The organism is Crystallibacter degradans (assembly GCF_012952295.1).
Lineage (GTDB): Bacteria > Actinomycetota > Actinomycetes > Actinomycetales > Micrococcaceae > Crystallibacter > Crystallibacter degradans.
In genome coordinates this window covers 1-54,049 of the sequence record NZ_JABBCH010000012.1, presented here as the reverse complement: position 1 = coordinate 54,049, position 54,049 = coordinate 1, and the positions used below count along the sequence as shown (strand labels likewise).

60 protein-coding genes, 1 tRNA gene and 1 pseudogene (1 of these 62 cut by a window edge) are annotated in these 54,049 nt (G+C 63.9%); 34 read left to right on the top strand and 28 right to left on the bottom strand.

The window, feature by feature from the left end:
- From HGO92_RS16875 to HGO92_RS16865, 3 genes are all read left to right on the top strand, one after another.
- Positions 1–1,544, top strand: the 3' portion of a protein-coding gene (locus HGO92_RS16875; protein ID WP_169996874.1) for a dihydrolipoamide acetyltransferase family protein. The gene continues 22 nt to the left of window position 1, outside the view; the window shows 1,544 of its 1,566 coding nt (coding positions 23–1,566); the start codon falls outside the window, past its left edge; it ends in the stop codon at positions 1,542–1,544.
- A 111-nt stretch (positions 1,545–1,655) separates the two neighbouring features.
- Positions 1,656–2,144, top strand: coding sequence for a ribonuclease E activity regulator RraA (rraA, locus tag HGO92_RS16870; RefSeq protein WP_169996873.1), 489 nt, complete (start codon positions 1,656–1,658; stop codon positions 2,142–2,144).
- A 44-nt stretch (positions 2,145–2,188) separates the two neighbouring features.
- Complete coding sequence (locus tag HGO92_RS16865; RefSeq protein WP_139006979.1) at positions 2,189–2,404, top strand: hypothetical protein; 216 nt, start codon at positions 2,189–2,191, stop codon at positions 2,402–2,404.
- Between the two features lie 6 nt (positions 2,405–2,410).
- Here the strand turns inward: HGO92_RS16865 and HGO92_RS16860 are convergent, their stop codons facing one another.
- Positions 2,411–3,664, bottom strand: coding sequence for an aminotransferase-like domain-containing protein (locus tag HGO92_RS16860; protein WP_169996871.1), 1,254 nt, complete (start codon positions 3,662–3,664; stop codon positions 2,411–2,413).
- Between the two features lie 111 nt (positions 3,665–3,775).
- Entirely contained in the window at positions 3,776–4,750 is a 975-nt protein-coding gene (locus HGO92_RS16855) for a helix-turn-helix transcriptional regulator (protein WP_169996869.1), read from the bottom strand.
- Between the two features lie 299 nt (positions 4,751–5,049).
- Here HGO92_RS16855 and HGO92_RS24300 point away from each other — a divergent pair, with 299 nt between their 5' ends.
- Entirely contained in the window at positions 5,050–5,184 is a 135-nt protein-coding gene (locus HGO92_RS24300; protein ID WP_277351916.1) for a hypothetical protein, read from the top strand.
- 99 nt (positions 5,185–5,283) lie between these two features.
- A complete protein-coding gene (locus HGO92_RS16850) occupies positions 5,284–6,249 on the top strand; it encodes a lantibiotic dehydratase C-terminal domain-containing protein (protein WP_169996867.1) in 966 nt (321 codons plus the stop codon).
- Between the two features lie 401 nt (positions 6,250–6,650).
- Here the strand turns inward: HGO92_RS16850 and HGO92_RS23845 are convergent, their stop codons facing one another.
- Positions 6,651–7,490 carry a GerMN domain-containing protein gene (locus HGO92_RS23845; RefSeq protein ID WP_240974717.1) on the bottom strand — a complete coding sequence of 280 codons (840 nt, stop codon included), beginning with the start codon at positions 7,488–7,490 and terminating at the stop codon, positions 6,651–6,653.
- A 699-nt stretch (positions 7,491–8,189) separates the two neighbouring features.
- Here HGO92_RS23845 and HGO92_RS16840 point away from each other — a divergent pair.
- From HGO92_RS16840 to HGO92_RS16825, 4 genes are read left to right on the top strand one after another with little or no spacing between them, the layout of a single operon-like run.
- A complete protein-coding gene (locus HGO92_RS16840) occupies positions 8,190–9,164 on the top strand; it encodes an ABC transporter substrate-binding protein (RefSeq protein WP_169996866.1) in 975 nt (324 codons plus the stop codon).
- On the top strand, positions 9,161–10,003 hold the full coding sequence (locus HGO92_RS16835) for an ABC transporter permease (protein WP_169996864.1): 843 nt from the start codon (positions 9,161–9,163) through the stop codon (positions 10,001–10,003). Before HGO92_RS16840 ends, HGO92_RS16835 begins: the two co-directional genes overlap by 4 nt.
- The gene (locus HGO92_RS16830) at positions 10,000–10,773 is read left to right on the top strand and encodes an ABC transporter permease (protein ID WP_169996862.1); all 774 of its coding nucleotides are present in this window, start codon (positions 10,000–10,002) and stop codon (positions 10,771–10,773) included. The genes HGO92_RS16835 and HGO92_RS16830 overlap by 4 nt, the downstream gene beginning before the upstream one ends.
- Positions 10,763–11,653 carry an ABC transporter ATP-binding protein gene (locus tag HGO92_RS16825; protein WP_440915783.1) on the top strand — a complete coding sequence of 297 codons (891 nt, stop codon included), beginning with the start codon at positions 10,763–10,765 and terminating at the stop codon, positions 11,651–11,653. Before HGO92_RS16830 ends, HGO92_RS16825 begins: the two co-directional genes overlap by 11 nt.
- Before the next feature lie 71 nt (positions 11,654–11,724).
- Here HGO92_RS16825 and HGO92_RS16820 read toward each other — a convergent pair whose 3' ends face one another.
- Entirely contained in the window at positions 11,725–12,213 is a 489-nt protein-coding gene (locus HGO92_RS16820; RefSeq protein ID WP_169996860.1) for a MarR family winged helix-turn-helix transcriptional regulator, read from the bottom strand.
- A gap of 124 nt (positions 12,214–12,337) precedes the next feature.
- On the opposite strand from HGO92_RS16820, the gene HGO92_RS16815 reads away from it, so the two are divergent.
- From HGO92_RS16815 to HGO92_RS16795, 5 genes are all read left to right on the top strand, one after another.
- Positions 12,338–13,273, top strand: coding sequence for an SDR family NAD(P)-dependent oxidoreductase (locus tag HGO92_RS16815; RefSeq protein ID WP_169996859.1), 936 nt, complete (start codon positions 12,338–12,340; stop codon positions 13,271–13,273).
- A 2-nt stretch (positions 13,274–13,275) separates the two neighbouring features.
- Entirely contained in the window at positions 13,276–14,181 is a 906-nt protein-coding gene (locus HGO92_RS16810; protein ID WP_169996857.1) for an amidohydrolase family protein, read from the top strand.
- Positions 14,178–15,389: an acyl-CoA dehydrogenase family protein gene (locus HGO92_RS16805; RefSeq protein WP_169996855.1), complete on the top strand. Its 1,212-nt coding sequence runs from the start codon at positions 14,178–14,180 to the stop codon at positions 15,387–15,389. The genes HGO92_RS16810 and HGO92_RS16805 overlap by 4 nt, the downstream gene beginning before the upstream one ends.
- A gap of 44 nt (positions 15,390–15,433) precedes the next feature.
- The gene (locus tag HGO92_RS16800) at positions 15,434–15,889 is read left to right on the top strand and encodes a MaoC family dehydratase (protein WP_169996853.1); all 456 of its coding nucleotides are present in this window, start codon (positions 15,434–15,436) and stop codon (positions 15,887–15,889) included.
- 66 nt (positions 15,890–15,955) lie between these two features.
- Positions 15,956–16,945, top strand: a complete 990-nt coding sequence (locus HGO92_RS16795) for an ABC transporter substrate-binding protein (protein WP_169996851.1) — start codon at positions 15,956–15,958, stop codon at positions 16,943–16,945.
- Positions 16,946–17,014: 69 nt separating this feature from the next.
- Here the strand turns inward: HGO92_RS16795 and HGO92_RS16790 are convergent, their stop codons facing one another.
- From HGO92_RS16790 to HGO92_RS16780, 3 genes are all read right to left on the bottom strand, one after another.
- Positions 17,015–17,848: an aldo/keto reductase gene (locus HGO92_RS16790; RefSeq protein WP_169996849.1), complete on the bottom strand. Its 834-nt coding sequence runs from the start codon at positions 17,846–17,848 to the stop codon at positions 17,015–17,017.
- A 160-nt stretch (positions 17,849–18,008) separates the two neighbouring features.
- Positions 18,009–18,569 carry an NAD(P)H-dependent oxidoreductase gene (locus HGO92_RS16785; protein WP_169996847.1) on the bottom strand — a complete coding sequence of 187 codons (561 nt, stop codon included), beginning with the start codon at positions 18,567–18,569 and terminating at the stop codon, positions 18,009–18,011.
- 124 nt (positions 18,570–18,693) lie between these two features.
- Positions 18,694–19,074 carry a helix-turn-helix domain-containing protein gene (locus tag HGO92_RS16780; protein WP_169996845.1) on the bottom strand — a complete coding sequence of 127 codons (381 nt, stop codon included), beginning with the start codon at positions 19,072–19,074 and terminating at the stop codon, positions 18,694–18,696.
- Between the two features lie 140 nt (positions 19,075–19,214).
- Here HGO92_RS16780 and HGO92_RS16775 point away from each other — a divergent pair, with 140 nt between their 5' ends.
- Positions 19,215–20,060 (top strand): HpcH/HpaI aldolase/citrate lyase family protein, encoded by an 846-nt coding sequence (locus HGO92_RS16775; RefSeq protein ID WP_169996843.1) that lies wholly within the window; start codon positions 19,215–19,217, stop codon positions 20,058–20,060.
- Positions 20,061–20,079: 19 nt separating this feature from the next.
- Here HGO92_RS16775 and HGO92_RS16770 read toward each other — a convergent pair whose 3' ends face one another.
- Positions 20,080–20,943, bottom strand: a complete 864-nt coding sequence (locus tag HGO92_RS16770; RefSeq protein ID WP_169996841.1) for an SDR family oxidoreductase — start codon at positions 20,941–20,943, stop codon at positions 20,080–20,082.
- Between the two features lie 88 nt (positions 20,944–21,031).
- On the opposite strand from HGO92_RS16770, the gene HGO92_RS16765 reads away from it, so the two are divergent.
- The 4 genes from HGO92_RS16765 (at position 21,032) to HGO92_RS16750 (ending at position 24,451) form a co-directional block, all read left to right on the top strand.
- Positions 21,032–21,838, top strand: a complete 807-nt coding sequence (locus HGO92_RS16765; RefSeq protein WP_346768994.1) for an SGNH/GDSL hydrolase family protein — start codon at positions 21,032–21,034, stop codon at positions 21,836–21,838.
- Between the two features lie 152 nt (positions 21,839–21,990).
- Positions 21,991–23,259 carry an MFS transporter gene (locus tag HGO92_RS16760; protein ID WP_169997029.1) on the top strand — a complete coding sequence of 423 codons (1,269 nt, stop codon included), beginning with the start codon at positions 21,991–21,993 and terminating at the stop codon, positions 23,257–23,259.
- A 118-nt stretch (positions 23,260–23,377) separates the two neighbouring features.
- A complete protein-coding gene (locus HGO92_RS16755; RefSeq protein WP_169996837.1) occupies positions 23,378–23,944 on the top strand; it encodes a VTT domain-containing protein in 567 nt (188 codons plus the stop codon).
- A 9-nt stretch (positions 23,945–23,953) separates the two neighbouring features.
- A complete protein-coding gene (locus tag HGO92_RS16750) occupies positions 23,954–24,451 on the top strand; it encodes a DUF456 domain-containing protein (protein ID WP_169996835.1) in 498 nt (165 codons plus the stop codon).
- A 40-nt stretch (positions 24,452–24,491) separates the two neighbouring features.
- Here HGO92_RS16750 and HGO92_RS16745 read toward each other — a convergent pair whose 3' ends face one another.
- Positions 24,492–24,962 carry an Lrp/AsnC ligand binding domain-containing protein gene (locus HGO92_RS16745; RefSeq protein WP_169996833.1) on the bottom strand — a complete coding sequence of 157 codons (471 nt, stop codon included), beginning with the start codon at positions 24,960–24,962 and terminating at the stop codon, positions 24,492–24,494.
- Positions 24,963–25,242: 280 nt separating this feature from the next.
- Entirely contained in the window at positions 25,243–25,749 is a 507-nt protein-coding gene (locus tag HGO92_RS16740) for a hypothetical protein (RefSeq protein ID WP_169996831.1), read from the bottom strand.
- A gap of 157 nt (positions 25,750–25,906) precedes the next feature.
- Between HGO92_RS16740 and HGO92_RS16735 the strand changes: the two genes are divergently transcribed.
- From HGO92_RS16735 to HGO92_RS24530, 4 genes are all read left to right on the top strand, one after another.
- Positions 25,907–25,979: transfer RNA gene (locus HGO92_RS16735), tRNA-Ala, on the top strand.
- A gap of 135 nt (positions 25,980–26,114) precedes the next feature.
- Entirely contained in the window at positions 26,115–26,546 is a 432-nt protein-coding gene (locus tag HGO92_RS16730; RefSeq protein ID WP_169996829.1) for a GatB/YqeY domain-containing protein, read from the top strand.
- 64 nt (positions 26,547–26,610) lie between these two features.
- A complete protein-coding gene (locus HGO92_RS16725) occupies positions 26,611–26,889 on the top strand; it encodes a helix-turn-helix domain-containing protein (protein WP_169996827.1) in 279 nt (92 codons plus the stop codon).
- Entirely contained in the window at positions 26,886–28,232 is a 1,347-nt protein-coding gene (locus HGO92_RS24530) for a HipA domain-containing protein (protein WP_169996825.1), read from the top strand. The genes HGO92_RS16725 and HGO92_RS24530 overlap by 4 nt, the downstream gene beginning before the upstream one ends.
- 181 nt (positions 28,233–28,413) lie before the next feature.
- On the opposite strand, the gene HGO92_RS16715 is transcribed toward HGO92_RS24530, so the two are convergent.
- Positions 28,414–28,890 carry a PGPGW domain-containing protein gene (locus HGO92_RS16715; protein ID WP_169996823.1) on the bottom strand — a complete coding sequence of 159 codons (477 nt, stop codon included), beginning with the start codon at positions 28,888–28,890 and terminating at the stop codon, positions 28,414–28,416.
- A gap of 153 nt (positions 28,891–29,043) precedes the next feature.
- Positions 29,044–29,322 carry a YciI family protein gene (locus HGO92_RS16710; protein ID WP_169996822.1) on the bottom strand — a complete coding sequence of 93 codons (279 nt, stop codon included), beginning with the start codon at positions 29,320–29,322 and terminating at the stop codon, positions 29,044–29,046.
- A gap of 171 nt (positions 29,323–29,493) precedes the next feature.
- On the opposite strand from HGO92_RS16710, the gene HGO92_RS16705 reads away from it, so the two are divergent.
- From HGO92_RS16705 to HGO92_RS16695, 3 genes are all read left to right on the top strand, one after another.
- On the top strand, positions 29,494–29,934 hold the full coding sequence (locus tag HGO92_RS16705; protein WP_169996820.1) for an ester cyclase: 441 nt from the start codon (positions 29,494–29,496) through the stop codon (positions 29,932–29,934).
- Positions 29,935–30,459: 525 nt separating this feature from the next.
- Positions 30,460–30,927 carry a GatB/YqeY domain-containing protein gene (locus HGO92_RS16700; RefSeq protein WP_169996819.1) on the top strand — a complete coding sequence of 156 codons (468 nt, stop codon included), beginning with the start codon at positions 30,460–30,462 and terminating at the stop codon, positions 30,925–30,927.
- Positions 30,928–30,970: 43 nt separating this feature from the next.
- Positions 30,971–31,864: a ribonuclease Z gene (locus tag HGO92_RS16695; RefSeq protein ID WP_169996817.1), complete on the top strand. Its 894-nt coding sequence runs from the start codon at positions 30,971–30,973 to the stop codon at positions 31,862–31,864.
- A 196-nt stretch (positions 31,865–32,060) separates the two neighbouring features.
- Here HGO92_RS16695 and HGO92_RS16690 read toward each other — a convergent pair whose 3' ends face one another.
- Both HGO92_RS16690 and HGO92_RS16685 read right to left on the bottom strand, forming a co-directional pair.
- The gene (locus HGO92_RS16690) at positions 32,061–32,606 is read right to left on the bottom strand and encodes a hypothetical protein (RefSeq protein WP_169996815.1); all 546 of its coding nucleotides are present in this window, start codon (positions 32,604–32,606) and stop codon (positions 32,061–32,063) included.
- 354 nt (positions 32,607–32,960) lie between these two features.
- Positions 32,961–33,470, bottom strand: coding sequence for a DUF3830 family protein (locus HGO92_RS16685; RefSeq protein ID WP_169996813.1), 510 nt, complete (start codon positions 33,468–33,470; stop codon positions 32,961–32,963).
- Positions 33,471–33,628: 158 nt separating this feature from the next.
- Between HGO92_RS16685 and HGO92_RS16680 the strand changes: the two genes are divergently transcribed.
- Genes HGO92_RS16680 through HGO92_RS16670 form a run of 3 tightly spaced genes read left to right on the top strand, consistent with a single transcriptional unit; the run spans position 33,629 to position 36,618 of the window.
- Positions 33,629–34,393, top strand: a complete 765-nt coding sequence (locus HGO92_RS16680) for a maleate cis-trans isomerase family protein (RefSeq protein ID WP_169996811.1) — start codon at positions 33,629–33,631, stop codon at positions 34,391–34,393.
- Positions 34,394–34,423: 30 nt separating this feature from the next.
- On the top strand, positions 34,424–35,176 hold the full coding sequence (locus HGO92_RS16675) for a maleate cis-trans isomerase family protein (protein ID WP_169996809.1): 753 nt from the start codon (positions 34,424–34,426) through the stop codon (positions 35,174–35,176).
- A 5-nt stretch (positions 35,177–35,181) separates the two neighbouring features.
- Positions 35,182–36,618, top strand: a complete 1,437-nt coding sequence (locus HGO92_RS16670; RefSeq protein WP_169996807.1) for an amidase — start codon at positions 35,182–35,184, stop codon at positions 36,616–36,618.
- 50 nt (positions 36,619–36,668) lie between these two features.
- Here the strand turns inward: HGO92_RS16670 and HGO92_RS16665 are convergent, their stop codons facing one another.
- The 4 genes from HGO92_RS16665 to HGO92_RS16650 form a co-directional block, all read right to left on the bottom strand.
- Positions 36,669–37,517 (bottom strand): GntR family transcriptional regulator, encoded by an 849-nt coding sequence (locus HGO92_RS16665; RefSeq protein ID WP_240974704.1) that lies wholly within the window; start codon positions 37,515–37,517, stop codon positions 36,669–36,671.
- Between the two features lie 100 nt (positions 37,518–37,617).
- Positions 37,618–38,304 (bottom strand): PspA/IM30 family protein, encoded by a 687-nt coding sequence (locus tag HGO92_RS16660; RefSeq protein ID WP_169996805.1) that lies wholly within the window; start codon positions 38,302–38,304, stop codon positions 37,618–37,620.
- Between the two features lie 47 nt (positions 38,305–38,351).
- Positions 38,352–38,957 (bottom strand): hypothetical protein, encoded by a 606-nt coding sequence (locus tag HGO92_RS16655; RefSeq protein WP_169996803.1) that lies wholly within the window; start codon positions 38,955–38,957, stop codon positions 38,352–38,354.
- A gap of 134 nt (positions 38,958–39,091) precedes the next feature.
- Positions 39,092–39,298: a cold-shock protein gene (locus HGO92_RS16650; protein WP_074700699.1), complete on the bottom strand. Its 207-nt coding sequence runs from the start codon at positions 39,296–39,298 to the stop codon at positions 39,092–39,094.
- A gap of 388 nt (positions 39,299–39,686) precedes the next feature.
- Between HGO92_RS16650 and HGO92_RS16645 the strand changes: the two genes are divergently transcribed.
- The gene (locus HGO92_RS16645; protein ID WP_169996801.1) at positions 39,687–40,784 is read left to right on the top strand and encodes a fatty acid desaturase family protein; all 1,098 of its coding nucleotides are present in this window, start codon (positions 39,687–39,689) and stop codon (positions 40,782–40,784) included.
- Between the two features lie 66 nt (positions 40,785–40,850).
- Here the strand turns inward: HGO92_RS16645 and HGO92_RS16640 are convergent, their stop codons facing one another.
- The gene (locus tag HGO92_RS16640) at positions 40,851–42,194 is read right to left on the bottom strand and encodes an MFS transporter (protein WP_169996799.1); all 1,344 of its coding nucleotides are present in this window, start codon (positions 42,192–42,194) and stop codon (positions 40,851–40,853) included.
- Positions 42,195–42,705: 511 nt separating this feature from the next.
- On the opposite strand from HGO92_RS16640, the gene HGO92_RS16635 reads away from it, so the two are divergent.
- Entirely contained in the window at positions 42,706–43,017 is a 312-nt protein-coding gene (locus tag HGO92_RS16635) for a cyclase (protein ID WP_169996797.1), read from the top strand.
- A 500-nt stretch (positions 43,018–43,517) separates the two neighbouring features.
- Here HGO92_RS16635 and HGO92_RS16630 read toward each other — a convergent pair whose 3' ends face one another.
- The 4 genes from HGO92_RS16630 to HGO92_RS16615 form a co-directional block, all read right to left on the bottom strand.
- Positions 43,518–44,348, bottom strand: a complete 831-nt coding sequence (locus HGO92_RS16630; protein ID WP_205834590.1) for an aldo/keto reductase — start codon at positions 44,346–44,348, stop codon at positions 43,518–43,520.
- Between the two features lie 41 nt (positions 44,349–44,389).
- Complete coding sequence (locus HGO92_RS16625) at positions 44,390–44,818, bottom strand: hotdog fold thioesterase (RefSeq protein ID WP_169996795.1); 429 nt, start codon at positions 44,816–44,818, stop codon at positions 44,390–44,392.
- Between the two features lie 80 nt (positions 44,819–44,898).
- Positions 44,899–45,192 (bottom strand): DUF503 domain-containing protein, encoded by a 294-nt coding sequence (locus HGO92_RS16620; RefSeq protein WP_169996793.1) that lies wholly within the window; start codon positions 45,190–45,192, stop codon positions 44,899–44,901.
- A gap of 78 nt (positions 45,193–45,270) precedes the next feature.
- Positions 45,271–46,011: a dienelactone hydrolase family protein gene (locus HGO92_RS16615; RefSeq protein WP_169996791.1), complete on the bottom strand. Its 741-nt coding sequence runs from the start codon at positions 46,009–46,011 to the stop codon at positions 45,271–45,273.
- A gap of 243 nt (positions 46,012–46,254) precedes the next feature.
- On the opposite strand from HGO92_RS16615, the gene HGO92_RS16610 reads away from it, so the two are divergent.
- Genes HGO92_RS16610 through catC form a run of 3 tightly spaced genes read left to right on the top strand, consistent with a single transcriptional unit; the run spans position 46,255 to position 48,562 of the window.
- Complete coding sequence (locus HGO92_RS16610) at positions 46,255–47,133, top strand: LysR substrate-binding domain-containing protein (RefSeq protein ID WP_169996789.1); 879 nt, start codon at positions 46,255–46,257, stop codon at positions 47,131–47,133.
- A gap of 14 nt (positions 47,134–47,147) precedes the next feature.
- Positions 47,148–48,254, top strand: a complete 1,107-nt coding sequence (locus tag HGO92_RS16605; RefSeq protein ID WP_169996787.1) for an enolase C-terminal domain-like protein — start codon at positions 47,148–47,150, stop codon at positions 48,252–48,254.
- A 29-nt stretch (positions 48,255–48,283) separates the two neighbouring features.
- On the top strand, positions 48,284–48,562 hold the full coding sequence (catC, locus tag HGO92_RS16600) for a muconolactone Delta-isomerase (RefSeq protein ID WP_169996785.1): 279 nt from the start codon (positions 48,284–48,286) through the stop codon (positions 48,560–48,562).
- Between the two features lie 48 nt (positions 48,563–48,610).
- On the opposite strand, the gene HGO92_RS16595 is transcribed toward catC, so the two are convergent.
- From HGO92_RS16595 to HGO92_RS16575, 5 genes and pseudogenes are all read right to left on the bottom strand, one after another.
- Positions 48,611–51,286 (bottom strand): helix-turn-helix transcriptional regulator, encoded by a 2,676-nt coding sequence (locus HGO92_RS16595; RefSeq protein WP_169996783.1) that lies wholly within the window; start codon positions 51,284–51,286, stop codon positions 48,611–48,613.
- Positions 51,287–51,339: 53 nt separating this feature from the next.
- Positions 51,340–52,164 carry a 1,6-dihydroxycyclohexa-2,4-diene-1-carboxylate dehydrogenase gene (locus HGO92_RS16590; RefSeq protein WP_169996781.1) on the bottom strand — a complete coding sequence of 275 codons (825 nt, stop codon included), beginning with the start codon at positions 52,162–52,164 and terminating at the stop codon, positions 51,340–51,342.
- Positions 52,161–53,195: a benzoate 1,2-dioxygenase electron transfer component BenC gene (gene benC / locus HGO92_RS16585; protein WP_169996779.1), complete on the bottom strand. Its 1,035-nt coding sequence runs from the start codon at positions 53,193–53,195 to the stop codon at positions 52,161–52,163. Before benC ends, HGO92_RS16590 begins: the two co-directional genes overlap by 4 nt.
- 27 nt (positions 53,196–53,222) lie before the next feature.
- The gene (benB, locus tag HGO92_RS16580) at positions 53,223–53,756 is read right to left on the bottom strand and encodes a benzoate 1,2-dioxygenase small subunit (protein ID WP_169996777.1); all 534 of its coding nucleotides are present in this window, start codon (positions 53,754–53,756) and stop codon (positions 53,223–53,225) included.
- 24 nt (positions 53,757–53,780) lie between these two features.
- Positions 53,781–54,049: pseudogene (locus tag HGO92_RS16575) on the bottom strand (hypothetical protein); the annotation flags it as partial.

Genomic DNA, 54,049 nt, shown 5'->3' with positions numbered 1-54,049 from the left:
ACCTCCCGGACGTCGGCGAAGGCCTGGTCGAAGCCGAAATCGTTTCCTGGAAGGTCAAGCCCGGGGACACGGTCGCCGTCAATGACGTGATCGTGGAGATCGAAACGGCCAAGTCCCTGGTGGAGCTGCCCAGCCCGTACGCGGGCGTCGTGGCGGAACTGCTCGTGCCGGAGGGGCAGACCATCGAGGTGGGCACACCGATCATCTCCGTGAACGTCGGCGGCGCCGGCCAGCCCTTGCCCGTGAAAGATTCCGGGGACGCAGTGCAGGCCCCAGCGCGTCCGGACAGCGGTGCCCTGCCACGGGACGCGCCCGCGAAGACTGAGGGCGATCCACTGGCTGACGCAGTCGAGGCAACGCCGCCAGCCAGCGAACCGGGCATGGTCAGCGGATCGCTGGTCGGCTCCGGCCCCAAGGCAGATGCCGTCAAGCGCCGCCCGCGGCGCACGTCCAGCCCCAGCCCAGCTATTGACCAAACAACGACGGCGGCTCCCCATCACCGCCATGGTGTCTCCGATTCGGCGCCACAGCAGCATGCCCCGCACGTGCCGCCGGTTCCCTCGGCAGCGTCCCCTGACTCCGCCGTCGAAAGCGGAATAACCCGGGACGGCACCAAGGGCCAGCAGCGCGGCGAGGCCGTGCAGGCCGCAGTGAACCGCCTGCTGACCCGCGTGTTGGCGAAGCCGCCTGTGCGCAAGGCTGCCAAGGATCTGGGGATCGATCTGGCGGACATCACTCCCACCGGCCGCGGTGGAGAGGTCACGAAGGCGGACCTGCTGAGCTACCAGGCACAGCGCGACGCCGAGCTGGATCAGGCCGAGACCTTCTGGGCACCGAGCAAGAAGCCGCAGAACCAGCGCATTGAGCGGGTCAAGGTCAAGGGTGTCCGCAAGGCCACGGCTAAGGCCATGGTCGAATCGGCCTTTTCCGCTCCGCATGTCAGCATCTTCGTTGATGTGGATGCCTCCCGGACCATGGAGTTCGTGAAGCGGCTCAAGGTCAGCCGCGACTTCGAGGGCATCAAGATTTCACCGTTGCTGATTCTGGCCAAAGCGGTCATCTGGGCGGCAGCGCGGAACCCCTCCGTGAATGCCACCTGGACCGATGACGAGATCCTGATCAAGCACTTCATGAATCTCGGGATCGCCGCCGCCACGCCGCGCGGACTCATGGTTCCGAACATCAAGGACGCACAGGATCTGTCCCTGAAGGAACTGGCCATCGCCCTCAACGAACTCGCCACCAAGGCGCGCGCGGGCAAGACCCAACCGGCCGAAATGCAGGGCGGCACGTTGACCATCACCAACGTCGGGGCGCTGGGCATCGACACCGGAACACCCATCATCAACCCGGGCGAAGTAGCGATCGTGGCCTTCGGCACCATCAAGCAGAAGCCCTGGGTGCTGGACGGGGAAGTCATTCCGCGCTGGATCACTACCCTTGGCGGTTCCTTCGACCATCGTGTGGTGGACGGCGATCTTTCCGCCCGTTTCATGGCCGACGTTGCCGCGATCATGGAAGAACCCGCGCTTCTGCTTGATTAGAGACCTCGGAACGGTCGAAGTCGTCGAAGGGGCCTGCGCCCGTAGGAAGGCGTGGCTCCCTTCTGGCTTGGGTTATGATCGAGCGCATGTGGCGAAAGGAGACCATTCCCGATGACCAGCACTGATCTTTCCGGTTCTGTTTCCACCGCGGACCTGTATGACGAGCGAGGCGAAGACCTCCAGTCGGTGCCGCTGCAGTTCCAGGACCTGGGCGGCAACGTGGCATTCAGTGGCCCCGTCCGTACCATTCGCTGCCATGAAGACAACGGATTGGTGAAATCCGTTCTGAATTCACCCGGGGGAGGCGCGGTTCTCGTGGTGGACGGCGGCGGCTCGCTCAACACCGCCCTGATGGGGGACATGATCGCCGCCGCAGCGGTGGAAAACGGCTGGGCTGGCGTCATCATCAACGGACCCATTCGCGACCGCACTGCCCTTGCGCAGCTGTCACTGGGGGTCAAGGCACTGGGCAGTAACCCGCGCAAAAGCGCCAAAGACGCTCTCGGCGAAGTGGATGTGCGCGTCGAGATCGCTGGTGTGGCATTCCGGCCAGGTGTCATGGTTTATGCCGATGCAGACGGCATCCTGGTCGAGCGCTGAGCATTCGAAACAGGGACCGCCCGCGCCTGTGATTGACTTGGGCCATGAGCAATAACCGACCTTCGGGGTCCGGCAACCGTCCCGACGTGCCCAAGATCGACTGGCGGCGCACCCTCTGGGGCATGGCCGTCATATTCCTGCTGAGCTACGTATTCATATTCCTGTTCCCGGGCATGAACGGAATTCTGCGCATCATTCTGGTCCTGGGTCTCTACTTCGGCGGCCGCTATGTCTACTACAAGTACCTCAAGAAGCGCTGATAGCTGCTACCGGGCACCCATAGCCTCCTGCAACACGGGAGCCAACCGGCGCACGCCCTCACGGATGTTCTCGGTGGACACGGCACTAAATGCCAGCCTGAGCTTGCTGGAGGGATCGTCGGATGGGGTGAAGGCGGCGCCGGGAATGAAGATGACGCCGGCGTCGATCGCCTTGTACAGCAGCGGGTAGGTGTCGATTCCCTCCGGCAGGCTCACCCAGATAAAGAAACCGCCCTCCGGCTGGGTCCAGCTGACGCCCTCCGGCATGAAGTCTTCGAGCGCCTGGAGCATGGCTGTGCAGCGCTCGGAATAGAGGCTGCGGTAGGTAGTAATCTGCCCGCGCCAGTCGTGGCCATCCAGGTACTCCGAGATGAGCATCTGGTTCAGCGTGGGCGGGCAGAGCGTGACTGCCTCACTGGCCAGATAGAAACGCCGCTGCAGATGCGCCGGCACCAAGGCCCAACCGATCCTCAGGCCGGGCGCGAGAATCTTGGAGAACGAACCCATGTAGATCACGTCGTCCGGGTGGCCCGCGCGCAGTGGGGCGATCGGGTGGCCATCGAAGCGCAGCAAGCCGTACGGGTTGTCCTCGATGATCAGGATGTTCGCGTCCTGGCAGATCTCCACGACGCGCTGCCGGCGCTCTGCGGCGAGCGTGATGCCCGACGGGTTGTTGAAGTTGGGGATGGTGTAAAGGAACTTGATGTTGCCGCCGGCAGAGCGGACCTCATCAATGCGCCGCTGCAGTTCGTCGGGAATGAGGCCGAGTTCATCCATGGCTACGGTCTCCACCGTGACCTCATAAGCTTCGAAAGTGTTCAGGGCACCCACATAAGTTGGGTCTTCACAGAGCACAACGTCTCCGGGGTTGCAGAAGACCTTGCAGGCGACGTCCTGGGCGGACTGGGAACCGGTGGTGATCACCACGTTCGCCGGGTCGGCGTCCTCAATGCCTTCCTCGGCCATGACTTCACAGGCCTGGGTGCGAAGCCGTTCGGTTCCCTGGCCGCCGCCGTACTGGAGGGCTGTCATGCCCTGCTCGGCGATGAGCCTGTAGGCCATTCCCGCGAGCTTCTCCAAGGGCAGGGACTGCAAAAACGGGTTTCCTCCGGCGAGCGAGACGAGGCCGGGGCGTAGCGAAATATCGAAGACATCGCGAACGGCGGATTGCTTGATTTTGGCTGCCCGGTCCGAGTACAGACTGTGGTGCCGATGCGAAGTGACCGCACGTTCAAGCGCTACTTCGGTTTCGGTTGGCATGTCGGCAGAAGCGGAAGATTCCTGTGTTCTCACTCACACAGGATAACCCGAACAGTTGCCCCGAAGGCAACAGCTGTTTTCTATTTGTGCAATTGATTTCTTGCTTCCCGACTAGAGCCAGCCTGCTTCTTTGGCCTTGAGTGCCGCCTGGAAGCGGCTTTCGGCGCCCAGCCCTTCGAGCATCCATGCGATATGCCGGCGGCAGGTGCGCACACTGATGTCCAGCCTCCGTGCAATCACTTCGTCGGAGTAACCGGCAGCCATGCCGCGGAGGACGGATCGTTGAATGCTGTTGAGGTCAGCAGGGTTTCGGCTTTCGGTCTCCCAGCCGTAGGGGGTTGCAACTTCCCATGCCACATTGAATAACTGCGTGAATACATGGATTAGATTGACGTCACGCACCACCAGAGCTGCTCGATCATCGGCGTCCAGTTGGCGGGCTACGAGTGCCAAGGACTGGTCGAAGATCAGGACTTTCAGTGGCACGTAGGGCAATGTCCGATATTCCAAGCCAGCGGGGGCCGTCGCGGCGACCGCTTTCCGAGTAGGCACATGATCCAGAGTGCTGGCATTGTAGAGATTTTTTCTGACTATGCCGCGTTCCAGGAGTTCCAGGTCCTTCTGGATGCCCTCTTCATGGACCTCCGCCGTAGACCCTGAGCCAGGCTGGCTGATCAGGACCTGTTCTGTGACATCCCGCCCGTAGTCCATCAGTAGCTTTCGAATTACCCCAGGGTCTTCGAGTATTTCAATGGACGAATCGAGAGCGATTCGCTTTCGTGCCGCAAGGTATGTGGGGACGAGCGAAGCCATGTCGCTCCGGTGCCCGCTGATTTTGGCGCGTAGATCGATAAGCAGACGTTCATCGACCTCGACCAGCTGCGCCAGGGCCACGTCCGGAGAGATGGCAGTAAAGCAGTCCACATCGGGCGCCGGCTGTTGGAACAGGCGGCGTCCAGTGAGCTCATTAATGGCGCTATTGAGATCCCGAATGGTGTAGCCGAGAGCAGTCGACGCGGACTCCTTGGTCCAGTCCGGGTGAGTTACCGCGTATTCATAGAGCTCAAAGGCTGTTCCACTCAACATCTGGTGCCCCCTCAAGCATGAATTGTGGTGTGTAACTATCTGCCATGTCCGGTATGTGCCACCTAACTGTAGTGGTCATACTCAAATCATACTCATGTTGGAAAATCCTTGAATCATGCGGGAATCCGCGGTTATGACCAAGTGTCAGAACGTTCATGGACGCCGTGATTCGTCCCGATAAGGGCATGTCATGATGTTGCCCCCACATTGACTGGACAGCATGCCGGGTGACGCGGAACTCTTGAAGAGTCGGGGGAACGATACTCGATGGATTGCCACTCACATCGAAGGGGAATGACATGTTCAAGAAGATCGCCGGCATTACGGCAGGTCTACTGCTTGCTGTAGGTGCGGTCTCCGCGGCCGCTCCTGCAGTGGCAGCCGACCAGGGCCAGCAGTCCAACGCAATCGTTACGGCTGCGTGGGACTGGTAAAAAGCTGCCCCACCGCAACAGCATACCCGCTGATCCTGTAATCAGGACGGCAACGGCTATCCCTCCCCAACCACCAGCGAGCAGATCTAGGAGAAGCGCATGAGCCAGCTGACAGCCGTACGCTCTTCGGAAAAGCTCAGTCTCAAACGCTACTGGTGGGTCCTGTCTATTTACACGGGTAGACAAGACGTAGCCGAAACCGTCATAGGAGAACTGATTACACCACTGGTGGCCCACGCTCGCCGCGAAGGCGTGGGCCGCTGGTACTTCAGCCACCATGTTGATGAGGTGGGGCCTCACCTAAAGGTCCGGTTCCTGGGCCACCGCTCAGCCCTTGATAGCCTCCAAAGGTTTGAGCTGGCGGCCCGGAACCGGCTCCTTGAAATCCTGCCAACAGTTCGAGTCCAGCAGCACTACGTCGTGTCGCCGGACAGCACGGATCTAATCGGCACTCTGGGAACTGTCGCCTTGGTGCAGGAATCGGATCTGGACAGATTTGGCGGGCTCGAAGGGCTCGAACTTGCCGAAGAGGTCTTTGAACTGTCTTCTGAACTTGGTAGCTGGGCAGCGCAACGGTTCAACAAGTCGCAGGGCCGCACTGCTCTCGGCGCACTGTTGCTCTCCGACGCGGCTTGGGCCATGCTCAACGGGCCGAAGGCTCCGCAGTGGCCGGACCGCCGCCGGCTCTCCTGGGATTACTGCTGGGACAACCACCTCCGCGTTTCGACAATGGAACTTGGAAGAGGCGCTGCCAAAGCCCGGCTCGGTTTGACTGCCACCTTGGCGCCGAAAACCGCACCGATGCACCGCCTGATGGCCGCCACGGCAGCCGAAGGTAGCGTGCAGAACTGGCGTCGCCGCTGGAAGCGGGCTATTGACGCCTACCTGTACCGGGCAGATAAATCGAGGGTCAGCCGCGGTGCGCAGAATCTGACTTTCAGCCAGTCGCATCTGATGATGAACCGCTTGGGCTTCACAATGTGGGAAGAGGCGGCTTTGGGAATTTACGCCCGCGCCTGGACCCCGGAAACTGAATCCGCTCTGTTGGAGAAGAGAAGACGATGACTCCCTATGGCATCACATCGGCGCCCGTGGGCCCATTGGCCCCCGGCAACGCAGAACAAGGCCCGGCTTCAGCACTCGACCAGATCGGAGTCGTGGGAGCCCACGGCCAAGATGGCGATCTGTGGAACCTGAGTGGGAGCGATTACTCGCGAGATGCAGCTTGGGCAGACCACGCCTGGCAGTAAATCCCGCACGATGACCCCATAAACCACTGGCCGGAGCTTCCCCCAACGGCTCCGGCCAGTTACCCCCCCAAAAAAATAAACTACTGGCCGGAACTTCCCCCAACGGTTCCGGCCAGTTCCCCCAAGGCCTACTGGCCGGAACTGCCCCCAACGGTTCCGGCCAGTCGGCTGTTCGCGTCAAATCTGCACGCCCCTGCCGTCCACGCCTACTGATGGCTACTTTACGGCGACGAGTTTTTCAATGGGGATGCCGTTGACTAGTACTACGGCTTCGGCAACACCGGCGGCTGTGGCAGCAGTCTGTTCCAACTGCGCTTCAATGCGGGGACCGTCACAGGTTCCACGGACCGTGACACTGCCGGACAGATTAACTGTCACGGTATCGCCGTCCTGGGTGCTGCCTTGATAGGACAACGCAGAGGAGTTCAGCGCGTTATAGAGGCCTGACTCGCCGAGAAACTCCTGCTTGTTTGCCAACAAGTGGGTGATGCTCGCCCCAAGCTGATCGGTGGACGTCACAGGCTGTGTAAGGGTGGCAACGACGCTGTCGCCGCACCCTATACCGCCGCCTGAAGTCTCCTCGCCAGCGAGCCCGATGTAGTAGACGGTCAAGGGAACTGTAATGGGGGCCTGTGCAGCAGGCGCCGGTGCTTCGGGAACGGCGGGGCCGCGTCCGCTGAGGTAATCCTCAATCCGCATCCCGTTGATCAGGATGATGGCCTCCCCGACTCCGGCGGCAGTGGCTGCGGTTTGTCTCAGTTGCCATTCAATGCGCGGGTCATCGCACGAGCCTCCGGATTTGAGCTCCCCGGAAAGGTGGACGGTGACGGTGTCGCCATCGATCCTGGCGCGTTCGTACGTCAGTGCGGATTCGTGGAGGGCGTTGTACAGTCCGGATGATCCGTGCAATCTGTCCCCGTCAGCGAGCAGGCGTTCCATGCTGGCCTTCACATGATCCTGAGTCTTGACAGGCTCCGTATAGGCGGCGATGAGGCTGTCCCTGCAACCGATCTCCGCGCCAGAGACCCCGCCGTCTTCTACTGCGATGTAATACATCGTCAAGGGAACTCCTGCCCCGTTCTCTGACCTCACCGAAACTTCCGACTGGGCGACTGGCGCTGCAGCCGTTTCCTCGGTCGGCGCGGGGACCGTAGCAGGTGGGGCCGACGCCGCTGGCGGAGCCGATGGGCCGGGAGCCGTATTCGTGGGTGGGGTGATCCCCTGTGGCTCGGCTACGACGGTCGCCGGTGGATTTGCCGTTGGCGACTGGCCTTGACCGGTCGGAGGGCTGCACGCTGTCAGAGCCAGCAGCAGGGCTGCTGATGCGGTCCCCAGAACTCGTTGCTTGCTCATGTTGACCCCCTGTAAACGTGATGCCGCCGGGACGAGGATGCTTAAACATCCGCTCAGGGGCCGGTGGCCTGTGGTTATCACTCACGATACGCGCGAAAGAACCAGCCACAAACGGATTTCCGGTCACCATCCCGTTGCAGGTTAGTCACGTCCAGGACTCGCCGGATGGGCCAGTCCCGGCGCCGGAGGGTAACGGGTTCCCGTTTGGTATCTCGCTTCACAATTCGTTGAAAACTTCAATTCAATGCCGAGTAGGTGCGTCACCGAGTATCGTGTCTATAACGATGAAGTGATGTGTTTGACGTCACAATAGGAGTCGCGCAGACTAATGAGTGAACATTTGTTCGTTGCGCGAACATTCAGGTTTTCCCGGGTCTCTCAGGGATCACTAAGGAGTAGAAAATGAAACGCAGACTGACCGCGCTCGTGGCCGCAGTTTCAGTGCTCGCCCTCTCTGCCTGTGGCAGTGGCTCCCCGAGCGGCGGCGGGTCCGAGGCGCCCGCCGGTAGCGGCGGACTGACCAAGATCTCCGTCGGGGTAATCCCCATTGTAGATACGGCGCCCATCTGGCTCGGTGATGAGAAGGGCTTCTTCGCCGAAGAAGGCCTCGAGCTGGATCTGCAGACCGCTACCGGCGGAGCCGCGATCGTTCCCGGCGTGGTCAGCGGCAGTTTTGACTTCGCTTTCTCCAACCTGATCTCGGTCATGGTAGCGAATGACAAAGGGCTGGACCTGCAGTTCGTTGCCAATGGGGCCTCCACCACCGGTGAGGAAGGAGCGGGCTTCGGCGCCGTAGTCGTTCCTGAGGATTCCGACATTCAGTCCGCAGCGGATCTCGAAGGCAAGACCGTTTCGGTCAACAACCTCTCGAATATCGGCGATACGACCATCAAGCACGTGGTCGAGCAGGACGGCGGCAATCCAGACAACATCGACTTCGTGGAAGTCGCTTTCCCCGATGCTCCCGCCGCGCTCCAAAATGGGCAGGTTGATGCCGCGTGGATCCTGGATCCGTTCCTAACCCAGGCGCGGTCCGAGGGAGCCCGTGTGGTGTCGTGGAACTTCACGGAAATGCACCCGGAGCTCGACATTGCCGGCTACTTTACAACTTCCGAAAAGGTTCAGGGCGAGCCGGAGCTGGTGGAGAAGTTCACCAGGGCCATGAATAAGTCCCTTGAATACGCGCAGGAGAACCCGCAAGAAGTCCGCGACATTGTCGGAACCTACACCGAAATCGATGCTGAAACCCTCGCGGAGCTGACCTTGCCGGAGTACCGCCCGGAGTTCAGCCGTGAAGCGGCCCAGGCGCTCGGCGAAGCGGCCGCAAAGTACGGCACGTTGAGCGAGGCCCCGAACCTGGATGAGCTGCTGCCATGACACAAGAAGCCGTAACAACCAACAGCGCCGCGCCCATCCCGAGCGCCAGAAAGCAGCCGGCAAAGAAGGTGCCGACGAAGCAGTTGCTCGGGATAGCGGGCATTGTCGGGTTCCTGCTGCTGTGGGAGCTGATCCCACGCGTGGGCATCGTTGAGCCGCGGTTCCTGCCACCGGCCAGTGAGGTCATCGCGGCACTGATCACCGATTTTGGTTTGACGGCGTTCTGGGTAGCGGTCGGCGAAACCATGTTGGCCTGGGCGATCGGCCTGGTGATGTCGATCGTGCTGGCCGTGGTGCTGGGCTTCATTATCGGTTCGTCGATGTTCCTGCGGAAGTTCACCAACTCGACCGTGGAGTTCCTCCGCCCGATCCCTTCGGTGGCGCTGATCCCGCTGGCCGTGCTGCTGTTCGGCGTGAAGATCGAATCAACCCTGATGCTGGTGGTCTACGCTTCGTTCTGGCAGGTCTTCATCCAGGTGCTCTACGGTGTGGCCGATGTGGACAACGTGGCGATGCAGACCGCTAAGTCCTACGGACTGGGCGCCATGGCCCGGGTCCGCCACGTCGTGTTCCCGACGGCACTGCCGTACCTGATGACCGGCATCCGCCTGGCCGCTTCCGTGGCGCTGATCCTGGCGATCACCGCCGAACTGGTGATCGGTTCCCCGGGACTGGGCCGCGAGATTGCCCTGGCCCAGTCCGGTGGCGCGATCTCGGGGATGTACGCGCTGGTACTCGCGACGGGCCTGATCGGCGTCGTCATCAATCTGGTCATGCGTTTCATCGAACGCAAGACCCTGTCCTGGCATTCCTCGATCCGTTCGGAGGTGATCGTATGAGGTTCCTGAAAACTCTCGGATACCTGCTGGCACTGCCTCTGATCCTGGTTGCAATCTGGTGGGCCTCGACGCTGGGGGAGACGAACTTCTTCGTGCCAACCCCGGCACTGCTGGCCGAGGCGTTCGCCGAGACGTGGTTCGGGGAGCGGATCTTCTCGGACGTGCTGCCCAGCATCGGGCGGTTGGTCGTCGGGGTTGCCTCGGCGATTATCATCGGCATTGTCGCGGGCCTGTTGATTGGTTCGGTCAAGTGGCTGAGGGACCTGACGGAACCGGTGCTCGAATTCTTCCGCGCCATTCCGCCGCCGGTCCTGGTGCCGGTGCTGATGCTGCTGATGGGCATCACGGACGGCATGAAGGTCGCGGTGATCATTTCGGGCTGCGTATGGCCGGTGCTGCTGAACACTATCGAAGGTGTCCGTGCCATCGACGGAGTGCTCTCCGACTCGGCCCACACCTACGGCATCCACGGCTGGGCGCGGATCAAGTACCTGGTGCTTCCCTCGGCCGGGCCGCAGATTATGGCCGGTATCCGCCAGTGCCTGTCCATTGGCTTGATCCTGATGGTCATTTCCGAAATGTTCGCCTCGTCCTCGGGGCTCGGCTTCACGATCGTGCAGTTCCAGCGGTCCTTCGCGATTCCGGAAATGTGGTCCGGCATTGTGGTCCTGGGCCTGATCGGTGTCGCGTTGTCATTCATCTTCCAGTGGACCGAGCGGCGTGTGCTGCGCTGGTACCACGGCCTGCGAGAGGTAGAAAATGCAGTCTGAAACAACTCCCGGAACCACCCCGGCCCCGGCGGGCAAGACCCTGCCGGGGAACGAGGCTATGCTCTCGGTCCGCAACCTGAAGAAGGTTTACAAGACCGACGGTGGCGACATCGAGGCCGTCCGGAACCTGACCTTCGACCTGAAGGCCGGCGAACTGGCCTGCTTGGTCGGCCCGTCCGGCTCCGGCAAGACCACGCTCCTGAAGTGCATCTCCGGGCTGATGGCCCCGACCGAGGGCGAAGTGCTGCTGAACGGCACGCCCGTCTCCGGGCCGCCGAAGAAGATGGCCGTCGTGTTCCAGGAATACGGCCGCTCCCTCTTCCCCTGGATGCGGGTGCGCGAGAACGTCGAGCTGCCGCTGAAGAACCAGGGCGTGCCGCGGGCGGAGAGGGACAAGCTTGTCGATGACGCCCTGGAAGCAGTCGGGCTGTCCCACGTGCCGCAGTCCTACCCGTGGCAGCTGTCCGGCGGTATGCAGCAGCGCGTGGCGATCGCCCGCGCCGTGGCGTACCAGCCCGAGGTGCTGCTCATGGACGAGCCGTTCGCGGCCGTGGATGCGCAGACCCGAGCGGACCTGGAAGACCTGATCCGCACCGTCTGGCGCAAACTCGGCGTCACCGTCCTGTTTGTCACCCACGACATCGACGAGTCCGTCTACCTCGGAGAACGCGTCATCATCCTTTCCAGTTCGCCGACGGTCATCCAGGAAGACCTGACCATTGACCTGCCGGACGAGCGCGACCAGCTGAACACCCGCTCGCTGCCGCGCTTTACCGAACTGCGCCACCACGTCTACGAACAGATCCAGCTCGCCAAGCAGGGCCATAGCCCCGCCGCTGCGGTTCAGACTGATTCCAGTGCAGGTTCTGGCGCGGCCTGATACGCCCTTCCACAACAGAAAGCGCCGGCCATCCCGATGGGGAGGCCGGCGCTTTCTGGAGGTGGAACTGCCTAGAACGCGATGCGCTTGAGCAGATCGCGGAGGGTTTCGCGTTCTTGCAGCGACAGCGTTGACAGGGACTGGTCCTCCGAGCGGCGGATAATCGCTTCGGCCCGCTTGTAGAGGCTCCGGCCCGCTGTTGTGGCCACGATGACCTTGGAGCGACGGTCGCGCGGGTCCGTTTCGCGGGCGACTGCACCGCGGTGCTCAAGTTGGTCCACCAGGGCGACGATCTGGCTGGGATCCAGGCTCAGGAAGTCCGCCAGTTCGCGCTGTGAAGGATTCTGGCCGCTGCACGCGAGGGAGAGGACCGAATAGGAGCGGACCTTCAAATCCAGCTCCGCAAGCATATTGTTGGCCCGTCCTGACCCCAGGGACCGGGCCCGGGCCGTGAGGAACTCGATCTCGTTGGCCAGCTCAGTGGTGTGGAGACGCTGGGCCCCGTTTGTGTTCTCGGCCAGGTCGGCGTCGTTGCCTCTGGTCGTCGTGTGTGCGGACATCGTTCCTCATCCGTTGATCGGTTCAATACTGTTGACTTTTTCAATGATATACGTTGTCATTGGTCTTAGTTCAGGATAACCCCGAAACACCGGTCCAAGGCCGGTGGAAGCGAAGGAGCTTTAGATGTCGCTGGCAGGAAAAGTAGCCATTGTTACCGGTAGCGGTCGCGGACTGGGTCTAGCCTATGCTCAGGAGCTCGCCCGCCAGGGGGCCGCCGTCGTTATTAATGATGTTGACGAGCAGGTAGCCCGCGAGGCCGTCGAGAGCATCACCGGTGCCGGCGGCAAGGCCGTGGCCGTTGTCGCTCCCGTCGGTTCCACCGAGACCGCGCAGCAGTTGGTCAAGACCGCCGTCGAGTCCTTCGGCGGGCTGGATATCCTGGTCACCAACGCGGGCGTGCTGCGGGATAAGTCCCTGCTGAAGATGACCGATGAAGACTTCGACCTGGTCATCAACGTGCATCTGCGCGGGACCTTCACCTGCGTCCGCGAGGCCTACGCCTATTTCAAGGCAAACAAAGTCGCCGGCCGCATCATCACCATCGGGTCCCCGACCGGGCAGCGCGGCAACTTCGGCCAGACCAACTACGCCGCCGCGAAGGCCGGCATTGTCGGTATGGTCCGCACCTGGGCGCTGGAAATGAAGAAGGCTGGCGTCACCGCCAACGCGATCATTCCGGTGGCGGCGACGGCCATGACCAAGACCGTTCCGTTCTTCCAGAAAGCTGTGGAGGCCGACGAGCGCGGCGAGGCCATGCCGGACTTCTTCCGTAAGGACCTGGGCTTTGGAACGGCCGACGACGTTGCCGGGCTGGTTGCCTTCCTCGCCTCCGACGCCGCGGGCAAGGTAACCGGCCAAGCGATCGGGATCGGCGGCGACCGCCTACAGTTGTGGTCGCACCCGGAAGCAGTAGCCACCGAGTACAAGGACGGCGGCTGGAGCTACGAGGAACTGCTCGAGCGGTTCGATGATCTCTTCGGCGAGCGGTTGCAGAGCGTAGGCGAGACCTTCCCGGAACTGCCCGCCGACCTGCAGCCCGAGGCAGCGGGAGCGAAGTAAACATGGCAGCGACGGCATACGAACTCGGGATCGACGCCTCGGCAATCGAAGCGGTCGATATGCACGTGCATGTGGAGGTCGACAACTGCGGCCATGTGTCCCTGCCTCCGGTGCTGAACGACGCGTCGAGCAAGTATTTCAAGGCCGAGGAGCGCACGCCGTCCCTGGACAGCATCGCGGAAACCTACCGCGCGCTGAACATGGCCGCCGTCGTCTTCACCGTCGACGCGCGGACCAAGCTCAAGCGCGAGCCCAACAGCATCGAGGACATTGTCGAGGGCGCGGCGCGGAACAACGACGTGCTGATCCCGTTCGGCTCCGTAGACCCGCTGACCGGTGCGGATGCGATCGACCGGGCCAAGCGGCTCGCCAGCGACTACGGCGTGCGCGGCTTCAAGTTCCACCCCAGCCTGCAGGGCTTCGACCCGAGCGATGAGCAGTACTACCCGCTCTGGGAGGCGCTGCAGGAGATCGGTCTGCCGGCAATCTTCCACACCGGCCAGAACGGCATGGGCGCCGGACTGCCCGGCGGCTACGGCATCAAGCTGGCCTATTCCAACCCGCTGCTGCTCGACGCCGTCGCAGCGGATTTCCCGGAGTTCCAGATCATCATGGCCCACCCCTCGGTGCCTTGGCAGGACGAGGCGAACTCGATTGCCACGCATAAGGCAAACGTCTTCATCGACCTCTCCGGCTGGTCCCCGAAGTACTTCCCGGAGTCGCTGGTCAAGATGTCCAACTCGGTACTGCAGGACAAGGTACTCTTCGGTACCGACTACCCGCTGATCACCCCGCAGAAATGGCTCAGCGCGTTCGCCGACCTGCCGCTGAAGGACGAAGTCCGGCCGAAGATCCTGAAGGCCAACGCCGTGAAGCTGCTCGGCCTCGAGGCCGGGAAAAAGGCATGAGCGTGGCTGCGGACGTACGGGCCGGAGCCACGGCGGGACGGTTCTACCCGTCGGACCAGTACGGCTTCTCGTCCCTGCTCACCGAGAACGAACTGGCGGTGCTGGGACGGCTGCGCAAGGTGCTGGACGAGCAGGTCCACCCGCTGCTGGCCGAGTATTGGGAAGCGGGAGAGTTTCCGTATCAGATTGCGCAGCCGCTGTTCGATCTGAACCTGATGGAGCCCTCGCAGCCCGGCGACGGCGGTGCGACCGCCAGCGGACTCTATGCGGGCTTCCGAAACTTCGAGCTGGCCCGCACGGATGCTTCCGTGGCCACGTTCTACAATGCCCAGTCCGGCCTGTTCCGGACCGCGGTCAACCTCGGCGGCAGTGCCGAGCAGGCCGCGGAGCTGGACCCGAAGATCCGCTCCTTTGAGCACAAAGGCGTCTTCGCGCTGACCGAGCCGGACCACGGCTCGGATATCGCCGGCGGGCTGGAAACCAGTGCCCGGCGGGACGGGGACACCTGGACCATTAACGGCGCCAAACGCTGGATCGGGGGAGCCGCCTCCGCCGACGTGCTGGCAGTTTTCGCCCGCGACGAGGCAGACCAGCAGGTCAAGGCCTTCCTGGTTCCCACCGACGCGCCGGGCGTGACCATCTCCAAGATCCACCGGAAGACCTCGCTTCGCCTGATGCAGAACGCTGATATCGACTTCCGGGATGTCACCGTGCCGGAGTCTGCGCGGTTGCAGAACGTCAACTCCTTCGCCGACGTCGCCGCAATGCTGCGGAACATGCGCTCGGACGTGGCATGGATCGCCGCCGGCCTGCAGGCCGGGGCCTATGAGGCAGCAGTGCGCTACGTAAAGCAGCGCGAGCAGTTCGGCAAGAGCCTCGGCAGCTTCCAACTGGTCCAGGAGAAGCTGGCCACCATGCTGGGCAACGTTACCGCTTCCCTTGGCATGGTGGTGCGGCTGACCCAGCAGCAGGACCAGGGCATCTACGCGGACGAGAATTCCGCGTTGGCCAAGATGTTCTGCTGCGCCCGAATGCGCGAAACCGTAGCCCTGGCCCGCGAAGTGGTCGGCGGCAACGGGATCACGCTGGACACCGACGTCGCACGTTTCCACGCCGACGCCGAAGCCGTCTATTCCTACGAAGGCACGCATGAGATCAATGCGCTGATCGTCGGTCGGGCCATCACGGGCAAGGGCGCCTTCCGCTAGAAATTCGTCAATACCATCAACATCTACTTTTTCAGGAGCATCTTATGAGCAACCTCGTTGTCACTTTCGAAGAACTGTCCGGGCTTGTCGGCAAGGACCTCGGCTACACCGATTACCATGAGATCACCCAGGACCAGATCAACACCTTCGCCGATGCCACCAACGACCACCAGTGGATCCACACCGACCCGGAGAAGGCCAAGGACGGTCCTTTCGGCGCCCCGATCGCGCACGGCTTCCTGAGCCTCTCGCTCATCATCCCGCTGTGGAGCGAGCTGTTCGACGTCGAGGGCGTCAAGACCAAGGTCAACTACGGACTGGACCGTGTGCGCTTCACCAACCCGGTCAAGGTCGGTGCCAAGGTCCGCCTGCACTCCGTCATCGCCGAAGTCACCGAGGTCAAGGGCGGCGTGCAGATCAAGACCAGCAACACCATCGAGATCGAAGGCGAGGAACGTCCCGCCGTCGTCGCGGAATTCCTCGCCCGCTTCTACGCCTAACCCCGCGTCAGGACAAGTCAGCGTCCGGGCGAAGTCACACTACCCACCTCACGGAAGAGGCTCATTATGAAAAGGCATTTCTCCAAAGTTCTTGCCGGCGGCGCCATTATCGCCCTGGCCCTGACTGGTTGCGGCTCGGGTTCACCTTCAGGATCTGAGGCGCCGGAAGGTAGCGCTGGCGCCAGCGGCGGTCTGCAGGACGTCACCGTCGGAGTCCTCACGATTGCCCCCTCCGCCGCGATGCAGTACGGCATCGATGAGGGGATTTTCGAAAAGCACGGACTGAATGTGGAGCTGCAGACGGGCCAGGGCGGCGCAGCGATGCTGCCGGCTGTCTCCACCGGAACAATGAACTTCGCGGTGGGCAATCCACTGTCGGTGATGACCGCCGTCAACAAGGGCCTGGACATGAAGATCGTCTCTGGTTACAGCAACTCCAAAGCTGAAGGCGAAGACATCAACGCCGTGGTCACCAAGGCGGACTCAGGCATCGAAGATTTTGCGGATCTGGAAGGCAAGACCACCGCCGTCAACACACTCAAGACGCAGGGCGACCTGACGATCATGGAAAGCGCGGCAATCGACGGCGGAGATCCGTCAGCGCTGAAGTTCAGTGAGATGCCTTTCCCTGATATGGAAGCGCAGCTGGAACGCGGCAACGTTGACGCCATCTGGATCCCGGAGCCATTCCAGTCACGGGCGCTGGCCAACGAGAACTACAAGCTGGTGGGCTACCCGAACCAGAAGGCCCTGCCCGGCCTGCCGACCATGGTGACGTTCACCAGCGGCAGCTACGCGGAGGAGAACCCGGAAATTGTGGCGGACTTCAAGGCTGCAGTGACCGAGACCTTGGCCGCGGCGGAGGCGGATCCGGAAGGCGTGCGGGCCGTGCTACCGAAGTTTATGGGCATGGACGAGGCCGTGGCCAAGGACCTGAAGATGGAAACGTTCGACGGCGAAGTGCCCACACAGGTGCTGAGTGACATGGGCGAACTGATGGTCAAATACGAGTACGTGGACAGCGCGCCCGACGTGGCTGCCATGACCGTGCAGTAGCAGCCGGCACATCGCCAACAGCTGGGCGGTTCCCTACATGGGGAGCCGCCCAGCTGTGTGTCCGGCAGCCTAGTGGCCGAACCTGTCGGCGTCGAGAATTTCCTCGTCGCCGGTGTCCATGGCGCTGATCCGGCGCAGCTCGTCACCGGTGAGGACAAAGTCGAAGATGCTGAAGTTCTCTGCCAGCCGCTGCGGATTCGACGACTTGGGGATGACGACGTGCCCCAGCAGGGTGTGCCAGCGCAGCACGATCTGGGCCGGTGTCTTCTGGTACTTTTCGGCCAGCTCCCTGATGACCGGCTCCTTGAGCAGGTCGCCGCCGCGGCCGATGGGGCTCCAGGCCTGTGTGGCGATGCCGCGTTCCTGGTGGATGGCGACAATGTCCTGCCGGGTGTGTCGCGGGTCCAGCTGGATCTGGTTGACCTCCGGCACCAGGCCCGAATCGAAAAGGTGCTGCAGATGGGCCGGCTTGAAATTGGAGGTGCCGATGGCCCGGACCCGGCCGTCCGACAGCAGCTTTGTCATGCCAGCGAAAGCATCGACGTACCGGTCCTGGGCAGGATTGGGCCAGTGGATGAGCAGCAGGTCGATGTACTCGACGCCCAGCCGGCGGGCACTGGCGTCGAAAGCCTGCTCAACGCCGTCGTAACTGTGCCATTCCTTATTGAACTTGCTGGTCAGGAAGACGTCGCTGCGGTCCAGCCCGCTGCGCCGCAGGCCGTCGCCGACCCCTTGTTCGTTGCCGTAGTTCTCGGCGGTATCGATCATCCGGTAACCGATTTTCAGGGCAGCCTCTACCGCATCGGCCGTTTCGGAATTGTCCATGGGCCAGGTGCCAAGGCCAAGAAACGGCAGCTTGGCACCGTTCCGCAGCTCAATGATCGGAGCAAGTTCTACGCTCACGGAACCTCCTGTGATCGTTTCTGAAGCGTTGGTGGTATTGCCAGACCCTCAGCCTAAGGGCTCCCGCGCCCGTGCAGAACCCGGAAAGCAAAAGCGGAGAGCCGCCGCACTCGCTGATGCCAGCTACGGACGCTCTCCGCTCGGTGCCTGGCGAAGATGCTTACGCGTTGACCAGTTCCACCGCGCCGGCCAGGGCGGAGACAATGCCGGCGATCTCGGCGGCCGATTCGGCGTGGTCCTTCGGATGGGTCGTGGCGAAGACCTCGAAGCGGGCGCCGATGGAAAGCTTGGCGTCCTCGAGCACCTTGGCCTGGGCGATCCCCAGCGCCTTGCGTGCGTCGTCGTGCGCCCACTGCGCACCGTAAGGCGAGGGGGAGGTGCCGATGACGGCCGCCGGCATGCCGTTCAGAGCGCCGGCGCCGAACGGGCGGGACAGCCAGTCGATGGCGTTGTTCAGCACGGCCGGGGTGGTGCCGTTGTATTCGGGGGAGACCAGCAGCACGGCGTCGGCTTCCTTGGCGGCCTCGCGCAGTGCCTCGGCCGCTGCCGGAACAGAGCCTTCAACGTCCAGGTCCTCGTTATAGAACGGGATGTTCTCGAGGCCGTCGTAGATCCGTACGTCGGTACCTTCCGGGGCAACCGTTGCGGCGGTTTCGGCCAGCTGGCGGTTGATGGAATCGCTGCGAAGGCTGCCGACGAGGGTCAGGACCTTGATGCTCATTGAATCTCCTAGACAAAGTAGTACGTGCACCGTGGATAACCACGTACTTCCCCGCGACCATTCCCCACAACGGCCGTCTCGCCCTGTGTTTCCCCTCACTGGAGGCTGGGAATGCGCCGTTCGCTCAGCCCTGCGGCTGTTTCTGCTCACGGGTTCCGAGCCAGGCGAGCACATCGCGCAGCCGGATGCGCCGGTGCGTGCCGCGGTATTCCACCGGGATGGTCCCGGCATCGGTCAGCCGCCGCATGTACGTGAGCGAAACGCCGGCGACTTCGGCCGCCTGCGAGGTGTTGAGCAGATCCTCGGCCGAACTGACCATGACCGCATCGCCCTGGGCAAAGCGCTGCAAAACATCGACGACGGCGTTGCACGCCTGGGCGGGAAGCTTCACCGTGGTGCCGTTGACGAAAACGGTCACATCATCGCTGTCCGCCAGGGCCCGGGCCAGCCGCTTGGACTCGGCGTCGGACAAAGCGTCGGTGGTGCGGGGTTTCAACTGCGCCATAGTCACACCTTAGGCCACAGCTGCTACGCACGCCGGGCGCCGGGCCGTGGGCACCCCGAACCGCGTAAACCGCGTGATGTTGGCCGCATTCTTCACTCAGGATGTTAGCCGGTTGCGCCCGCGTTAAGTAGGCTCTAGGTATGCCCACGTTCAGAAACAGCCGCGCCGCAGCACTGCCTGCAAAACTTTCCCGTTCCTGGCTCCTCGCCTCGGCCGCCGATGAAGCCAATTTCGCTCCGGCGTTGGCGTCGGAAGCCGATTCGGTGATCTTCGACATGGAAGACGCAGTGCCGGCGCCAGGCAAGGCTGAAGCGCGCGAACGCGTGGTGGAAGCGCTGTCCACCGGTATGACGGCCTGGGTCCGGGTCAACGGCATCGATACCGAGTACTGGGCCGATGACCTGGCGGCGCTGTCCAAGGCTCCGGGTTTGCGCGGTGTCATGCTGGCCATGACCGAGCGCCCGGACCAGGTCACGCACACCGCCATGCGGCTGCAGGCCGGCACACCGGTGCTCGCGCTCATCGAATCGGCCATCGGCGTCGAGAACGCCACCGACATTGCGCGCGCTCCGGGCACCTTCCGCCTGGCCTTTGGCGTGGGCGACTTCCGCAAGGACACTGGCGCCAGCGACGATCCGATGGCGCTGGCCTACGCGCGCTCCCGCCTGGTGATCGCGTCCCGCGTGGGGCAGCTGCCCGGCCCGATCGACGGCCCCACCGTGGGCGCGCTGGGCGATGACCTGAAGCAGGCCTGCAAGGTCACGGCGTCCATGGGCATGACCGGCAAGCTGTGCCTGCTGCTGGATGCCGCTGACACGATCAACAAGTCGCTTTCGCCGAGCGAGTCCGAAATCCGCTGGGCGCACGAACTTCTGGACGCGCATGCCGCCGGCGCCGTGGTGGGGGACGGTTCCTACCTGCCGCGACTGGCCCGCGCCGAAAAGATCTCCTCGTTGGCCGACTCCTACGGACTCTGGAACGCGTAGGTTTCTCGGGCGCCGGGGACTACTTGGTAAGCAGGTCCCGGAGGCTCAGCGGCGGACGGCCGGTGAGCAGCTCGACGTCGTTGGTTGTCTTGTCCAGCTCGCCGTTGGCGATCGCCGTGTAGGTGCTTACCCACGCGTCCAGCTGCCAGTCCGGCGCGCCGTAGTGCGCCCGGGAGGCATACGCTTCCTCCACCGATTCATTGAGGAACGACGTCGGCCGGCCCGTTGCGTCGGCAATGATGGCTGCCGCTTCGGTCAGGTTTATTGATTCCGGCCCGGTGAGCTCGTATACGAAACCGGCGTGCGCCACAGGCTGCTGCAGGATCGCCGCTGCGGCGCGGGCAACATCCTCGCGGGCCACGAAGCCGGCCTTGCCGTCGCCGGCCGGGCCGCGGATGACGCCGTTTTCGTCGGCGAAGTGCGGCAGGATGTCGGCGTAAAAGTTGTTCCGCAGCAGCGTGTGCTTGCGGCCCGTTTCCCGCAGTTTCTGCTCGGTGGCGTAGTGGGTCCGGGCCAGGGTGAAGGTGGCGTCCGGTCCGGCGCCGAAGAACGAGGTATAGACAATGTGCTCGACGCCGGCCTCCACGGCGGCGTCGATGAAAGTGGAGTGCTGCTCAAGGCGGTCCTCGGACTCGGACGCGGAGACCATGAAGAGCGTCTTGATGCCTTCCAAAGCACGGCGGGAGGCGGCCTTGTCGCCAAAGTCGGCCTGCGCCGTCGTCGTTCCTTGAAGTTTCGGGGCCTTGACCTCATCCCGCACGATCAGTCGTGCCGGGACTCCCGCCTCGGAGAGCAGCCGGGCAACCGTGCCGCCCAGGGAGCCGGTGGCTCCGGTGATGGCGGTTTCGGCGGCAACGGACACGGGAGTGGAATCAGCGCTCATGGTTACAGCATATTCCGCTCCGCCGTGGGGTGCGGAAGTTCACCCGGTGTTTGCCCGGCCGTTGCCGTGCGCGGCTAGCGTGGGGCGCGTGCCAGGTCTATTTGTAGCGCTCGGGGATAGTTTCACGGAGGGTGTGGGGGACCGCAACACCAAGTTCCCCAACGGGGTGCGCGGCTGGGCGGACCGGGTGGCGAAGCAGTTGGGCAAGCCGGATCCGGAGTTTCGCTACGCCAACCTCGCGGTGCGCAGCAAGCGGCTGCACCAGATCGTAGCGGACCAGATCGAGCCCGCTGTGGCGATGAAGCCGACGCTGGTTTCCTTTTACGCCGGCGGCAACGACATCCTGGAACTGCGCAAGGATATGGACGTCCTGCTGCAGCAGTATGAAAACGCCGTGGCACGGCTGGCCTCCACCGGCGCGCAGCTGCTGCTGTTCACCGGGTTCGACGTGATGCTGCCACCGGTGCTCGAGCCGATGCGGCGCCGCAACTGGCTGTACAACGAGGCGGTGCGCGAAATCGCCCGCCGGTACGATGCGCTGCTGGTGGACCACTGGGCGTTCGAGATCTACCAGGACCCGCGGATGTGGGATACCGACAAACTGCACATGTCTCCGGTGGGGCACAAATACATGGCCGCGCAGGTGCTTTCGGCGCTCGGCGTGCGGCACACCCTCAAACTCAAGCAACTGGAGCCTCTGGAACGGGCCGGCTGGCGGGAGCTGGCGCGGGCGGAACGGGCCTGGCTGCGGGACTGGGTGGTGCCGATGTTCGGGCGCAAGCTCAAAGGCGTCACGCTGGGGGACAACCTGCCGCCGCGCTGGCCGGAGCCGGTGCAGGTCTCGGTGGGGCTGAAGAAGCTCGCTAAACAATCCGGCCGCGCGCCGGTCGGCTGACCCGCGGGGCCTAAACTGGTTCCATCATGAAGACTATGCGCAGATTCAAGACACCCTTCGTCTGGCTCGTCGTTGTGGCCATGGTGGCCACGATCGGGGCGGGCTTCATCACGCAGTTCGCCGGGCAGTAAGGGGCGCAGCGAGCGGTGGCAATCCAGGATCCGGGCGAGACCGGGCAGGCCTTTCCCGCGGCCCCGGACGTTTACAGCGAACCCACCCGGAAAGTCGGACCGGGCTGGATCACCGCCGTCCTGCTGACCAATCTGGGCATCAACGCGGTCCTCTTTGCCTCGCTGCAGGTGCTGCTGGCTCAGCAGTCGCAAAGTTTCGACGCCGCCAACAAGGAAGCCGTGCTGGCGCTGGCCACCGGGTTCGGTGCGGCCGTATCGCTGGTGGCCAACCCAATTGCCGGGGCGCTCAGCGACCGCACCACCTCGCGCCTGGGCCGCCGCGTCCCGTGGGTCCTTGGCGGGACCATCCTGGCCTTCGCCGCCCTGCTCATGCTCTCCGGGGCACCGAACATCGCTGTCATGGTGATCGGCTGGTGTTTGGTCCAGGCCGGCTGCAACGGGGCGTACGCCGCGGTGACCGCCACCATTCCGGACAAGGTGCCCACCCTGCAGCGCGGGCAGGTGGGCGGCCTGGCCGCGATGGGCCAGACCGTGGGCATCGTCTTCGGTGCGGTGCTGGCCAATCTCGCCGGCGGCTTTGTCCTGGGCTACCTCTACTGCGCGGTCTTCCTAGGCGTAAGCATCATCGCGTTCCTGATCAAGGGCCGGGACACCCCGCTGGATCCGGCCCTGCGCCCGCCGTTTGTGTGGGGCCGGTTCCTGAAGAGCTTCTACATCTCCCCGGCCAAATACCCCGACTTCGGCTGGGCCTGGGTGACGCGGTTCCTGGTCAACCTGGGCAACAACCTCTTCACGCTCTACCTGTTCTTCTTCCTGCAGGACGCCGTGGGCCACGCCGATCCGGCCGTTGGCGTGCTGATCCTGACCGGCATCTACGCGGTTATGGTGATGATTACCGCCGTCATCGGCGGACCGTGGAGCGACCGGCTGGGCAGGCGGAAGCCGTTCGTGATCGCCTCCGCGGTGACGATTGCGACGGCGTCCATCCTGGTGGCGTTCTGGCCCAGCTGGCCGATGGGGCTCGTGGCGGCGGCAGTGCTTGGCGCCGGTTTCGGCATGTTCCTGGCGGTCGACTTCGCCCTGCTGACCCAGGTGCTGCCCAGCGCGGCAGACCGGGGCAAGGACTTGGGCGTGATCAACGTGGCGAACTCGCTGCCGCAGGTTTTCGCTCCGCTGGTGGCGGCCCCCGTGGTGCTTTATCTGGGCGGCTACACCGCGCTGTTCGTGCTCGCCGCCGTGGTGGGCCTGCTCGGCGCGGTGTTCGTGGTGAAGATCAAGGGCGTGCAGTAGGGCAGTAACGGAATAATGCGGGTGGAACCGGCCGTTACGCGGTGTGGGATCCGTTCCCCAATGTTTCTACGGGCTGTAGAATTTAGGTGTCAGGGGCGGCAGCGGCGAAAGGAAGTCTGTGGATATTTTCCTCGACCTTCCGTTGGGCTGGGCAATTCTGGCGCTCTTCTGCGTCGCCATGATGCGCTCCAATGCCACCTACTGGCTCGGCCGTGGAATCGCCGCCGGCGGACGCCATACCCGGTTCGAGCGGCACCTTAACGGCCCGGTCATGAAGCGTGCCGAGCGGTTCATGAACACCTTCGGTCCCTTCGCGGTCACGCTGTGCTTCCTCACTGTCGGCATCCAGACCGCGGTGGTCAGCAGCGCCGGAATTGCGAGGATGCGCATGATCCGGTTCCTGCCCGCCGTCGTGCTTGGCAGTCTCCTCTGGGCCATCGTCTACGCGACCGTGGGGATGGCAGCGATCGCCGCATGGGTGGCGTTGGTCCTCGCATCCCCGGTCGCCGCCGTCGTTATTGTGGTGGTACTGCTGGGCGTTCTGGGTTGCCTGATCTGGCGCAGGAAGCGTGGCAAGCGGCAGAGCGCGAAAACAGAAAGACTAACGACGGCGGAGCCCACCGAGGGCGCGTCCCATCCGACATTCAGTGCGGCGCCACCGGGCCACACGGACCGTTCCGAATAGGCTGGGGCTATGGAAGCCCAGATCATCGTCACGCTCGTTTGCGGACTGCTCATCGCCGTCGGCGTTGCCGGAATTATTGTTCCCGTGCTGCCCGGGGCCATCACCATTGGCGTCAGCCTGCTCATCTGGGCATTGGTCCTGCAGAACACGGTGGGCTGGGTGGTCTTTGGCCTGGGGGCGGTGCTGGTGGTTGCCGGCATGCTGGCCAGCGCCGTCCTGACAGGCAAGCGGCTGAAGGGCCGCCAGATTCCCAACCGCTCCATTGTGGTCGGCGTGGTTGTTGGCCTGGTGGGGATGTTCGTCATCCCCGTGGTGGGACTGTTTGTCGGTTTTGCAGTAGGCCTGCTGCTCAGCGAATACCTGCGCCAGCGGGAACTCCGTCCCGCCCTGCACTCGAGTGCGGTCGCGCTGAAAGCCATGGGGATCGGGATCTTGATAGAGCTGGGCTGCGCTTTCGCAGCAGGCAGCATCTGGAGCATCGGCGTGATCCTGCACTTCTTCTTCTGACCCCGCAGCCTTCCGCCCGGCGGCTCGCCCCACTGGCGGCTTACTCCTCGTGGAGCAGCCCCGTGATGCGGTAGGGGATGACCTCCCGCAGGAACATCTGCGTTGACGTCCTGGTGATGCCTGGGCACAGCCTGATTTCCTCGCTGACGCGGTACAGATCATCCGGACTCTTTGCGACCACCCGCAGCAGCAGATCGGTGTCTCCGGCCGGCGCGTGGCATTCAAGGACCTCGGGAATGTTCCGTAAGGCATCGATGGCGTCATTGAGCTTGCTCTGGTCCAGCTCCGCGCTGACCATGGCGGTCACGCCGCGTCCGACGGCTTCGGGAACGACCCGGGCTGAATTGGGGCGCAGCGTGCCGGTCGCGGCCAGACGTTCCAGTCTGGAGTGGACCGTGCCGCGGGCCAACCCGAGCTTCTGTGCGAGCAGCATGACGGGAATCCGGGGATCCTCATCAAGCGCAAGGAGGATTTTGCGGTCCGTCGGGTCGAGTTGCTGCAAAATGACCACTTCCTGTCCTGCAGAGCCTGCTTACTTTGATCAGTTTGACCAACTAATGAACTAACTATTGCACGGATTGCCCGAGCTCTGCTGAAATGGTTTCCAGAACGGGCCGCGCCACAAGCAAGTGCCCGTGAGGTGCAGGAGAAACGGCACAACCCGCCGCCAACCTGTCAGAGGAGCCCGCAAAGCACCGACCTTGTTGTTCACACAGCTTTAGACCCCTGAATCCGCCGATCCTCGGCAGATACAGGGGTCTTGCTGTTTTAGCTGCACGGGACGGCGGGCGTTAGCCCGAAGCCTCCACCGGGGTCTGGGCCCGCGGTTGGAAGAACCGGCGGTAACCAAGGAAGAGTACGATGGCCAGTCCGATGGTCACCGTGATGAAGGTGAGCGTGGTGTCTCCGGACAAGAAGCCGCGGAAGATGCTGTAGATCAGGGTGAAGAGGCTGCCCAGCATGACGCCGTTGGCGAGAACCCTGTTCCGCTTCTCGAGCAGCAGGCTGAGGCCGAGCATGACCACCGACGCAGCCAACGCCACGGTGGTGACATTGCGGTTGTAGGCTTCGTTTTCCTCCATCCAGGCGCGGTTCGCGATCTCGTATTCCCGCTGGGCCTCCTGCTGCTGGGCCAGTTCTTCATCCGTGGGTTCTGTATTCGTCGGGACGGACAATTCGATCGGGAATTCCGGCATCTCAGGCGGCGGGTAGAAGGTGCGGACGCCGAGACCGACGAACAACGCAAGAATGACCCCGAGGAAGATCGTGTAAACGGCCTTGAGCACTTTGTCGTCCATGACCAGATTCTAGGTCTGTTGCACGTTGTGAGCATGGCTGCAGGAGAAGTGCTCCCGATTCGTTATTGCCGTTCCTGTCCTGAGGCTGCGTAAAGGTTTTTGACGCCTCAGCTTGTTCCAAAGCAGCCAGCCGCCATATGATCGAACGCAGTGGCACGGGGCTTTAGCTCAGTTGGTAGAGCGTTTCGTTCGCAATGAAAAGGTCAGGGGTTCGATTCCCCTAAGCTCCACTATTGACGGGGACTTTTGTCTCTTCGTGAGGGCAATCCCACACTTTCCCCACACTTTGCCTCTTTGGGCGGTTTCAAGTGCCATCGTCATGGCACTACGGTAGCGTCATCTGCTGCAGCTGTGACGTGGTGTTCATGACTTCTTCAAAGCCTGCCCGTGAGAAGTCCGGCAAGATGCCGGCCGAGCTGGCCGATGCCCCGGTCATCGCACTGCTGCAGAAAGAAGCTGCCAAGCGCCGACACCGCCCGCATCTACACCGAGGCAGACGAACACAGCCGGGCCTCGCAGAGGTTCTCGAAGCCGAGGTCATCGAGGCCTACCTGCCGAAAGCGCCGACCCGCTCCGAGGTTGAGCAGATCGTCCAGGACGTCGTGGAAGGTCTGAAGGCCAACGGCACGGAACTGACCATGCGCCAGATGGGCCAGGCGATGAAGCCCGTGACGGCCAAGATCGCTGGCCGGTTCGACGCCAAGGCGGCCAGCGAATCGTCCGCAGACGCTTGTCTGCCTGACTCAGAGCACCGGAGGGGTAGGGGCGTCTTGGCGGCCCAGCCCTCCTGGAGGTAACACAACTCTCTCATTCAGTTATGTGTAGAAAGACAATAGACTAGTTCCATTAAGGAGAGTGGTAATGGAAACGAGCGAGCGATTGGGCGAGCACCTGCGTCAGTGGCGAATAATGCTTGGGCTGAGCCAGGAGCTGGCTGCAGAGCGGGCAGACATTTCAGTGCCGACACTGCGCCGCATAGAACGTGGCGACGACGGGGTCCGTCTCGGCAGTTTTCTTGCCCTGTCGAACATCCTGAACCTCACGGAGCGGCTGGAATCGGCCACCGACCCCTTGGAAACTGACCTGGGCCGGTTGCGGGCCCATCTGCTCGGCCGGCAGCGTGCCAGGCGGTCCTCGTGACTTTCGAAGTCTGGGTCGACGACCGGCAAACAGGAATTTGCGCGGTCGAGGTGCGCCCGGGGTTCCAAGCCCCATCGCTGACTTTCACCTACCTGGACGACTGGCTCGCCGATGACAGGGCCTTCGCGATCTCGCCCGACCTGCCTTTGCAGCGGGGGCCTCACACGCCGCCCCCGCACCGGACCACCTTCGTGGCATTCGATGACGCTGCCCCCGACCGGTGGGGCCGCAACCTGCTTGACGCCGGCATGCGCCGGGCCGCGCGCGATCGTCGGGAGAAGTTTCGTCAACCGTCGGAGATTGATCTTCTGTTGGCCGTGAGCGACGAAACCCGGCAAGGTGCGCTGCGGTTCCGTCAGAAGGGAGTTTTCCTCGATCCCGCCCATGAACGGGCTGGCATCCGCGACCTTGCCAGGCTCGCCGACGCCGCAAACCGTTTCGCTGAAAACGGTGAAGTGGATGAAGGAGTCAAAGAATTGATCGGTGTCGGTTCATCCCCCGGCGGCGCGCAACCAAAGGCCTGGGTACGCGACGAGGAAGGAACGATGCACCTGGCGAAGTTCCCGCGCACCTCGGACGTCTACGACATCTCAGCGTGGGAGCTCGCTGCGATACGGATGCAGGCCAAGGCCGGTATTGCGGTCCAGCCGTCGCAGACGGTCCCGCTGGGTCATGACCATTCGGTGTTCCTCACGCGGAGGTTCGACCGCGAGGGCGTGCGGCGGCTGCCTTACATGAGCTTCAGGACGGCGTTCCGGATCGCCGAACATGAGCTCGTGGACTACGCCACTCTTGCCTCGAAAGTCGCCGGTATCTCTTCCAGCCCGGACGCGGATGCCGCCGAGCTTTTCTCCCGCGCTGCCTTCACGGCCATGGTAAACAACATTGATGACCACATGCGCAACCACGGACTGCTCCGGGTGGGGGCCGGCTGGCGGCTTTCGCCGTCCTTCGACGTAAACCCCTCCAGGCTGGACAGCGCGGCAACACCCCTGACACCGGAGGACGATCCGGCGGACCGCGATATCGGGCTCCTGGTTGAGCACGCCCACGTGTTCCGGCTGACCCGCGACCAAGCTGTACAACGGATTCAGGCGGTCGACGCCGCGGTATCAGTCTGGCGGGACGAGGCAGTAGGGGCCGGGGTTGCACCTGACGCACTCGACTTCATGACCCACGCTTTCGAAGGCGAAAACCGCGCGAGAACAGCAGCCCTGGCCGTGTCGGGGCCGACTGTCATCGACATGGCCTCGGCACTTCCCCCGGCAGCCTCCGGTGACGTGTGGGTGAAACCGCACGTGCGCCGGGGACGGCGAATCGAAGGGCATTTCAGGCGCCGGTAAGACCTAGCAGTACCGCTGCGGCCGCCGGCACGGGGCGACGACGTGACGCCCGAGGGTCCAGCTGCGCGAAGCGGCCGGCATTCCTCCGGGGGAGCTTGAGCCGTTTGTACTTCCGGAGAGGACCAACAGGCTGAGCGCAAGACATCGGCGCTGATGCCGATCCCTGGCAAGGGGCGAAGGCCTATGGTTTTGATCCCCCGCGGGGTGACGAGGAACGGGGCGGGCGGAACCTGCGAAAGCAATAGAAGAGGATGAGCAGTGCTATCAGGCCGGAGGAGATCAAGGCGAGTCCGACGCCCCATCCTCCGGGAAGCCACCACTGCTCACCGAACATCCACCAGTCCGGCATGGACGGTTGGACAGTCCATACGACGCCTGCGACAACAACCATCAGCCCGCCCATGACACCGGCCAGGATGCGGGGCCACGTCTGCACTTCCGCCATCGCTATCCTGATCGCACGGGTCTTGACCCTGGCAAGCAGATTCTTTGCCCAAACATTGTGTAGCGACAGCACTACCAGGCCGCTCACGATTGCGAGCAGGCCCGGGCCCGGCAATACGAGCATCGCGACACCAATAAGGATAAGGGCCCAGCCGAGCACTTCGACGCCGGTCCGCCGCAGCCAAAGCGGGATGACATCGATCCTTCTCCCCATGGGGAAATCCTCCCATAGCGGCGTCGTATGTGGAGCGGTAGGCTCCGAACCGGCCCGGAGAAGAGGACCTTGCCCGCCAGGTCTGGCCGCCGCTAGGGCTCAATCCTGTTCTGGAGGAGGCTGAGACAGCAGGTGTCGGTCAGGACGTGCCGCCTATTCGAAGCGTTCAACGTCCCACTCGAGGATTCGCGGTTCTGCAAGACCTTCGGTGACGAACGGATCATCGGCGAAGAAACGTTCAGCGTCCTCGCGCGACGTGAAGATTCCCATCGAGGCGCCGGCAGGATCGGCGGTCTGGAACGGGCCGAGAGCAATGAGCCCGCCGCCGTCGGCACGGAAAGCCTCATAGTAGGTCTTGTGACGGGGGAACGTCTCCATGACGCGCGAGAGGTCGACGCCGTCACGAAGGCTGTACATCACGACGTATTCCATGGACGCGATCCTACCGGCCGCTGAGGGAGCACAGAACCCTTTCGTCCAGGATGCGCCCCGTTGACCTACCCTAATCCCGGGCGTGTACTAGAAATGGACGGGCGCCCGCGGGCAGGCACCATGCCAGCAAGTGGCCCGAGCGCATGCGGTAGGGCCGGGAGCGAGGAACTCATGGATGAGGTGCGGGAGATCATGGACCGGATGACCGCGGCCATGACGTCGAAGGATTTGGCGGCGTTGGCTGCTTGCTACGCCGAGGACGCGGTGGCCGTTACACCTGACCAGGGCGAACTCAGCGGACGTGACGCCATCCGCCGCTACATGTCGCAGCTGACAGAGGCGTTTCCGGACGCCGTCTACGAGTCCCTTGAAAGGCACGAGGCTGGAAGCGTCGCAATCGACGAGGGATATTTCATCGGGACCCACACCGGCCAAATGCACACGCCCTCAGGTGAGACTGTGCCGGCGACTGGTCGGCAGCTCAGGCTCAGAAGCTGTGATGTTGCCCGAGCCGAAGGCGGCCTGATTACTTCCCACCACTTCTACTGGGACCAGCTGGATTTCATGATGCAGCTGGGACTTCTGCCGGAACCGGATCCCGGATCCCTCTAGGCCGCGTTGACCAGGAGCAGTTCGTCACAAGTTCAACCGGACGGGCAGGACTCCCCGTGCGCCAAGTAGCCTCCGCGATGCCACCGCCGCCCGTGAGACCAAAACGCGCGGCCATGGAGAGGCTGATCCAGGTGAGCAAGCGGCGCCGGATCGCCGATCGTCGTGATGCAAGCCACCCAGCGGATTTTGGTGTTCTCCCCCTAAAACGTTTCTTCTGTGCAAATAATGGGGACTACAAAGAGAAATGGAGGAAGCAACATGCGTGGAAGCAACCTTATTTGGACCATCGTAGGCGTCCTGGCAGCTATTGCCTTGATCATCTGGATCGTTTCGGCGATCTAGGACATCTCCTCCGAGTAGTAAGAAGAAGCCCCGGTCGCAGTCGGCCGGGGCTTCTTCGCGCGGCAGCACTTTGGGCACTGTCGCAGGCAGCAGTCCGGACTACCGACCGGAAGTTCTTCGACGCCAGTACGACCTATTGTGGAGGCAGACAGGATATGTTCGGCTATCGAAACGAGGAACACTATGACCACGCTCAAAGAACAGCTCCAGGCTGACGTCGTCGTACATATGAAGGCAGGCAACAAGGTTGCCTTGACGACCGTGCGCAACGTCCTGGGGGAAATCGCCACGCGCGAGAAATCGGGCAAGACTCCCATGGAACTGGACGATGCCCAGGTGACTGCACTCCTGCAGAAGGAAGCAGCGAAACGACGCGACACCGCGAATACCTACACCGAGGCGGGTCAGGACAGCCGGGCAGCCGCCGAGATTGCCGAAGCGGAGATCATCGAGGCCTACCTGCCGGAGCCGCTCACGGCAACGGATGTGGAGGCCATCGTGGACGAGGTCATAGACGGACTCAAGGCCGACGGCGCCGAGCTCTCGATGCGGCAGATGGGCGTGGTCATGAAGCCGGTCACTGCCAAGGTCGCCGGCCGCTTTGACGGCAAGGCTGTCAGCGAGATCGTCCGCAACCGTCTCGCACAGTAGTTCCCGTTTCTGCGCTCACCGATACGTGGCACACTCTGTTCCAATGCGTGAATTCGTTGTCCTCGGCACTGGCTCGCAGGTTCCCACACGGACCCGCAACCATAACGGGTACCTGCTGCGTTGGGACGGCGAGGGGCTGCTCTTCGATCCGGGGGAGGGTACGCAGCGGCAGATGATTCATGCAGGCGTTTCAGCCGGGCAGATCACGCGTATCTGCCTGACTCACGTCCACGGCGACCACTGCTACGGCCTGCCCGGCGTGCTATCGCGCATGGCGCTGGACGGCGTCGCCCACACCGTGCACCTGCACTATCCGGCCTCCGGCGAGGAAGTTGTCAAAGCGCTGGTGTCCGTTTCGTCCCCGGGCATCGATCTGCGACTGCATCCGCATGCGGAGGCCGGGCCGATCGCGGCGGGACTCGAGGTGCGGCCGTTGCATCATCGCATCGAAACCTACGGCTACCGGCTTGTCGAGCCTGATGGCCGGACCCTCCTGCCGGAGAGACTCGCAACTGCCGGAATTTCAGGGCCAGACGTCGGACGTCTCCAGCGCGAGGGGAAGCTGCGCGGCGTGAGCCTAGAGGATGTGAGTGTCGCTCGGCCTGGCCAGCGCTTCGCGTTCGTGATGGACACTGCTCCTTGTGCGGGTGCCGAGGAACTGGCGGACGGCGCGGACATGCTGGTGGCCGAGTGCACGTTTGACGACGACGACGCCAAACTGGCCGCCCAGTACCGCCACCTCAGCGCAGGACAAGCAGGTGCCTTGGCGGCCGGCGGCGGGGTTGGACTGCTGGTGCTGACCCACTTCTCATCGCGCTATGTCGACGTTGGTCCACTCGCAGAACAGGCACGGGCGCAGGCAGGCGGAGCAGTTGTCCAGGCCGCGAATGACTTCGACCGGATAGCCTTCCCCAAGCGGCGGCGGCACTCTGTTTAGAGGTTTTTCCAAGACTCGTGTACCAAAGTAACTAGTGGCCAGAGACCTCAGAAGGTCGGAGGCCCCGGACCCCGGCAGCTCGCCCCAGCTGCCGGGGTCCGGTTATGTCAGTGGTTAGCGGAGTGCAAGCAGGAGGACCGGGACGGTGCCCCAGTCCTCCTGACACAGCCTGACGCCGTGCTTGTGTTGATCCTAATCAGTGCTTGCGGTCGTGATCACGGTTACAAATGCGGACCGAGTCGTCGCTACGAACCCAGCCTTCCTCATGGCTCTTGGTGTAGGCCACGTAGCGGCCGCAACGCAGATCGCGGAAATCGACGGTGAAGTCTTCCTCGTCATCGTCCAGCCACACACGCTCCCTCTCAACGACATGTCCATTGCGGACAAGGTAGACGGTTACCCGCTGGTCGCCTTCATATTCTTCGCCGCTGACTTCGACGGCTCGTCTACCATCTCTCTCAATTGCCAGTTCAGCATCGTCATTGTCGCCGTGATGCCGGCGGTTGTCTCTCCGGTCGTCGTCGTCGTGGCGGTCGTCCCACCGGTCTTTCCGGTCGTCGTTGTCACGCCGGTCGTCCCAGTCACGCCGATTGTCGTCGTCGTCGTCGTGCGGCCCATCCGCAACGGTAGCGGATCCAGAGTCTGCGCTGGCTGGTGCTGCAATTCCCAGTCCTGCAAGGAGTCCAAGCAACGTACCTGTAATCAAGGTAAACAGGCACCACGTTATTGATGACTTTTTCATGATGACTTTTTACTTCCTGGATTTTGCCGGGCACAGCGAACCCCTCGGGCGTTCGCCTCGTTTCCCTAAAAACGGCACAGGCCCCCCGGCCGCGCATCCTCGCGTGCCGTTCATGTTGTGCGAAGACCGATCGCGGCATCACCCGGACCGGCTCGTTATCGTACAGTTCCAGTTTGCTGCAACTGGTGAAGCCCTCGCCAAAGAGCTTGCCCCTACACCGTGCTTCTGCGGTGTGTCTGTAACAGTAGGCCTGCGATAACGTGCCAACAACCCCCAAATTGGGTATTTACTTCAGCCGTTAGGCCGCTCAGGACGTGGCCGGGCACTCCCTCAGGTTGGGGGCCCGTTCTAGCCTCAGCCGGCGGGCTCGTGGCGCGAGAAAGTCAAGGCCTCTCCGCGCGCTCCGTCCATCCAGATGCTCTGGCAGGCAGCGGCCATTTCTTCGAGTCCTTCGACTACGGTCCCGAAGACGTTTCCCGGTACCCATCCCTGGTCGCCGTTGATCAGCAGGTTGTTGCGGCCGTAGAACAACGCCAGGTCGATGATCGCTTCCGGTGTCTGGACCCGGTCGTCGTCCTTGTAGCCGTACGCGGGGGTGTGGAGGATGTCCGCGTTGAAGGTGAAATAACACAGGTCGCCGGGGATCGGGGTGATGGTGGTATTTTCCGGCCCGGGCTCCTGCGGTGCGAACGCCGGCAGCAGGTTGTAGATCTCGTTGCGCGCATACTTGCCGTGGAAGACCTGGCCGGATTGTGGCAGCGCATTCCAGACCGCCGCTGCCGTCCGCGGAGCCTCGTCGTCAAGCAGCCTGGCAATGCAGGAGACCTGCCGCTGCTCCAGCGAAACCTTGATAAACCGCTCCACCTGATCCTCCTTGTTCGCTTTCCTGACCCCGATAACACCCAGATAACGGCGGCAGAAAAAATACACAAAAATTTCCTCGAATTCTTAATGCGAGCGTAACCGATCATGCCCTACGATTGTCAACAATCAACCATTACTGGGAGCGTTCGGAGGGCGGAATGACTTCTATTGCGAACTATGCAAGCGTCATCCCGTCAGGCCCGCTGGTGCTGAACAAAATCGGCGTTGTCGCCCCGTATGACATGGCGTTGGATCACGAGATGGCGCGCTGGGCCGAAGGACGCGCCGACCTCTATTTCGCCCGCTCGCCCTTCGAGCCTGTCCTGGTCGGCGTCGAACAGGCCGAGCTTGTGAGCCGGCCGGACATCGTGGCCGATACGGCCTGGCGGATCAGCGCTGTATCACCGGATTGTTATATCTACGCCTGCACCTCCGGCAGCTTTATTCACGGCATCCAGGGTGAACGGGAATTCGTCTCCGCCGTGCAGGGCTACGGCGTGCCGAATGTCCTCACCGTTTCCGGCGCCATCCTCGAGGCCCTGGCAGCACTCGATCTGCACAGCATCGCCGTCGCCACCCCTTACACAGCACCCGTCACCGAACGCTTCGTGAAGTTCCTGAATGAGGGCGGGATAGATGTCCGGCACGTCTCGATGCTCGGACTGTCGGGCGAGATCTGGAAGGTGCCCTACTCCTACACCGCGGAACTGATTGTTTCCGCGGACCGGCCGGAGGCTGAGGCGATCGTGGTGGCTTGCACCAATCTGCCGACCTACCACTTGATCGAGCCGCTGGAGCGCCTGCTCGGCAAGCCCATCATCACGGCCAACCAGGCTGTCATGTGGGCCGCCCTCCACCATCTTGGTTTGGCGCCGGTGGGGCCGGGCCAGCGGCTCCTGGCCGTCCACCCGACGGAACGGTAGAAATCGAATGAAAGAAAGCAGGTGCAGAACATGAACCGAGTGCCCACCATAGGACTGCTCTACCCCGGAGTCGGGGCCGAGGATGACTTCCCCCGTCTGGAACAACGCCTTGCCGGACAGCTTCGGTTGCCGGTGGTCACGACGGCCGGCGGCGACGTGCTCCATACGGTGGACACCCTCCTGAGCGTGGGCAGTTCGGCAAATCTGCTCGAGGGCGCACGTCGGGTCGCCGCCTACCAGCCCGATGCGGTGATGTGGGCGTGCACCTCGGGCTCCTTTGTGTATGGCTGGAGAGGGGCGCAGGAGCAGGCCCGGCGGATCGGCGACGACTTGGGCCTGCCGGCATCTTCGACCTCGCTGGCCTTTGCGCACGCGGTCAAGCACCTCGGGCTATCCAGCGTGGCCATTGCCGCCAGCTACCCCGAAGACCTGGCCCGGCACTTCCGGCGCTTCCTCGCGGACGCAAGCATCGACGTCGTTCATCTGGGCAGCAGCGGGATAGCGACGGCGGGGGAGGTGGGTCTGATGGGCTTGGACGACATTGCCCGCATGGCCGCGGCCGCGGACCGCCCAGAAGCGGAGGCGGTCCTGATCCCGGATACCGCCATGCACTCGCTGGCCTGGCTCGACGAACTCGAGGACGCCGTCGGCAAGCCCGTGCTCACGGCCAACCAGGTCACCGTCTGGGAGGGGCTGCGCATCGCCGGCCTGCTGCGGAACTTCAGCGGCCTGGGAAGCTTGTTCCGCTCCACTGAAGCTATCCGAATTCCGGCAGGAAGCTGATCACCATGGCCACCGAAACAACGACGACGGCGCTCGCCGACTTCTCCGCGGCGGAACTCCTTCAGGGGTACAAGGCCAAGGAAATTTCGCCGGTCGAGGCCACCGAGGCGAGCCTGGCGCGCATCGAAGCGCACAACGCCGAATTCAACGCGTTCTGCCTGGTGGCGGAGGACGAGGCGCTGGCCGCGGCACGGGACTCGGAGGAGCGCTGGGCCGCGGGCACGCCGGCCGGACCGCTGGATGGCGTGCCGACCTCGATCAAGGATCTGCTGCTGACCAAGGACTGGCCGACGCTGCGCGGTTCCAGGCTGATCAGCCCGGACCAGGAGTGGAATGAGGACGCCCCGGTGGTCGCCGCGATGCGCGCGGCCGGGGCGGTGTTCGTCGGCAAGACGACCACGCCGGAGTTCGGCTGGAAGGGCGTGACGGACAACCCGCTGACGGGGAACACCGGCAATCCGTGGGATGCGTCCAAGACCTGCGGCGGCTCGTCCGGGGGTTCGGCCACTGCGGTTGCGCTGGGGATGGGCGCGCTGTCGGTGGGGACCGACGGCGGCGGTTCGGTACGCATTCCGGCGTCGTTCTCCGGGATTGTGGGCATGAAGCCGACCTATGGCACCATTCCGCTGTACCCGCCGACCCCGTACGGCACGCTGGCACACGCCGGGCCAATGACGAGGACGGTTCAGGACAGCGCCCTGCTGCTGGATGTGCTCGCCGCCTCCGATCCGCGGGACTGGTCCGCGCTGGCGCCGCCCCGGCAGTCCTTCACCGAAGGGCTGCACGACGGCATCAAGGGACTGCGGATCGCCTTCAGTCCGGACTTGGGTTTCGCTGACGTTGATCCGGAAGTGGCACAGTTGGTGGCTCGGGCCGTGGACCTGCTGGCCACGCTGGGCGCGGAGGTCGAGACCGCGGATCCGGGCATCCAGGATCCGATCAACGAGTACCACGTGCTGTGGTTTGCCGGGGCCGGCAAGGTCATCCGCGCCTACGACGAGGCGCGCTGGGGCGAGCTGGATCCCGGGCTGCTGGAGGTCTGCCGGCAGGGCCACGCGGTGACCGTTGACCAGTACCTGGATGCCAACGCCGTCCGGGCGAAGCTGGGCCAGCGGATGGGCGCTTTCCACGAGCAGTATGACCTGCTGGTCACGCCGACCCTGCCGATTCCAGCGTTCGACGTCGGCTGCGAAGTTCCGCCGGAATCAGGCCTCAAACGCTGGGCCCAGTGGTCCCCGTTCACGTACCCGTTCAACATGACCCAGCAGCCGGCCATCAGCGTGCCGTGCGGTCTGACCGCTTCAGGGCTACCGGTGGGGCTGCAGATTGTCGGTCCGCGGCACGCCGACGCGCTGGTGTTGCAGGCTGCGGCGGCGTTTGAGCGGGCGCGCGGAGAATTCGGGCGGCCGCCGGTGCTGGCTGCAGGGGAGCGGCAGGATTAGGTCCGGTCGGCGGATTGTTCAGGCTGCGGGGCGCTCAGGCTGCGGAGCGCTCAGGCGCTGGCCGGCGCCGGGACTGCTGCGGCGTCGGGCTTGGAAACGGCGTCCGGCGTTGCCGCCGCTCCGGCCGGTGTCTCCCCATCGCGACTAGGTGTCTGTCCGTCAGGCGAAGGCGCTTCGGCTTCGGCGTCGGGAGTTGTTATGGCTGCTTCCTGCAGCCGGAGCATTTCTTCCATGGACTCAGTGAGGTCCGTCGTCGCCGTTTCCATGTGGTTCACGATGGCGGCATACAGGCCCTCGGCATCCTTCGCGACGAGCAGGTCGATCATCTGCTGGTGCTCTTCGACCAGCATGTCGATCCGGCGGTAGGAGATCTTGACGTGGACCATGCAGATCCGGGATTCAGCCGCTAGGGTGACAAACATTCGTGACAGACGCGAATTGCCCGAGGCCACCACGAGTGTTTCGTGGAACTTCAAGTCCAGTTCGGCGACCTTGCTCCAGTCCCGCGCCGCCACGGCGTCCGGTAGTTTCCGGACCAAGGTGGTCAGCTTCCGTGCGGCCTGCCTGACGGCCTTGTCGCCGGCACCGATGATTTCGGATGCGGCCGCCGTTTCAACAGCACGCCGGGCAACGTAGATCTCATGGACATCTTTCGGCGTGAGCTCCAGGACGAAGACTCCGCGGTTCCGGTGGCCCACGAGCAGGCCCTCCTGGCTCAGCCGCTGGAGTGCCTCGCGTACAGGCCCGCGGGACACCTTGAGCTTCGCAGCGATGGCCGCCTCGGTGACCTGCTCGCCCAGCTCAAAGGAGCCATTGATAATGCGGTTCCGCAGCCGGTTGGCGATCAGCACAGCGGTGGGACGCTCTTCCAGCGCCGCCAGATCGTCAAGCCCAGGCATGCCGGGAGCCCTCCGTCGATTGTCGACTATTCGCTACTGTCATCACGATCATTCTAGGTCGTCAGGCTTGACGAATGTGGATTGTCAACAATCAAGAACGCTACGGGCCCGGATTCCGGCGCTCCTTGAGCTGCCTTAGCTCCTCTTCAGCGCCCATTCTGGTCTCCAGTTCCTCGAAGGCCTGCAGGACCTGCGGCGAATTCTGGTCCGACCATGACAGTTCTTCATAGGCCGCGGCCTGGGCCTGCATCCGGCGGGCCTCCTGTTCCGCTTCCCGCGCGGCGGCGTTCGCGGCAGCGGCCTGCTGGCCGGACGCGGTCAGGGTTTCACGCATTCCGAGGGCGGCCTGCGCCGCGTTATGGTCTGCCTTGAGGGACTGGTAGCGCAATCGCGAGTCCTCGATCCCGTGCTCCAGCCGCATTAAAGTCTGTTCGAGCCCGCGCACCTGAGCGTCCAGTTGCTGGCGCTGTGCCGTCAGGGACTCCAGCCGCTTGCCCACGGTGATGCTCCGCTGCAGAGCCTGCCGCGCGCCGTCGTCGTTCCCTGCCTGCACCGCTTGTTCGGCGGAGCGGTTGAGCGAAGCCACCTCAGCGGCAGCCTGCTCGGCCAGCAGCTCGACGCGCCGGCGGTTCGCAGCGACGTCCGCAACGCTGCGGCGGGCCTGGTCCAGCAGGTCCAGCTGATGCTGGTGGGCGCCATCGAGGGAGCTGATCGGGTTCTCGGGCTCCTGGCTGGCAGCCGACCGTTTGGCCCGGATGATGCGGGAAAGGCGTCGTCCGATCGACATGGCAGGATCCTTAGCAGTGAGGGGAGCGGGACAGGGTCAGGCCGTGGTCAGGGGAGCTGCCGTGAGCCGTAGGCCGTGTTCCACGTCCGCAGGGCGTCCACTTCCAGCGCCAGATGCGTACTGACGCGCTCGATCTGCGAAGTGCTGACGGTGTGCCCGTTCTGCAGCAGTGACTGGCGCAGCTCCGCGGACAATCCCGAAAGCCGTTCGACCTGCTCGGCGAGCCCCGGCACCAGGGACTTGCGCAGCTGCGGATTCGGTTCACGCTGGGCCAAGTGCAACTGCTCGTCCAAGCCACGTTCCGCGCGGGTAAGGTTGGCAGCTACCGCTGGCAAATCGCCAAGCGGCCGGCCCTGGCCATCGGCAGCAGCCAGCGAGCGGATGGTTGCCTCGGAGGAGCGCTCCAGCTGCATTCTCAGCCGCGCCAGTTTGCGACCGGCATCGTCCGCGGTGACGGACCGGACGGCCATGCTGCCCTTCCGCACCCCGCGCTGCACCACGCCGGAACGCCGGATCCGGCGCACCACCAGCCAGCACGTGACGGCGAAAGCCAGCCCCATGGCAACTACCACAGCGCCGCCAATCAGCAGGATCTGCGGCACTACCTCGGTCACAAATTCGGTGGCACTGGGGTCAACGGTGGTTGGGAGCATAACAACCATTCTGCCTCCCCGGGTCTGCTTCTTGCTAGTGGAGTGCCCGGGCAACGAAAAACGGAGCCGGCCTCTTCGTGAGAAGAAACCGGCTCCGTTTGGAATTCAGTGTGCGGCGTTAGCCGCAGCCACCTTTAGAGGGCGCGGATGTTCGCTGCCTGCAGGCCCTTGGGGCCCTGGGTGGTCTCGAACTCGACCTTCTGCTCTTCGCGCAGTTCGCGGTAGCCACCATTGGCTTCGATAGCCGAGTAGTGAGCGAAAACGTCGGCAGAGCCGTCGTCCGGAGCGATGAAGCCGAAGCCCTTTTCGGAATTAAACCATTTCACAGTTCCTGTTGCCATTTTTGTACTCCTCTAGAGCCTTGAATGAGATCCCGCTTTTCGGGACCCCTCGCAGCGGTGTTCTTTACGGCCGTTCAGAGAAGCACAAGTTACTCCGGCGGAGGAACCTGTTGCTAAAAATCAAATGCGCAACACAACAACTACGGGGATAACTCTACAGGATGTTTTGGGTGGTCAATTACCACTGCTTTAAGCGGGCGTTCGCGTGCAGCTCTTCCGGCACGGCGAGAGCTGCACGTCAGCGCCCGACGTCCTCAGGTAGTAGCGTGCGGTTACGCGCGCATTCAGCCTGCGTTCAGATTCGCCGGTTACAATGAAACGTATCTGCAGGGCATACGCCCACTTATCACACGGCTGGGAAGTCGGACTCAATCCCCCTGAAGGCCGTATGAGCATAACAACGTCACCAGGTAATACCCGCACAACCCGCGGAACATCTGCCTCGAGCAGCTATTCGAATCTGATCAAGACGATCCGCGAAGCCGGCCTCCTGCGCCGTCGCACTTCTTTTTACATCACTCTTTTCGTGGCCCTCTGCTTGGGGCTGGCGGGCGCCGCCACCGGTTTCGTGCTGCTGGGCGACAGCTGGTTCCAGCTGATCATTGCCGGCGTGCTGGGCATCCTGTTCACGCAGCTGGCTTTCATTGCGCATGAGGCCTCGCACCGCCAGGTGTTCGAATCCGGCCCCGCGAATGACCGTGCCGGCCGCGTGCTGGCCAACGCATTTGTGGGCATCAGCTACCAGTGGTGGATGAACAAGCACAACCGCCACCACGCCAACCCCAACACGATGGGCAAGGACCCGGACATCGAGCAGGACACCATTTCGTTCCTGCCGGAACAGGTGGCAGAACGCAAGGGCTTCATGGCCTGGTTCACCCGCCGTCAGGGCTACCTGTTCTTCCCGCTGCTCACGCTGGAGGGCCTGAACCTCCACGCCACGTCCATCAAGTACCTGTTCTCGCGCGAGACCGTCAAGGGCCGCAAGCGCGAACTGAGCATGGTCTTTGCCCGGCTGGCCCTGTACATCGCGGCCATCTTCTACTTCCTGCCGCTCGGCATGGCCTTCGCCTTCATCGGTGTCCAGCTGGCCGTTTTCGGCGTTTACATGGGTGCGTCTTTCGCGCCGAACCACAAGGGCATGCCGCTGATCCCGAAGGATTCCAAGGTGGACTTCCTCAGCCGCCAGGTCCTGACCAGCCGCAACATCATCGGCCGCACCCCGCTGGGCAACCGTTTTGTCAACGGCCTCATGGGCGGGCTGAACTACCAGGTGGAGCACCACCTCTTCCCGAGCATGCCCCGGCCCAACCTGGCCCACGCCAGCGAGATCGTCCGCGAATACTGCGCCACGCACAAGATCCCCTACACAGAGACCACGTTGCCCAAGTCGTACGGCATCGTCGTCAACTACCTGAACAAAGTGGGCCTCTCGGCGCGGGATCCGTTCGACTGCCCGATGGTCAACACGTACCGCCCGCGGTAACCTCCAAACCACTCAAACAACGACGGCGGTGCCTGGCTGGCGCCGCCGCTTCGGTTTAAACGCGGCTCATGACGACGGCGGCTGCGCGCCCTTGGCAGCTGCCTCGGCCGGCGTGTCCAGCGGATGGGCGATTTCATCCTGCGGCATCCGGGCAATGAGGATGGCGGCGATGGCGAGCACGGGTGACGCCACGGCAACCACCATGTAGATCAGCCAGATCGGAACTACTTCGGCGACCGGGCCGGCGAGAGCCATCGACACCGGCATCAGCGCCAGCGAGACAAAGAAGTCCAGGCTGGAGACGCGGCCGAGCAGATGTGGAGGAACCCTGCGCTGCAGGAGTGTTCCCCAGATCACCTGCGCCACGCCCCAGGTGAAACCGCAGGTGGCAAGCGCTGCGGCCATGAGCCAGAAGCTGTTGGTCAAGCCGAGAATGCCCATCGGTACGGTCCCGAAACCCCATAGCAGCATCATCAGGCTCAGGTAGCGCCTGGGCAGCCGGAAGCTGGAAACGGTCAGAGCGCCGGCCGCGCCGCCGATGCCGAACATCGCCAGCATGAATCCGAACGTTGCGGCCCCACCGCCGAGCTGTTGCCGGATGGCGAAGGGCAACAGCACCTCCAGCGGGCCCATCAGCAGCAGCAACAAAACAACGGCGTACAGCAGCGTCCACAGCAGCCACGGCGTGCGGGCGGTATAGGCAACTCCCTCGCGCAGGTCCGCCCACACAGAGGGGCGGGCCTGTGCGGAGGGTGCGCCGCCGTCATCCGAGCGCAAACGCAGCAGGATGCTGAACGCGATGGTGTGGGCGGCGGCGATGAGGGCCGCGGTGTGCCCCGGACTGGTTGCCGCGATCACCATGCCCGCGACCGCCGGGCCGGCTGCCTGCTGCAGCACCGGCCGGATGGTGCCCTCCATGCCGTTGGCGGCCAGGAGCTCCTCGGGTGGCAAGATGCGCGGCAGGATGGCGGAGTACGCCGGGAAGAAGAAGGCCGACGCGATGCCCAGCATCGTAGCGGCGGCCGCCACCTGCCACAGCTGCAGCCGCCCGGTCAGGGCCAGGAGCGTGACGGAGGCCAGGGCCAGTAGATTGACCGCCTCCACGCTGATAAGGATCAGCCTGCGGGGGAGCCGGTCTGCCGCAATGCCGCCCAGCAGGACAAAAGACACCAACCCGAGGCCGGCCAACGCGGCCACGAGCGACAGCTCAGCCGGGCCGCCGTCGAGGGCGATGACCTGGTAGACCATGGTCACGGCCCACATGCCGCTGCCGAAGATAGAGATGGACAGTGCCGTAATCAGGATCCTGAAGTCGTGCCGGCCGAGTGGTCTTAGGGCCCGGAGCCTACCGGTCCCGGGCCGCCGCGGAGCAGTACCTACGGGCTGTTTCTGTGCGAATGGCTTCTTCATGGCAGCTGTCGGTTCCTGTGCGGCCGATGACTTTGCCGTTCAGCAACGATCGGCCGCGCAGTTTTACTGTCCGCTTGCAACGCTGCCGCGTCAAGGGGAATCGAAACGTAGAAAACGATGCGGACGATTTGATGCCGCTTCTTTCTAGAAGAATCGGCGGTACGCAGGCGGATTTAACCTGACACGGCCTTTTGTCCCGGCCCGGTTTTTACCCGGGAGCGGAGGGCGGATGCGACACGCAGGTGATGGAGCGATCAAGTTCAGGGAGCTCTACGTCTCCATGCGGTGAAAACGATCAATTCTGAGGGAGTCCGGATCAAGATCAGCGAAGCCAACCAGCAGGCTCCCGCGCCGATCGGGAGGCGCTTCTAGCTGATCACCGCGGACCGATCCGCGCCCGGCCCAAGGCCCTTCCCTGTTTGACGGCACCGGCGTAGCCTGACTCTTGTCGGCAGCACCCACTCCCCTTCGACGGCGCGCGCAAAGGCAACCCAATTTCTAGGAGCCCAGAATGGCGCTCTTACTCATACTGCACCGCGTTGCCGACTACGAAGCCTGGCGAAAGGTCTACGATTCTGTGTCAGACATGCCGGAATTCAGCGGGGTGACGAGCGACTCCGTGCACCGCATGGTTGATGATCCGAACAACGTCCTCGTGCTCCACTACTTCGATTCAGTGGACGAGGCCCGCGCCTTCACGACCCTTCAGGAACTGGTGGACGTTATGCAGCGCGCCGGGCAGAGGCTCAGGGCTCAAAACACGACTCGCTTTTGGCTGCTGGCTCCTCTCACACGCCGGGTTGGGCCGCCCTGCGCCTGTTAGCTGCACACGCAGCAGATCGAGCGACAGTTTCTTAATACGAGGTGAGGGCGACTGGTACTTCATCCAGACTGCGCTCACCGCGGATGAGTTGTTCCCCGTGGCCGACCGTTTGCGCGACCGGTTCCGGACGATTGTCTACCGCCGGCGCGGGTACGTAGAGCACCCCAACTGGGCCCGGGATCGATCCCGCGGGCACGCGTCGTGGGGTGGAACCACCACCGGTGCACGTCCCAAGTGCTCCCGAATTCCGCGCCGCCAACGAGCGGCTCTTCGCCGCCCGTCGTGCCCGCGCTGCTGACCTGGCAGTTCTCGGCCGCTAACCGCATCCAATGCCCAGTCCTGCACGTGGGTGGCACCGACAGCGGACCAAGGTTCGCCGAGGTCCGCCGGCCCATCCTGGACTGTTTCCCGGATGCCGAGGACGTCGTGGTGGACGGCGCCGACCACTCGCTGGCCATCAGTCGCACGGCCCAGGTCTCCGCGGCCGGAGCGCCGAGGCCCTACATCTGGGTGAAGGCCGCGGTGGCCGGATCCGCGCCGATCCGGTTGCCGGCTTCCAGCGCCGTGATGGCGCTGACCTCGTCCGGGGTAAGCGTCAGCTCGGCCGAAGCGAGGTTCTCAGCCATGCGCTCCGGGCTCACGGTCTTGGGGATGACGACATTGCCCTGAGCCAGGTGCCAGGCCAGGACAATTTGCGCCGGCGTTGCGTTGTGCTTGGCCGCCAATTCGGTGACCGTAGCGTGGTTCAGGTCCGCACCTTGGCCCAGCGGGCTGTAGGCCTCGATGGCGATGCCGTGTTTGCGGCTCAGCTCCACCGTCTCCGCCTGCTGCAGTGTGGGGTGGATTTCGATCTGGTTGACGGCCGGGACAAGGTCCGCTGCTGCGAGCAGTGTCTCCAGGTGCTCGGGGAGGAAATTCGAGACGCCCACGGCACGGGAGCCGCCTTCGCCGTGGATCTTCTCCAGCTCCTTCCAGACCTGGACGTAGAGATTCTGCGCCGGAACCGGCCAGTGGATCAGGTACAGATCCACATAGTCCAGGCCGAGCTCGCGAAGGCTGTTATCGAAAGCCTTGCGGACCCAGGGCTGCTCGCCGTTACGCAGTTTGGTAGTGATGAACAGATCCTCGCGGGCAATGCCGCTGGCTTTGAGTGCCGCGCCGACACCGGACTCATTGCGGTAGGCCGCAGCCGTATCGATATGGCGGTAGCCCGCCTCAAGGGCCGCTTCGACGGCGCGCTGGGTTTCGGCCGGCGGCACCTGGAAGACGCCGAAGCCAAGCTGCGGAATGGAGACAGAGTTGTTCAGGTCGATCGCGGGCACAGTGGCCATGGTGGTTTCCTTCGCGGTAGATGGACAGGCTTTGTCCCGGGCTACTTCTTGGGTACGTGGACGCCGAAGACCCGCAGCTCGGCCAAATGCTGCGCGTCCTGGTCCTCGATCGTGATGTCCACGATGTTGTTGCGGCCGTAGCGGGTGCGCTCGACGCCGGTGGCGATCAGTTTGGAGCCGGCGGCTCCTGGTGCGATGTAGGTGATTTCCGCCTGGCGGGAAACGGAGGGGTGTCCAAGGGATTCACAGACAAACGCGAAAACAGTGTCGCCCAGGGTAAACAGATAGCCGCCATGCAGGATGCCGTGGCCGTTGAGCATGCTTTCCTGCACCGCCATGGACATGACCACGCGGCCGGCTTCGGCTTCCACCACCTCGATGCCCAGATGCTGGGACGACTTATCGAAGGAGTAGAGGTGGCGGATCCGGTCTTCGACCGTCTCGTATTCTTTGGCTGCGGGCGTGGTCACAGTTTCCTCCATGACAGTGGCGTGGGTCTCGAAGTCAACCGTATCGGAGAGACAGCCCGATGGAGGACGCCTGCAAGAAGTCAATCGTCGCTGGAGAGGATCTGCCGGCGTGCGCTGAGCAGGTCCACCCCGGGACGGTAGGCCACGTAATTCTCCGCGGCGTCGAGTACTTTAACGATGTGGGCCCGGTCCGCGCCGACAAGCCCGACGCCGAGCCCGGCGCGCCGGTGCAGGTTGTGATGGTCGACTTCGGCGATCGAGACGTCGAAGCGCTTGCGCACTTCGGCGATGACCGGCCGGACCACAGATCGTTTCTCCTTGAGGGAATGGACGTCTCCCAGGAGCAGGTCGAATTCTATCCAGCCGATCCACATATAACCATGGTGCCTTGGCCCGGATCATTTGTCGCCCGTACCTGCGGGGGCTGCATAGGGAGCGGTCCCACGGCGGAATCAGTTCAGGTGCCGGTCGAGGAACGCCAGGGAGCGGTTCCATGCGTCCATAGCGGCGGCTTCGTTATAGGCCTTCGGGTTGCGGTCATTGAAGAAGGCATGGCCGGCGTTGGGGTAGATAACAGAACGGAAGCTGAGTCCGGCTTCCTGCAGACCGGCCTCGACCTGCGGCAGTTTTTCGATCAACCGCGAATCGCGCTCGCCATAGAACGCAAGCACCGGGCAGCCGATATTGCGAAACTCGTCCACGGTGAAGTCCGCGTGGCCGTAGAAGGGTACTGCGGCCTTCAACTCCGGTTCGTGGACCGCCAGCGACCACGCGTAAGTGCCGCCGAAGCTGAAACCGGTCACGGCGATGCGTCCGGCTACGGCGTCGTTGCCCTTCAAGTAGTCGAAGCAGCGCTTCGCGTTCGCGATGATGCCCGCGGCTGTCTTCTTCGATCGCAGCGGAGCCAGAAAGGGGCGTATACGGGGTAGCGTGGCGCTGCGCTTTTCCGGATGCGCCATCGCCTCGCCCAGTTGGGCGGCCACATCGACGTCCAGGCCCGTACTCGAGAGGAGATCCGGGGCGATGACAAAGTAGCCTTCGGCGGCGAAGCGGTCGGCTACCTCTTTAACATGGTCGTTCAGGCCCCACACTTCGTGGATGACGATGAGGCCGCCCTTGATATCCGGACCCGGACTGCTCTGGTACACCGGAAGAGCGTTCTCGCCGGTGCCGATCTCGACCATTTCTCCCATGCGGCCACTCTTGCACGGCTTCGCGCGGGGGAGAAGGGGGAGCTGTGGTTCATGCATGTACATGCAGGTTTGTGCGTGAGGGCGGCGCAGGCTGCCGCGGAGGGCAGACCAGATCGCACCTGGCAGTGTTTAGGATGTTATGAGTATCAATAAGGGTCTAATATGTATTTCTCATTAGTAATGAATGCGTCCTAATCTGGATGAAGTGGTATTCATCAGGACGCGAAGAAACGGAGGTGCGAAATGGAAACCCGGCACCTGCGTTATTTTATTGCCGTGGCCGAGGAACGGCATTTCGGCCGCGCCGCCGATCGTCTGCGCATGGCCCAGCCGCCGCTCTCCCAGCAGATCAAGCAGCTCGAAGAGCAATTGGGCACACTCCTTTTCACCCGCACCACGCGCAAAGTGGAGCTCACTCCGGCCGGTGAAATGCTCTTGGAGCGCGGGCGGCGGATTCTGGAAGACCTGGAAACATTGGAATCCGATGTCACGCAGGTCGGGACCGGCGTGCAGGGCATCCTGCGGATCGGCTTTGCCGGATCCGCGACCTACCGCCTCATGCCGCAGATTGTCCGCGAAGCCAAGGACAAGCTTCCCGGGGTCCAGCTCAAGGTCCGCGGCGAAATGCTGACGCCGCAGATGGTGGACGGACTGGAAGACCACAGCCTTGACGTGGCGATCCTGCGCCCGCCGGTCCGCTCCGCCGGATTGGAACTGAAGTTCCTCGAACACGACGAGCTAGTGGTGGCGCTGCCGGATGATTCTCCGCTGGTGGCCTTCGAAACGGTGTCACTCGAACAGCTCGCAGGCGAGCAATTCATCAGCTACCCGGCAAATTCCGCCGTCAACGAGGCATTCATCGATGCCTGCCGCAAAGCCGGCTTCTACCCGAATGTGGTGCAGGAAGCCCGCGAAACGTCCACCCTGCTTTCCTTCGTCGCGGCCGGAACCGGGGTGGCGCTGATCCCCACCACCACCCGCACCCTCTCCATCCGCGGCACCGTATTCCGCGAGCTCAAGGACGCACCCGTCGTCGACCTGGCAATGGCTTGGCGCGGCGCGGATACCCGGCCGCTGGTAGCCCGCTTCACCGAACTTCTGCAATCCGTCACCCAGCCCTGAAGGAACGTCGACCCGTGAAAATCGAGCGCATCGAGGCAATTCCCTATTCCATCCCGTATGCCAAGCCGCTGAAGTTTGCCAGCGGCCAGGTCACCGAGGCAGACCATGTGCTGATCCGGGTCCACACCGATGAAGGCATCATCGGAACCACCGACACCCCGCCGCGGCCCTACACCTACGGCGAGACGCAAGACTCCATCGTTTCGGTCGTCACGAAAATCTTCGCCCCCGCCGTCGTCGGTCTTGATCCCATGGACCGGCAGAAGATCCACGCCATCCTCTCCCGGACCATCCACAACCAGACCGCCAAGGGCGGACTGGACATCGCGCTCTGGGACATCATCGGCCAGGCGGCCAACGCCCCGGTCAGTTCCCTGCTGGGCGGCTACACCGATGCCATGGATGTCTCCCACATGCTCGGCTTCCAGCCCGCGCAGAAGCTGCTCGACGAGGCCCTGCGCTTCCGTAGCGACTACGGCATCAACACCTTCAAGCTCAAGGTCGGACGGCGTCCGCTCGCGCTGGACATCGAGGCCTGCCATGTCCTGCGCGAAGGGCTGGGCCAGGACACCGAGCTGTACCTGGACGCCAACCGGGGCTGGACCGCCAACGAGGCGATGGAAGTGCTGCGCCAGACCGACGGCCTGGGACTCTCGCTGCTCGAGGAACCGTGCGACGCCAAGGAAGCCATGAGTCGGCGCCGGCTGGTGGACAAGTCCCCGATCCCCGTGGTGGGGGATGAAAGCGTACCGACGGCGGGGGATGTGTCCCGCGAGCTGCTCTCCGGCGGCTGCAACGCGATCAGCATCAAGACCGCTCGCAGCGGTTTCACCGAGGCCCAGCAGATCCTGGGCCTGTGCACGGGGCTCGGCGTCGACGTCGTCATGGGTAACCAGATCGATACGCAGATCGGCACCGTTGCCACCGTGACCTTCGGCGCCGCCCACGAAGCCACCTCTCGCCGCGCCGGCGAGCTGTCCAACTTCCTGGACATGAGCGATGACCTGCTGGCCGAGCCGCTCGTGATCAAGGACGGCAAGATCAGCGTCCGCCAGGTCCCGGGGGTCGGGGCCGCCATTGATGAAGCCAAGCTGGCGCATTACCGCCAGGACAACAAGTAACAAGCCGTTCCCCAAACCTAAGGAATCACATGCTGTATCTGGTCCGCATGGACGTCAATATTCCCGTCGACATGCCTGCCGAGGAAGCCGCTTCGATCAAGGCTACCGAGAAGGCCTACTCGCAGAAACTCCAGGAGGACGGCCGCTGGGCCAGCATCTGGCGCGTTGTCGGCGAGTACGCCAACTACTCAGTGTTCGACGTCGAAAGCAATGACGAGCTGCACGAACTGCTCTCCGGGCTGCCGCTGTTCCCGTACATGGACATTGACGTGATCCCGCTGGCGAAGCACCCGTCCTCGATCAAGTAGCACGACTGCTGCCACCGGCAGACCGATGCCCTTGGCTCCCCACTGGAGCTAGGGGCGTTGGCCTTCCGTCCGGTACCGCGCCGCAAGTTCGGTGCGGGAACGGATCTGGAGCTTCGCGTAGATCCGGGTCAGGTGGTATTCCACCGTCTTGACCGAAACGATCAGCTCCTGCGCCGACTCCCGGTTGCTCCGGCCCTGCGCCACCAGCAGGGCGACGGCGTGTTCCTGCGCCGTCAAGGAACTGCCATCGGGGTCATCGCGGCGCTGCACGTCCACGCCGCTGGCGGCCAGTTCGCGGTCGCAGCGGGCCACATAGACCTGCGCACCGAGCAAGGCGAAGGCCTGGCGGGCGGCGGCCAGCTGCTCCGCCGATTCCCGCCGTTTGCCCGCGCGCCGCAGGCTTTGGCCGTAGGAGTATTGCACGCGGGCTCGGTGGTAGGGGGCAGACAGCGGAGCCAGCTGCCCCAGGGCGCCTTCAAAGGAGCGGCGCATGGCATCGAGGTCCCCGCGGGCGGCATGGATCCGGCCGCGTACCGCCCTCAGCTGGGACAGCGAGGTGCGGTGTCGGCGCTCCGCGGCCAGGCTCTCGTACGGTGCGAGGAACGCCGAGGCTTCGTCCAACCGGTCGAGCAGGACCAGGGCGTTGGCGTACGTATCCTGCCAGATCCAGAAGAACGGTTCGGAGCGCCGGGCGGTGTGCGTCTGCGCCAGCGGCGCGAGCACCCGGACAACCCCCTGGTAATCGGTGCCGGCCTCCAACAGCTGGGCCTGTGCCAGCAGCGCCGGGCTCAGCATGCTTTCGTAGTTTTCAGCAGAGGCGGACCCGAGGCGGAGATGCTCCCTGGCTTGGTCCGGGTTGCCGCGCAGGGCATGGATCTGGGCGGCGGTCCAGTGGAGCAGCGGCCGCAGCAGATCCAGCTGTGCCCGCTCGAGTTTTGCCGTGGCCGCGCCGACGGTGGCGAGGGCAGCGTCCCAGTCGCCCAGCGTGAAGTGGGTGCGCGCTAGCCAGGCGCTGGCCCACAGCGAAATGCGCAGCGACCCGGAACGGTACTCCGTGGGGACGGCGGCCTCCAGCTGCATGCGCGCGGTTTCCGGATCGTCCAGGGCGAGCCGGGCCCAGCCGCTGCCCAGCAGGACCCGCTGGCTGTGGGCGCCGGGTGGGGCATCGGCCAGCACGTGCTCATAGTGCCGGTGGGCGGCGTCGGGCTGGCCCGAGGCCGCCAGCCCCAGACCGATGATCGCCTCCGTTTCGATGGCGGTCGGGCTGCCCGGGGCCGCCAGATCGACCGCACGAGTGGCCCATTCGATAATGTCGGCGCCGCGCCAACGTGCCAAGGCATGAATGACCTGGCGCTGGGCGATCTGGGCGCCGATCGCCCGGTCCTCGGGCAGCCGGCGCTTCCAGGCATTGTCCAGATGGAACTGCGCCTCGGCCTCCCGACCGCGGCAGGTGGCGAGGTAGCCCAGCACGCCGTCGCGCTCGGCCGTAGCGGGCATGCTCTCAAGCGCCGGAAGCAGGCGGATGGCCTGGACGAGCCGCCCGGCACCGACCAGTGCGTCGGCCGCCCGCACCAGCCGGCCCTGCCGGTTGCGCGCCTGGGTGCTGAGCCTGCTGGCCTCCAGCAGTGCGTCGGCGGCGGCCGCCCACGCTCCGGTCGAGGCCTGACTGGCCGCAAATTCATCCAGCCTGTCCGCCAGTTCGTCGTCGGCGGCCGGGGCGGACCGCGCCAGGTGCCACAGATGCAGGGCCTCGTCCGGGAGCACTTCGGCCGCCTGGCGGTGCAGCTCGGCACGCCGCAGTCCGGACAGCTGGTCGTAGACCGCGGCCCGGAAGAGCGGCAGCCGGAAGTCGAGCAGGTGCGCATTGTCGGAGAATTCGGTCCGCAGCAGGCCCGTCGCCACGGCGGCGTCCATGACGGCCAGTGGATCGGAAACCCGGGCGATGGCCGCGATATCGAAGAGGTCTCCGGACTGGCCGATGATCGCCGTTGCCTCGATCAGTGCCCGGACGGCGGCGGGAACTTCTTCGAGCTGGCGGGCTACCTGGGCGCCGACGGACGTCGAGGCGGGCAGCCGGCTGAGACCGTCCGCGGCGGCACGTGCGGGCAGTTCCGGCAACAGCTCGCGGACATAGCCGGGCAGGCCGCCGGTGTGGCGGCGGATCTGCTGCGCGGCCGGCCCGGAGAGTTCGCGCCCGGTGAGGTGCTCGTGCAGCTCGCGGATTTCGCCGGGGGAGAGCGGCTCAAGCAGCAGCCGGGTGATCCGGTGGCCGGACAGGTGGCGCGCGGTGGCGCGGTCGATCGCGGCGGTGCTGTCGAGGGTGAGCAGGACCAGCAGCGGGCCCGAAGCCGGGTTTTCCGCCAGCTGGAGCAGTTCATGAATGGAATCGGCGTCCACCCACTGGATATCTTCGAGAACGACGGCGGCCGGTCCGTCTTCCCGGAGCCGGTCGAGCAGGTCCGCCGGGTCGCTGCCCTGTGCAAGGCGGGACAGGCCGGACCCGGGCGCGGACTTGACCCATTGGAGTCCGCCGGAGCGCAGGACCCGCAGCTCCGGATGGCCGGCCAGGAATTTTTCCAGCACGGCGCTCTTGCCGATGCCGCCGGGACCGGACAGGACCGCGGTCCGGGACCTGCCCTGCTTAATGTCCTGCAGGAGCTCCCCGAGAACGGAGAGCTCCTGCAGACGCCCGACAAAGAGGCTGTCGTTATTCCGGTAAACCATCGCCTACGAGCTTAGCCCGCCCGGGTATAGCCCGACGCCGGCGAGGGCACCGATCAGCCCAGGTCCCCGCCGGCCACGGGCAGGATGGTGCCCGTAATGTAGGAGGCCTCGTCCGAGGCCAGGAAGACGATGGCCGCGGCCTGCTCGTCCAAGGTCCCGTATCGCTTGAGCAGCGAGGAGTCCACCGTCTGGTCGACGATCTCTTGGTACCAGGCCTTTTCCTGTTCCTGCTCCGGTTCGGGTCCGCGCTTGACCTTGCGGGCCGGGGCCTCGGTGCCGCCAGGAGCCGTGGCGACCACGCGGACGCCGTGCTGTGCCGCTTCCAGAGCCAGCGACTGAGTCAGCGCATTGACGCCGCCCTTCGCCGCTGCGTACGGCGCCCGGTTCACGCCCCGCGTGGCCACGGAGGAGACGTTGACGATGACGCCGGTGCCCTGTTCAATCAGCTGTGGCAGCGCCGCGCGGCAGGTCCACAAGGTGGGGAACAGCGAGCGTTGGATTTCCTTCTGGATCTCCTCAGCAGTGTAGTACTCGTACGGCTTGGCCCAGATGGTGCCGCCGACATTGTTGATCAGCACATCGATCCGGCCGAAGGCGGCGACGGCTTCGGCCACCGCCGACTCCGCGCCGTCGAACTGCTCCAGATCGGCCGTCACGCTGCTGGCCTTGGCACCGTTGGCGCGAAGCTCGGCGGCAACGTCATGGACCAGTTCGGCACGGTCTACCAGCACGACGGCGGCGCCTTCCGCACTGATGCGGCGGGCCACGGCCAGTCCGATGCCTTGCGCGGCGCCGGTAACGACGGCGATCTTGCCGTCGAACCGGCCCGGGAACACCTTGAGCGCACCCGCGGGCGTTGCCTCCGGGGCACCGGTCATGCCGAGGCTCCGACCAGGTCCGCTGCGGGTGCCAGCGCGAACTTCTCCGAGTAGAAGTTCACCGGGGTGATGCCTTCGGACTTCAGGTAGCCGCGCACTGCCTCGACCATGGGCGGCGGGCCGCAGAGGTAGACATCGACGTCGCCGTCATTGACATGCGTCGGCTCGATCAAGGCGGTCACGTAGCCCTTGTTCGGGGCCTCGCTGTCCGGATCCGCCACGCAGTAGTCCCAGGTGAAGCCCTCGATTGTCTCGGCGTAGTGGCGCAGCTTGTCCAGCTCCACCAGATCCGCATCCGTGGTCACGCCGAGGATGAGGTGTACCGGCTGGCCGGGCGCCGTCGTCGTCATGGTTTCGAGCATGGCCAGCAGCGGAGCCAGGCCGGTGCCGCCGCCGAGCAGCAGGGCGGGGCGCTTGGGCTCGCGGAGGAAGAAGCTGCCCATGGGGCCGGTGAACTCCAGGGTGTCTCCGACCTTGGCTTCATCGCTCAGGTAGGTGGACATGGCGCCGCCGTCGGTGATCTTGACGAGGAAGGAGATCTCTTCCACGTCCGGCCCGTTGCTGAAGGAGTAGGAACGCTCGACGCCGCGGCCAGGCACCTGGATGTTGACGTACTGGCCGGGCAGGTAGGCCAGCGCGGCGCGGTCGCCGACGGACATGCTGAAACCGATGGTGGTGGGCGAGTAGCGCTTGATGTCCGTGACCGTGCCGGTGTGCGTGCTGGCACCGGTCTTGGCCATGTCCGAGGTGGTGGGGATCTGCAGCACCAGGTCGCTCTTCGGCGTCATCTGGCACGGCAGGGCGTAGCCGGCGTCCGCCTCGTCGTCGGTGAGCGCCTCGTCAATGTAGTCGCCGCCGTCGTAGGTGCCGGACTCGCAGAGGGACTTGCAGGTACCGCAGGCACCGTCGCGGCAGTCCAGCGGAATGTTGATGCGGGCCTTGTATGAGGCGTCCGCGACGGTCTCGTTCGGACCGCAGTTGATGAAGCGGGTGACGCCGTCTTCGAAGCTCAGTGCAACCTTGTAGGTCATGGGGGTGTTCCTTTCCGGATGCTTAGATCAGATGTGGTAGATGTCCACGACGTGGTGGATGTAGTCGTTCTTCAGGACGACCTTCTTCTTGGTGATGACCGGCTGCGATCCGCTGCAGTCGAGGGTGTAGAAGGACGTGCCGAAGTAGGTGTCCACGTTGTTGTAGCGGTAGTACAGGGTGAACCAGTTGAAGCGGATGTCGATGACATCGCCCCGCTGTTCAACGATTTCGACGTTGGTGATGTTGTGGCCGGTGCGCGGTTCAGGCAGGCTGGTGGCGCTGGAGCGGTCGGTGCGGATCCGGAAGACCCGGTCCTCAAGGCCACCGCGGTTGGAGTAGTAGATCAGCGAGATCTCGCGCTGCGGGTCCTCGGTGAGCTCGTCGTCGTCGGCCCAGGCAGGCATCCAGAACTCGGCGTCGGGGTGGTAGCAGTCGAGCCACTTCTCGAACTCGCGGTCATCCAGGAAGCGGGCTTCCCGGTAGAGGAACTGGCGGATCCGTTCGAGTTCGACCGCCTGTTCCTCGGCGCTCAGGGGGATGGTGGTTGTTTCGGTGCTCATGGTGGTGTTCCTTCCGCTCTCGCTCTAGTGTCCGCAGCCAGTGGCGCCGGCCTGTGCGGCGGCTGGATTCGCGGCGCGCGCAGCGGCCTCGCGTTCCTCGGCCTCGACGGCCTTGCGCATGGTCTCGGCCCAGTAGCCGTGCTGGACGGGGTAGAGGCCTTCGTCCTCGGTCTTGGCGCCGCTGGAGAGCGGGTTCAGGCCGATCTTCTTCGCCTGCTCGTCCGGCCCGTTGAGCTGGTGGGTCACGCCGCGGCTCATATCGTTCCAAGGAGCGGTTTCGGCGAGGTAGGTCT

Excerpts from the sequence above, each read along its gene's own strand:
- benB (WP_169996777.1), bottom strand. The coding sequence starts at position 53,756 with ATGAGCACCGAAACAACCACCATCCCCCTGAGCGCCGAGGAACAGGCG.
- HGO92_RS16750 (WP_169996835.1), top strand. The coding sequence starts at position 23,954 with ATGGAAGCCCAGATCATCGTCACGCTCGTTTGCGGACTGCTCATCGCC.
- HGO92_RS24300 (WP_277351916.1), top strand. The coding sequence starts at position 5,050 with ATGTTCAAGAAGATCGCCGGCATTACGGCAGGTCTACTGCTTGCTGTA.
- benC (WP_169996779.1), bottom strand. The coding sequence starts at position 53,195 with ATGACCTACAAGGTTGCACTGAGCTTCGAAGACGGCGTCACCCGCTTC.
- rraA (WP_169996873.1), top strand. The coding sequence starts at position 1,656 with ATGACCAGCACTGATCTTTCCGGTTCTGTTTCCACCGCGGACCTGTAT.
- HGO92_RS16850 (WP_169996867.1), top strand. The coding sequence starts at position 5,284 with ATGAGCCAGCTGACAGCCGTACGCTCTTCGGAAAAGCTCAGTCTCAAA.
- HGO92_RS16615 (WP_169996791.1), bottom strand. The coding sequence starts at position 46,011 with ATGGGAGAAATGGTCGAGATCGGCACCGGCGAGAACGCTCTTCCGGTG.
- HGO92_RS16805 (WP_169996855.1), top strand. The coding sequence starts at position 14,178 with ATGAGCGTGGCTGCGGACGTACGGGCCGGAGCCACGGCGGGACGGTTC.
- HGO92_RS16655 (WP_169996803.1), bottom strand. The coding sequence starts at position 38,957 with ATGCTCCCAACCACCGTTGACCCCAGTGCCACCGAATTTGTGACCGAG.
- HGO92_RS16660 (WP_169996805.1), bottom strand. The coding sequence starts at position 38,304 with ATGTCGATCGGACGACGCCTTTCCCGCATCATCCGGGCCAAACGGTCG.
- HGO92_RS16610 (WP_169996789.1), top strand. The coding sequence starts at position 46,255 with ATGGAAACCCGGCACCTGCGTTATTTTATTGCCGTGGCCGAGGAACGG.
- HGO92_RS16695 (WP_169996817.1), top strand. The coding sequence starts at position 30,971 with ATGCGTGAATTCGTTGTCCTCGGCACTGGCTCGCAGGTTCCCACACGG.
- HGO92_RS23845 (WP_240974717.1), bottom strand. The coding sequence starts at position 7,490 with ATGTATTACATCGCAGTAGAAGACGGCGGGGTCTCTGGCGCGGAGATC.
- HGO92_RS16690 (WP_169996815.1), bottom strand. The coding sequence starts at position 32,606 with ATGAAAAAGTCATCAATAACGTGGTGCCTGTTTACCTTGATTACAGGT.
- HGO92_RS16665 (WP_240974704.1), bottom strand. The coding sequence starts at position 37,517 with ATGCCTGGGCTTGACGATCTGGCGGCGCTGGAAGAGCGTCCCACCGCT.
- HGO92_RS16820 (WP_169996860.1), bottom strand. The coding sequence starts at position 12,213 with ATGTCCGCACACACGACGACCAGAGGCAACGACGCCGACCTGGCCGAG.
- HGO92_RS16630 (WP_205834590.1), bottom strand. The coding sequence starts at position 44,348 with ATGGCCACTGTGCCCGCGATCGACCTGAACAACTCTGTCTCCATTCCG.
- HGO92_RS16800 (WP_169996853.1), top strand. The coding sequence starts at position 15,434 with ATGAGCAACCTCGTTGTCACTTTCGAAGAACTGTCCGGGCTTGTCGGC.
- HGO92_RS16770 (WP_169996841.1), bottom strand. The coding sequence starts at position 20,943 with ATGAGCGCTGATTCCACTCCCGTGTCCGTTGCCGCCGAAACCGCCATC.
- HGO92_RS16830 (WP_169996862.1), top strand. The coding sequence starts at position 10,000 with ATGAGGTTCCTGAAAACTCTCGGATACCTGCTGGCACTGCCTCTGATC.
- HGO92_RS16860 (WP_169996871.1), bottom strand. The coding sequence starts at position 3,664 with ATGCCAACCGAAACCGAAGTAGCGCTTGAACGTGCGGTCACTTCGCAT.
- HGO92_RS16810 (WP_169996857.1), top strand. The coding sequence starts at position 13,276 with ATGGCAGCGACGGCATACGAACTCGGGATCGACGCCTCGGCAATCGAA.
- HGO92_RS16725 (WP_169996827.1), top strand. The coding sequence starts at position 26,611 with ATGGAAACGAGCGAGCGATTGGGCGAGCACCTGCGTCAGTGGCGAATA.
- HGO92_RS16855 (WP_169996869.1), bottom strand. The coding sequence starts at position 4,750 with ATGTTGAGTGGAACAGCCTTTGAGCTCTATGAATACGCGGTAACTCAC.
- HGO92_RS16740 (WP_169996831.1), bottom strand. The coding sequence starts at position 25,749 with ATGGACGACAAAGTGCTCAAGGCCGTTTACACGATCTTCCTCGGGGTC.
- HGO92_RS16590 (WP_169996781.1), bottom strand. The coding sequence starts at position 52,164 with ATGACCGGTGCCCCGGAGGCAACGCCCGCGGGTGCGCTCAAGGTGTTC.
- HGO92_RS16635 (WP_169996797.1), top strand. The coding sequence starts at position 42,706 with ATGGCGCTCTTACTCATACTGCACCGCGTTGCCGACTACGAAGCCTGG.
- HGO92_RS16865 (WP_139006979.1), top strand. The coding sequence starts at position 2,189 with ATGAGCAATAACCGACCTTCGGGGTCCGGCAACCGTCCCGACGTGCCC.
- HGO92_RS16620 (WP_169996793.1), bottom strand. The coding sequence starts at position 45,192 with ATGTGGATCGGCTGGATAGAATTCGACCTGCTCCTGGGAGACGTCCAT.
- HGO92_RS16730 (WP_169996829.1), top strand. The coding sequence starts at position 26,115 with ATGACTTCTTCAAAGCCTGCCCGTGAGAAGTCCGGCAAGATGCCGGCC.
- HGO92_RS16825 (WP_440915783.1), top strand. The coding sequence starts at position 10,763 with ATGCAGTCTGAAACAACTCCCGGAACCACCCCGGCCCCGGCGGGCAAG.
- HGO92_RS16640 (WP_169996799.1), bottom strand. The coding sequence starts at position 42,194 with ATGAAGAAGCCATTCGCACAGAAACAGCCCGTAGGTACTGCTCCGCGG.
- HGO92_RS16670 (WP_169996807.1), top strand. The coding sequence starts at position 35,182 with ATGGCCACCGAAACAACGACGACGGCGCTCGCCGACTTCTCCGCGGCG.
- HGO92_RS16650 (WP_074700699.1), bottom strand. The coding sequence starts at position 39,298 with ATGGCAACAGGAACTGTGAAATGGTTTAATTCCGAAAAGGGCTTCGGC.
- HGO92_RS16700 (WP_169996819.1), top strand. The coding sequence starts at position 30,460 with ATGACCACGCTCAAAGAACAGCTCCAGGCTGACGTCGTCGTACATATG.
- HGO92_RS16645 (WP_169996801.1), top strand. The coding sequence starts at position 39,687 with ATGAGCATAACAACGTCACCAGGTAATACCCGCACAACCCGCGGAACA.
- HGO92_RS16840 (WP_169996866.1), top strand. The coding sequence starts at position 8,190 with ATGAAACGCAGACTGACCGCGCTCGTGGCCGCAGTTTCAGTGCTCGCC.
- HGO92_RS16785 (WP_169996847.1), bottom strand. The coding sequence starts at position 18,569 with ATGAGCATCAAGGTCCTGACCCTCGTCGGCAGCCTTCGCAGCGATTCC.
- HGO92_RS16595 (WP_169996783.1), bottom strand. The coding sequence starts at position 51,286 with ATGGTTTACCGGAATAACGACAGCCTCTTTGTCGGGCGTCTGCAGGAG.
- HGO92_RS16775 (WP_169996843.1), top strand. The coding sequence starts at position 19,215 with ATGCCCACGTTCAGAAACAGCCGCGCCGCAGCACTGCCTGCAAAACTT.
- HGO92_RS16675 (WP_169996809.1), top strand. The coding sequence starts at position 34,424 with ATGAACCGAGTGCCCACCATAGGACTGCTCTACCCCGGAGTCGGGGCC.
- HGO92_RS16795 (WP_169996851.1), top strand. The coding sequence starts at position 15,956 with ATGAAAAGGCATTTCTCCAAAGTTCTTGCCGGCGGCGCCATTATCGCC.
- HGO92_RS16815 (WP_169996859.1), top strand. The coding sequence starts at position 12,338 with ATGTCGCTGGCAGGAAAAGTAGCCATTGTTACCGGTAGCGGTCGCGGA.
- HGO92_RS16705 (WP_169996820.1), top strand. The coding sequence starts at position 29,494 with ATGGATGAGGTGCGGGAGATCATGGACCGGATGACCGCGGCCATGACG.
- HGO92_RS16780 (WP_169996845.1), bottom strand. The coding sequence starts at position 19,074 with ATGGCGCAGTTGAAACCCCGCACCACCGACGCTTTGTCCGACGCCGAG.
- catC (WP_169996785.1), top strand. The coding sequence starts at position 48,284 with ATGCTGTATCTGGTCCGCATGGACGTCAATATTCCCGTCGACATGCCT.
- HGO92_RS16835 (WP_169996864.1), top strand. The coding sequence starts at position 9,161 with ATGACACAAGAAGCCGTAACAACCAACAGCGCCGCGCCCATCCCGAGC.
- HGO92_RS16680 (WP_169996811.1), top strand. The coding sequence starts at position 33,629 with ATGACTTCTATTGCGAACTATGCAAGCGTCATCCCGTCAGGCCCGCTG.
- HGO92_RS16715 (WP_169996823.1), bottom strand. The coding sequence starts at position 28,890 with ATGGGGAGAAGGATCGATGTCATCCCGCTTTGGCTGCGGCGGACCGGC.
- HGO92_RS16710 (WP_169996822.1), bottom strand. The coding sequence starts at position 29,322 with ATGGAATACGTCGTGATGTACAGCCTTCGTGACGGCGTCGACCTCTCG.